The sequence below is a fragment of the Corynebacterium spheniscorum genome (assembly GCF_900113445.1).
Taxonomy (GTDB): Bacteria; Actinomycetota; Actinomycetes; order Mycobacteriales; family Mycobacteriaceae; genus Corynebacterium; species Corynebacterium spheniscorum.
The window spans coordinates 1-57,671 of the sequence record NZ_FOPJ01000003.1 but is presented as its reverse complement, the minus strand read 5'-3'; the positions used below and the strand labels follow the sequence as shown (position 1 = coordinate 57,671).

Sequence of the window (57,671 nt, the reverse complement as noted above, 5' to 3'; positions counted from 1 at the left end):
TGAGCCGCATCCTTCGTGTGGTAGGGTCGTAGCGCTCACCAAGATGACTGCGGTCCACAGCAGTTAGAGCATCAAGAGTATGTGGACTGAAATAAACTAGGAGATTTCGTGGCTCTGACCCCGGAGAAGAAGAAGGCCATTTTGGCCGAGTACGGCCTACACGAGAGCGACACCGGTTCCCCGGAAGCTCAGGTGGCCTTGCTCACTGATCGCATCAACACGCTGACCGAGCACCTGAAGACCCACAAGCACGATCACCACTCGCGCCGCGGCCTCTTCCTGATGGTTGGTCGTCGTAAGCGCCTGCTCAAGTACCTCACGGACAACGACATCACTCGTTACCGTAAGCTGATCGAGCGTCTGGGTCTGCGCCGCTAACCTAGCCTCAAAGTTGAGCCCGTTCTAAGTTTTTTACTTAGGGCGGGCTTTTCGCTGCTAGAGTGAGTCTCTGTTGAGCGAAGAGTCAATCAACACGCGGTGGCACCGATGACCACCGCCGAGATAGAAAAACGTTCAGGAGAACACCTGCATGAGCCAAAAGAATGCCGTCGAATTCCACGAAGATCCGGATTACGGCATCATCGAGGCCACCGCGACCTTAGATAACGGTCGCCACGGAACCCGCACCATCCGCTTTGAAACCGGTCAGCTTGCTCGCCAGGCCGGCGGATCGGTCACCACTTACCTCGATGAAGACACCATGCTGCTCGCCACCACCACGGCCAGCAAGCAACCCCGTGAGGGATTCGACTTCTTCCCCCTTACCGTTGACGTTGAAGAACGCATGTATGCCGCGGGCCGCATCCCCGGCTCCTTCTTCCGTCGCGAAGGGCGCCCGTCTACGGATGCGATCCTGGCTTGCCGCCTGATCGACCGCCCGCTGCGCCCCACCTTCGTTAAGGGTCTGCGCAATGAAGTTCAAATTGTTATCACCGTGCTCTCGCGCGACCCCAAGGATTTCTACGACGTCGTAGCCATCAATGGTGCCTCCGCTGCCACCCAACTCTCCGGCCTTCCGGTTTCCGGTGCCGTCGGCGGTGTCCGCATGGCGCTCGTCGACGGTGACTGGATTGCCTTCCCGACCGTTGAGCAACACGAAGAAGCTGTCTTCGAAATCGTGGTTGCCGGTCGCCTCAGCGGCAAGAAGAACGATGATGTTGCCGTCATGATGGTCGAAGCTGGCGCCACCGAATCCGTCATGGAAAAGGTGAAGGACGGTGCCACCGCCCCCACCGAAAAGGTTGTCGCAGAAGGCCTCGAAGCCGCCAAGCCCTTCATCGCCACCTTGTGCAAGGCTCAAGCGGGCCTCGCCGAGCGTGCCGCCAAGGACACCCAAGAGTTCCCGCTCTTCCCGCCGTACACCGATGAGATCTACGAAGCAGTCGAGAAGAAAGCCTCGACCAAGCTCGCCAAGCTGCTCAAGCTCAAGGGCAAGCAGGAACGCGACGAAGCCACCAACGAGCACATGGAGCAGGTCGAAGAAGCTCTGCTCGACCGCTTCGAAGATTCCGGCAAGGAAATCCGTGCTGCCTATAACGCCCTGATGAAGAAGATCGTGCGCCGCATGATCCTCACCGATCACTTCCGTATCGACGGCCGTGGCGTCACCGATATTCGTGACCTTGGCGTGGAAGTTGATCTGATCCCGCGTGCACACGGTTCTAGCCTCTTCGAGCGTGGCGAAACCCAGATCCTCGGTGTCACCACCTTGGACATGCTCAAGATGGAACAGCACATCGATTCGCTGTCGCCGGTGGAAAACAAGCGTTATATCCACCACTACAACTTCCCGCCCTATTCCACCGGTGAAACCGGTCGCGTGGGATCCCCGAAGCGTCGCGAAATCGGCCACGGTGCGCTCGCCGAGCGTGCCTTGCTGCCGGTGATCCCTTCCCGCGAGGACTTCCCCTACGCCATCCGCCAGGTCTCCGAGGCACTGGGATCTAATGGTTCCACCTCCATGGGCTCGGTCTGCGCATCCACCCTGTCGCTTTACAACGCCGGTGTGCCGCTTAAGGCTCCGGTCGCTGGTATCGCCATGGGTCTGGTCTCCGATGAAGTTGATGGAGAGATGCGCTATGTCGCGTTGACCGACATCCTCGGTGCTGAAGATGCCTTCGGCGACATGGACTTCAAGGTTGCCGGTACGGAAGACTTCATTACCGCACTGCAGCTGGATACCAAGCTGGATGGCATTCCTTCCTCCGTGCTGGCTAAGGCACTCCAGCAGGCCCGCGAAGCCCGCCTGGAGATCCTCGATACCATGGCCCAGGTCATCGATGAACCCGATGAGATGAGCCCGCTTGCCCCGAAGATCACCGCAGTGAAGATCCCGATCTCCAAGATCGGCGAAATCATTGGGCCCAAGGGCAAGACCATCAACTCCATCACCGAAGAAACCGGTGCGGATATCTCCATCGAAGATGACGGCACCGTCTACGTGTCCGCCACCAGCGGTGAAGCCGCCGATGCTGCGATCGACAAGATCAATGGCATCGCCAACCCGCAGCTACCCAAGGTCGGGGAGCGCTTCCTTGGCACGGTTGTTAAGACCGTTGCCTTCGGCGCCTTCGTCTCCCTGCTGCCCGGTCGTGATGGCCTAATTCACATCTCCAAGCTCGGTGGCGGCAAGCGCATCGAGAAGGTCGAAGATGTGGTTAATGTTGGAGATAAGATCCAGGTTGAGATCACCAACATTGATGCTCGCGGCAAGATCTCCTTGGAGCCGGTGAGCAACGACGACTAAGAACATCAGGTGAGTTAGGTGCTGTCCCTCCATTCGGGCGACTATCAAGCAGAGATCACAACCGCAGGAGCGATTCCCACATCGCTGCGATACCAAGATCGACCGCTCATCGCCGAATGGGAGACAGCACCTGCGCCATTAACGGCGCAATGCCTGCTGCTTCCCTGGCCGAATCGCACAGCTGATGGCATCTACGCCCACCGCGGCGTATGCCACAAGCTGACGGTCACCGAAAAAGATCGCAATAATGCGATCCACGGTCTCCTCGGATACTCCGAGTGGATCCCCCAATCCCATAGCGACACCAGCGCATCCCTCATCTTCACCGATGAACCCAAAGAAGGCTGGCCCTGGTGGATGACCTATGAGATCACCTGGACCCTTGATGCCATCACTGGCTTAAGTGCCACCCTCAAAGTCAGCAACCAATCCGCGGAAGACACCGCACCGATTGGTTTTGGCTGGCACCCCTATCTCATCGCCCAAGGCGCCGCCTTGGATGATTGCATCCTGCGCATCCCCGAAGCCTGCAGCTACCTGCCGCTCGACCCCGAACGCTGTTTGCCGATGGGCCCAGAAGTCCCCATTGATGACCTATGCACCGTGGCAACTAAGAGTGGTCAAGATATGCGCGGGAAACTTTTCGATCACTGCATCCACCTCGGGGCCGAAGAATGTTACGCCGAGTTAGTAGACCAGCGCCCAGAAACCCAGGGCAGGGGAGTAGCCCTCTGGGGCGATAAGCCCCTGGATTGGTTGCAGATCTACACCGCTGATCCATCCTGGGGTGAACCTTTCCCCGGTTGGGGTCGAGCACTTGCGGTGGAACCGATGAGCTGCCCGCCTAATGCGCTACGCTCCGGCACTGATCTGATGTCCTTGGCCCCATCTGAGAGCATCGAATACTCTTTCGGCATACGAGCGATTACCCCCAATTAGGGCCAAACGTTCAAGTTTTATTTAAGAAACCCCTGGTAGACCACTTGTTCAGGTTTTCCAAGGGAATCTACCTATGCGAATAACTGCATACGGCGTAATAATCGACACGACACCGTCTTAAAGTGACCCGGACCCGGATTGCACCGAATACTGTGACCCTAGTCCCATTTAGGGGTCGTGGAATACCTCCCCTCCAGGCCACTTCAAGTGAAGTTCTCTCTCGCACAAAGGAGACGATCGTGATCGTTGCCGAGGGGGCATTACGCCTCAACGCATCGTGGGTCGACTACGCCCTCGTTGCCATCTACTTCATCTTCGTCCTGGGAATCGGCTTCGCCGCCCGCAATAAGGTGTCGAGTTCCATCGACTTCTTCCTCTCCGGACGTTCCCTCCCCGCTTGGGTGACAGGCCTCGCCTTCATCTCAGCCAACCTGGGCGCCGTGGAAATCGTTGGCATGTCCGCCAACGGTGTCCAATACGGCTTCCAAACCATGCACTACTTCTGGATCGGCGCCATCCCCGCGATGGTCTTCCTCGGCATCGTCATGATGCCCTTCTACTACGGATCCAAAGTCCGCTCAGTGCCTGAGTTCATGCTCCGCCGCTTCGGCCCCGGCGCACACCTGGTGAACTCCATCTCCTTCGCCATCGCGCAGCTGCTGATTGCAGGTATTAACCTCCTGCTGCTGGCCAAGGTTGTTAACTCGCTGCTCGGGTGGCCGCTCTATGTCACCCTGATCATCGCCGCAGTGATCGTGCTGTCCTACATCACCCTCGGTGGCCTGTCTGCAGCTATCTACAACGAAGTCCTGCAATTCTTCGTCATCATCGCAGCCCTGCTGCCCCTGACCATGATCGGCCTGCACAAGGTCGGCGGTTGGAGTGGCCTAAAGACCATGGTCCAAGCCGAATCACACTTCCACACCTGGCCCGGTACGGATATCTCCGGCTTTGAACACCCCGTGGTCTCCGTCATCGGCCTGGTCTTCGGTCTAGGCTTCGTGCTCTCCTTCGGTTATTGGACCACCAACTTCGTGGAGGTTCAGCGCTCCATGGCCGCGGATTCCCTGTCCGCTGCCCGCCGCACCCCGATCATCGGTGCCTTCCCGAAGATGTTCGTCCCCTTCATCGTGGTGTTGCCCGGCATGATCGCCGGTGCCACCGTCACCCCGATTATGGATGGCAATGCCGCCCCGAATGACGCGATGCTCTACCTCATGCGCGATATGCTGCCCAATGGTCTTTTGGGTGTCGCCCTTGCTGGTCTGTTGGCCGCCTTCATGGCCGGTATGGCCGCCAATATTTCGGCCTTCAACACCGTTATGTCCTACGACATTTGGCAGACCTATATCGTCAAGGACCGCGAAGACGACTACTACCTGCGCTTCGGCCGCATCGCCACGGTAGCGGCCACCGCCATTGCTGTGTTCACCGCACTCATTGCCCAGAACTTCGGCAATGTCATGGACTACCTGCAAACCCTCTTCGGTTTCTTCAACGCCCCGCTATTTGCCACCTTCATTCTGGGTATGTTCTGGAAGCGCATGACCCCCACCGCCGGTTGGGTGGGCCTGGTTTCCGGTACTGGTTCTGCGATCATCTACTGGTATATCTGCAACTTCACCGGCGCCGAAGCTGCCTTCTTCAACCTGCCCGGCCAAGGCACCGCCTTCGTTGCCGCCTCCATCGCCTTCGTCGTGGATATTGTGGTCTCCATCGTGGTCTCCATGTTCACCACCCCGAAGCCGGATGAAGAGCTGGTGGGCTTCGTCAAGTCCGTCACCCCGAAGGAACAACTCGTCGACGCCAACGAAGACGGCCTGGCCTGGTACCGCCGCACCGTGCCACTAGGCATGCTCTGCCTGGGCATGGTCATCGTCCTCAACGTCGTCTTCGCCTAAAGCGCCAAAGGAGTCACACACAATGGCTACATCTACTTCCAACGCGGTGGCTAAGACTAAGAAGCCACGCCGCGTCGCCGGAGCCTTCGACATCCGCAATGTCATCGGCATGCTCCTGGCTATCTACGGATTCATCGTCCTACTCTCCGGGCTCCTGCTTGATCCCGGCATTGACCCCAGCGATGGCACCATCAAGAACGCCGGCTACAACATCTGGGCAGGTGTCGCCCTACTCATCGTCGCCGCAGTATTCATGGGCTGGGCTTATTTCAAGCCCATCGTCGTTCCGGTCAACCCGGGCGACGCCAATCCCGAGACCGCAAACCCCAACCCCGCAAACGAGGTGTAAGCACACAGATCATGTCTGCTGAACACGCTTTTCGAGTTACCCGCACAACTCTCGCGGACGGCCGCGAATTGCTCTACTTCGATGATGAAGCAGGCTATGTCTCCGGGCAGAGAACCCGGGAGCTCAATGACTCCCGGGATCTCCCCGAAGCACACACCGAATCAGAGTTGCGCCGCGACCCACTGACCGGTGAATGGAATTGCTACGCCGCCCACCGCATGAACCGCACCTTCATGCCACCCAAAAACGCCAACCCCTTGGCACCCACCACCGACCCAGCTGCCCCTACTGAGATCCCAGCTGATGACTACGATGTCGTGGTCTTCGAAAACCGCTTCCCCTCGCTGTCTATGCACATGGAAGTACCCGAAGACTTCGCCACCGAAGTTGATGGCCAAGATCTCTTCCCGCGGCGCCCAGCGCTCGCACGCTGCGAGGTGGTGTGCTTTACCCCGGATGCTGATTCCAGCTTCAAGGAACTCAGCTACTCCCGCGCCCGCACCGTGGTGGAGGCCTGGGCGCATCGCACCGAAGCGCTCTCCCGGCTAGAGGGAGTGCGAGTGGTTTTCCCCTTCGAAAACCGCGGCGAAGAAATCGGTGTCACCCTGCAGCACCCGCACGGGCAGATCTATTCCTACCCCTACCTGCCCACCCGCGCTGCCTTAATCGACAAGCAATGCCGGGAGTACGCCGCCGCCCACGACGGCGCCGACCTCTTCCAGGCAGTGCTCGAAGCGGAACTCAACTCCGGGCGCCGCATCATCGCCGAAGGCGAGCACTTCGTGGCCTTCGTCCCAGCGGCCGCCAAGTGGCCAGTCGAAGCCATGCTCATGCCGCGCCGCGACGTGAAGGATTTTTCCCAGCTCACCGACGAAGAAAAAGAAGAACTCACCCACATGTATCTCGATCTTCTTCGCCGCCTGGACCAATTCTTCGAGGGGGTAGACTCCGTCCCCTATATCGCCGCCTGGAACCAAGCCCCCTGGAACACCACCCAAGGGCAGGCAGCCTCCGCCGACGCACAGGGCGAATACACCACCCGCTACGGCCGCCTCCACCTGGAGCTTTTCTCGATGATGCGTTCCGCCGGCCGCATGAAATTCCTGGCTGGTTCAGAATCCGGCATCTCCGCCTGGATCTCCGATACCACCCCAGAACGCATCGCCGATCGCTTCCGTGAGATTGGAGCCCAGCAGTGAATACCCACGTCCACTGGATCCCCACCCGCAGCCGCACCGAAGCTGCCGAAGACGCCACCGAGCTCTTCCGCAACACCTACAACACCAACCCCGCTGGCTGCTGGGTGGCCCCCGGCCGCGTCAACCTCATCGGCGAGCATGTCGACTACGCCCAAGGCATCAGCCTGCCTTTCGCACTAAGCCAGGTCACTGCGGTGGCCGCGGCCCCCCGCGAAGATACCTTGGTGCGGATCACCTCCATTAGCGGGGATAATACCCTGCAAACCGAGGTTGATCTTAAAGATGTTGGCCCTAAAAACCCGGCCAATTGGTCCGGCTATATTGTGGGCACCATCTGGGCCTTAGCCGAAGCAGGCGTGGTCCCACTGCGCGGCTATGACATGGCCTTGGTATCTGATGTTCCCCTCGGCGCGGGGCTATCTAGCTCCGCGGCGCTGGAATGTTGCGTTGCCGTTGCCGCCTGCGACCTGCAGGAAGCTACGGCCGAAAAAGATATCCTCGCCAAGGCCTGCATGCGCGCAGAAAATGAGGTCGTTGGTGCCTCCACGGGCGGGCTGGATCAGCAGATTTCGCTCAAGGGCGAAGATGGCCACGCCCTTGCCATCGACTTCCGCGATAATAGCAGCTACCAGGTGCCTTTCGATATGGAAGGCCACGGGCTTGCCATCCTGGTTGTCGACACCAACGCCCCGCATGAACTCGCCGATGGCCAATACGCCTCCCGCCGAGCCGTCATTGATGGGGTAAGCGAAAAATTTGGTCCCCTACGCGACCAAGAAAACCTCAACCCCGATCAGTGGGCGGATGAAAACCCAGACCCCAGCGGCACCCTCGACGCGGAGGCGTGGCGCAAGAAGGTCCGCGCGCGGGTCGCGCATGTCCAAAGCGAAATCGCCCGCACCGCCAACGCCATTGAGGAGCTCAAACGCGGCGATATGCAGGCCTTTGGCAACTCCATGTGCGCCTCGCACGCCTCCCTACGCGATGACTACGAGGTTTCCTGCCCCGAACTCAACATGGTGGTCGACACCGCCATGGCGCAGGGAGCCCTGGGTGCGCGCATGACCGGCGGCGGTTTCGGAGGCAGCGCCATCGCCCTGGTCAAGAAGGCAGATATTGAAAAAATTGCCCAAGCGATTGCCGACGCTTTTGCGGAAGCTAATTTCCGAGACCCGCGGGTGGCAGTCGCTATCCCAGCCGCAGGTGCGCAGCGGGTGGAGGTTTAGCATCACGTAAATTCTTCCAAGGCTAGACTCGTCGTGAGTAAATGCAGCAGCATTTCAACACACGACGAGTTCAGTCTTTTTTAAGGAGCATTCAAACCAATGGGTATTAAGGTGGCCGTACTCGGAGCACACGGACGTGTGGGATCCGCCATTGTCGAAGCCGTCAAAGAAGCCGAAGACCTCGACCTCTACGCCACCGTCGACGAGGGCTCCCAAATCGAAGACATTAAAGGCGCCGATGTAGTCGTCGACTTCACCACCCCCAACGCGGTGATGGATAACCTCAAATACGCCCTCGGGGAAGGCATCCACGCCGTGGTAGGCACCACCGGCTTTACCCCAGAACGTCTCGAGCAGGTGCGCTCCTGGTGCCAAGAATCCACCGCCCACGCACTTATCGCCCCGAATTTCGCGATCTCCGCGGTACTCACCATGGCTTTCGCCAAGCAGGCCGCACAATACTTCGAATCCGCCGAAGTCATTGAATTCCACCACCCCAATAAACTCGACGCCCCCTCCGGTACCGCCGTGCACACCGCCGAAGCCATTGCCGCCGCCCGCAAAGAAGCCGGCATGGATGCCTGCCCAGATGCCACCGATCAGTCCCTAGATGGTGCCCGCGGTGCGGATGTTCAGGGCATTAAGGTCCACGGGGTGCGTATGCAGGGCATGGTTGCCCATGAAGAAGTGATCTTCGGTACCCAAGGCCAAACCCTTACTATCCGCCAAGATTCCTATGACCGCACCAGCTTCGTGCCCGGTGTGCTGCTAGGCGTGCGCAAGATCAATGAACACCCGGGGCTCGTCGTGGGTCTTGATGAGTACCTCGGGATTTAAGATGTCCCGCGCCGCGAAGCTAGATGTGGCACTGATTGCCGCCACCCGTTTCCAAGCACCCGAAGACGTTGATTGGTCCACCGATGCCGAAGGCCCCGAGGCACTTATCGAATTCGCTGGCCGCGCCTGCTATGAAACCTTTGATAAACCGAACCCGCGGACCGCAACCAACGCCGCGTATGTTCGCCACATCATGGAAGTAGGCCACGCCGCCCTATTCGAGCACGCCACCGCCACCATGTATATCCGCGGTATCTCCCGGGCTGCCACCCACGAGTTCCTCCGTCACCGGCACTTTTCTTTCTCCCAACTCAGCCAACGCTTCACCCACGATGAACCCACCGTCGTGTTGCCACCGGCTATCGCAGAGGATGAAGAATTAAGCCGGCTGATGTTAAACGCTGCCCAAGACCTGGCGTTTATTCACGATGATCTGCTTGGTGCCTTAGAAGAAAAACTTGGTACCAACCCGCTGGCCACTCGGCAGGCCCGCCAAGCAGCCCGCTATGTGTTACCCGCAGCCACGGAATCGCGCATGGTGGTCACCGGGAATTACCGCACCTGGCGGCACTTTATTGCCGCGCGCGCCACCGAGCATGCCGATGTGGAGTTACGCACCCTAGCCATCGAATGCCTGCGGCTCTTGCGTGTGGAAGCACCCACCGCGTTTGGGGATTTTGATATCAGTACATTGGCTGATGGCACCGAAATGGCGACCAGCCCTTATGTGGCGGAGTTCTAGCTTAGACACGCCGCACACACCAAGCAGGCCCCTCGATAGTGGCGTTGGTCGCTTAAACGGGTAACCTGGTTGGACATGAGCACAGGTTTGTCAGCAACAGGCGGCGTCGAGTACTTCGGTACCGTCTCCGTCGCTATGGTCACCCCCTTTGACCGCGAGGGTTCCCTCGATGTGAATCAAGGCGTAACCCTTGCTGCTCACCTAGTCGATAATGGCTGCGATGCATTAGTACTCGCCGGCACGACAGGTGAAGCCCCCACCACCTCGGTGGCGGAAAAACTTGAGCTGCTCAAAGCCGTCAAAGCCGAAGTAGGGGAGCGCGCCCGCATCATTGCCGGCTGCGGCACCAATAACACGGCCAGCAGTGTTGAGCTTGCTCAACAATCTGCTGCTGCCGGAGCCGATGCTTTACTATTGGTCACCCCCTACTATTCCAAGCCCAGCCAAGAGGGCGTTATCGCGCACACCACCGCTGTTGCCCAGGCAACAGATCTTCCGATGTGCCTCTATGACATTCCCGGACGGTCCGGAATAGCCTTATCGGCAGACACGATCCGTCGCCTAGCAGAAGTTCCTAGCATCAAGGGGGTCAAGGACGCTAAAGGCGATCTTGGCCTGGGCGCAGAACTCATGCGCGAAACCGGTTTAGCCTGGTACTCCGGCGACGATCCGCTCAATCTACCCTGGCTTGCTCTTGGTGCCAGTGGTTTCATCTCGGTGGTTGGCCATGCCGCCCCGAAAGCTCTTCGCGAGCTCTACACAAGTTTTAACAACGGCGATCTCGAGACCGCACGCCGCATCAACGCGGAAGTTTTAACCCCCCTTATTCATGCCCAAGGGCGACTCGGCGGGGCCACTATGGCTAAAGCCGCGCTTCGCCTCCAAGGCATTGTTGTTGGGGAGCCACGCCTGCCTGTTAATGGGGCAAGCGACGCGGAACTCGAGGACCTCGCCCATGACATGAAAAAAGCAGGAGTCCTGTAAGTATGACTGATTCTCCCAAGCGGACCCGGAAGGTCACCCGTAAGGCTGGCCCACCCGAGTCCGCTGATTCGGCTGATCAGACGAAGCGTAAGCGCACTCGTCGCAGCAACAACAAAGCATCTTCGGCCGCCAGCGCCCCGCAGCCCCAGTTCTCTGGCGGGCAACAAGGCGACCGCGATGCCGTGAACACTGCTGCCGCTCAGACCGATGCAACTGGCACCACCAAGAAGAAAAGCAATAACAGTAACGGTGGCGGCAATCGGAGTAAGAACAACAGCAATGCCGGCAACAGCAATAACCAGCAACGCCAGCAACGTGGCCGCCGCAATGTGGTGAAATCCATGCAGGGCGCAGACCTCACCAAGCGTCTGCCCGCCCCGCCGAAGGCACCGAAGAATGGTCTGCGCATCTATGCGCTAGGCGGGATCTCCGAAATTGGCCGCAATATGACGGTCTTCGAGTACAACAACCGTCTCCTGATCGTGGACTGCGGTGTGCTCTTCCCCTCCTCCGGTGAACCCGGTGTGGACCTGATCCTCCCGGACTTTGGTCCCATTGAGGATCAACTCGACCGCGTGGACGCTTTGGTTATCACCCACGGTCACGAAGACCACATTGGTGCCATCCCCTGGCTGCTGAAACTGCGCCACGATATCCCGATTCTGGCCAGCCGTTTTACTGCTGCGCTGATTACCGCCAAGTGCCAGGAACACCGCCTGCGCCCGCGCATCATTGAGGTTAATGACAAGTCCAATGAAAATTGGGGTCCGTTCAATGTGCGTTTCTGGAATGTGAACCACTCCATTCCGGACTGCTTGGGCTTGGCCATTAAGACTGGTGCTGGCCTGGTTATTCACACCGGCGATATCAAGCTGGATCAAACCCCCACCGATGGTCGCCCCACCGACTTGCCGGCGCTTTCCCGCTTCGGCGATGAAGGTGTGGATTTGATGCTGTGCGACTCCACCAACGCCACCACCCCTGGTGTTTCTGGTTCGGAAGCAGACTTAGCACCCACCTTAAAGCGCCTGGTAGCTGATGCTTCACAGCGCGTGATCATCGCTTCTTTCGCCTCCAATGTGTACCGCGTGCAATCCGCGGTGGACGCAGCAGTGGCAGCGGGCCGCAAGGTGGCCTTCAATGGCCGCTCGATGATCCGCAATATGGATATCGCCCAGAAGCTGGGTTACCTCAAGGCGCCGCGCGGCACCATTGTCTCTATGGATGATGCTGCCAAGATGGCACCGCACAAGGTGGTTTTGATTACCACCGGTACCCAGGGTGAGCCCATGGCAGCGCTGAGCCGCATGGCGCGTCGCGAGCACCGCCAAATCACTGTGCGTGATGGTGACCTGATTATCTTGAGCTCCTCCCTGGTGCCGGGTAATGAGGAAGCTGTTTTCGGTGTGATCAATATGCTGGCCCAAATTGGTGCCACCGTGATCACTGGTCGTGATGCGAAGGTGCACACCTCTGGCCACGGCTATGCCGGGGAATTGCTCTTCCTCTATAACGCTGCCCGCCCGCGCAATGCCATGCCGGTGCACGGCGAGTGGCGCCACCTGCGCGCTAATAAGGAACTCGCCATTGCCACGGGTGTGGAACGCGAACGCGTGGTTCTCGCCCAAAATGGTGTGGTTGTTGACCTAGTTGATGGCCGCGCTGAAGTCGTAGGCCAGATCCCAGTCGGCCACATGTATGTCGATGGTTCCACCATGGGCGATATTGATGCTGAAGTGCTGGCGGATCGCACCTCCTTAGGTGAAGGTGGCTTGATTAATATCACCGCCGTGATTGATAACCGCACTGGTCGTCTGCTTGAGAAGCCTTCCGTACAGGCCCGTGGCTTCTCTGAAGATGCCCGCGCCATGATGCCGGAAGTCGCCGAGTTGGTGCAGACCACCATGGATGACCTGGCAGCTACTGGGGAAAATGATCCCTACCGCATGGTGCAGCAACTGCGCCGCAAGGTTGGCCGCTATGTGGAACAGAAGTGGCGTCGTCAGCCGATGATTATGCCCACTGTTATCCCCATGACCTCTTCGGATGTGCATGTGGATGATGATGACATCAGGGCTCACCGCGAAAGCCTCTAATGTCTTTTGCACGCAAGGAAATGGCCCAGCTTAAGCAACTGCTGCTTGAGCTGGGCCCGCATGCGCCCACGCTATGTGAAGGCTGGGAGACGAAGGACTTGGCGCGCCATAATTTAGTGCGCCAACAGCCCTGGCGTTACTTCCAGAAGCTGAGCTACGAGGACACCGTTAACCTGTGGAAACCCACCGCGGTTGATGATGTGGTCAATACGGTCGAGTACTTCATTCACCATGAGGATGTTCGCCGCGCCAATGGGATGGCACCGCGCGAGTTTTCTACCAAGGTAGAAAAAATGCTGGTGGAAAAGCTGAAGGTTTTTGCGCCCGTGTTATTGCGCAAGGAAAAGCCCATTATGTTGGTGCCCGAAGGTTTCCCGGCGATTGTGTTGGGGGATCGTGGGGTAGCCACACGCGGTGATGCGGTGACCAAGGTGATGGGGAAACCTAGTGAGTTGATTCTTTGGGCTTGGGGTCGGCGACAGGCCGCAGAAGTCACCTAATGTGAAAGCTGGGGCTGGTGCAACTATTGTGGATTGCATGCCTGTAAGAAGCGCCCCTAAGGATCAGAGTACGATCACTCTCCCCGCCACGCGCGCTGCCGAGACCTCCGATGAGAGGACCGGCAGCGCTTTCCGCGCGGTAGGACAAGGAATCGCCTCAATCTTTGGCGCCACCGCCCGCGGGGTGGGGAGCATGTCACGCTCCATCGCCAAGCGCCCCCGCGATGAGTACCAAGATGAAGAGGAAGAACAACCCAAGCGACGCCGCCGGGAAACCGCGGTGGAAGAAGACATTCCGGAAGAAGAAACCACGCGGACTGTTCGCGAGCATTCTGATGGCATTGGGTTAATCCTGATTGGTATTGCGGTGATTCTGGGTGCCTCGGTGTGGTTTGATATCGCCGGCCCGATTGGTGCCTGGATTGCTTCGGCAGTGCACTTAAGCATCGGTGCGGGCGCTTTTGTACTGCCGGTGGCCTTGATTGTTATTGCCTTTATTTTGATGCTGGATGTGCCAGCAGATCGCCGAGTGGTTTTTGGGGTAGTGCTGATTGCCCTGGCCATGTTGGCTTTGGTGCATATTTTTGCGGGCACCCCAACTGAGTGGGCGGACCGTAAAACCGCTGGTGGGGCAGTAGGGGCCTATCTTGGTGGGCCTTTGGCTATGGGGTTCTCGGCTTATCTGGCGATCCCCATTTTGGTGCTGATTATTATTTATGGGGCCTTGAAGGTCACCGGTATTAGCGTGCGACAGGCCTATGACTATGTGCGCGAATCCTTCAAAACCGCACCAGAAGCGGCGGAAGAAGAAATCGATGATGATGACCTTTATGGCGGCGTGGACCAAGAATTGGAACGTCGCGTTCAGGACCCAGAAGGTGCGGCAAAGCCCCGCCCCTTAAGCCCGCGGGTACCTGCCCCACGCCCGGCACCCGAGCTCGAAGAAAAGCCCAAACCGAGCCCCCGCAAGCGCCCAGCTCCGATGGAGAATTACCCCGTTGAGGAGGAGCCCAAGGGGTTGTTTGATGCGGATCCGGATACCGATGAGTTCCCGGCGGTAGAGGCTGCAGATGATACGGTGGCGGCGTCGCGGGAGTCGATCCGGCAGGCGATTATTGCGCGCTCGGGGGTGGATCCGGCGGCGGTGAAGGCACATACGCCGAAGAGTGAGACGAAGAAGGCGCCGGCTACGCCGCCAGAGCCGCGGGTCACGGAGGGTGACTATGAGTTGCCTAGTGCGGATTTGTTGATCCCGGGTGAACCGCCGAAGACGCGTTCGGAGACCAATGACCGCATGATTGAGGCGATCACCGATGTGTTCGCGGAGTTTAAGATCGATGCGGCGGTAACTGGTTTTTCGCGTGGGCCGACAGTGACTCGTTATGAGGTGGAGCTGGGCCCAGGTGTGAAGGTTTCGAAGATTACGAACCTGCAATCCAATTTGGCTTATGCTGCTGCGACCGAGAATGTGCGCCTGTTGACGCCTATTCCGGGTAAATCCGCGGTGGGTATTGAGGTGCCGAATACGGATCGTGAAATGGTGCGCCTAGGTGATGTGCTGAATGCGCCGGAAACGGTGGCGAATCATGATCCGATGCTTATTGGTTTGGGTAAGGATATTGAAGGCGACTTCATTTCGCACTCGGTGCAGAAAATGCCCCACCTGTTGGTGGCTGGTTCTACCGGTTCCGGTAAGTCCGCGTTTGTGAACTCCATGCTGATTAGCTTGTTGACGCGGGCGACACCGGATGAAGTGCGTTTGATTTTGGTGGACCCGAAGATGGTGGAATTAACGCCTTATGAGGGTATTCCGCACTTGATTACGCCCATCATTACTCAACCCAAGAAGGCTTCCGCGGCATTGCAATGGCTGGTTGAGGAAATGGAGCAACGCTATATGGATATGAAATCCACGCGCGTGCGCCATATTAAGGACTTCAACCGCAAAATTGAGGCCGGGGAAATTCAAACCCCGCTGGGATCCGAACGCGAATACCGCAAATATCCCTACATAGTGTGCGTGGTGGATGAGCTTGCGGACCTGATGATGACCGCACCGAAGGAAATTGAAGAATCCATTGTGCGGATCACTCAAAAGGCGCGTGCCGCGGGTATTCACCTGGTGCTGGCCACGCAGCGCCCTTCGGTGGATGTGGTGACCGGTTTGATTAAGACCAACGTGCCTTCGCGTTTGGCCTTCGCTACTAGTTCTTTGACGGACTCGCGGGTGATTTTGGACCAAGGTGGCGCGGAGAAGCTCATTGGTATGGGTGATGCGCTGTTTATCCCACAAGGTGCTGGTAAACCCATCCGTATGCAGGGTGCCTTTGTGACCGATGAGGAAATCCAGCGGGTGGTGGAAGCCGCGAAGGAGCAAGCGGAACCGCAATACACCGAAGGTGTGACCGATGGTCATAGTGAGGAAGCACCGAAGGATATTGATGAAGAGATCGGCAAGGATATGGACGATCTCATTGCCGCGGTGGAATTAGTGGTGACCGCCCAAAACGGATCCATCTCTATGCTGCAGCGCAAGTTGCGGGTTGGGTTCGCCAAGGCTGGTCGCCTGATGGACCTGATGGAATCCCGCGGGGTGGTGGGCCCCTCGGAAGGCTCCAAGGTGCGTGAGGTGCTGGTGAAGCCAGAAGAGTTGGACACCGTGATCTGGATGATTAAGGGTGCTGACCCAGCTGATGTGCCCAAGGAAGAAGGCTGGGAAGATGACCCGGCTGGTGAGGATGACACCAAGGTTGTAGAAGCCAGCTATAACCCCAGCCAGGGTGCCTTCTAAGAAGACGCGCTAGTGCTGCCACCTGAGTTGTTGAGCAGGTGGCGGCACTTAAGCTTTTTAGGCTGCGTGGTTGTAGTGCGGATAGATGCGGGGGCGCCGGGTTAGTGCGGGCACTGCTATAGTGGCGGGGAGCCTAGGAGGGGAGTACCCCCAAAGCGGCGGCGATCGTCAACACGGCAGCGTAGTGTTCAAGCGCACTAAGCACCCGGTCCCGTCGGCCCACCACTAGTGATAGTTGGGTGGGGGAGACCTCCGGAATGTCAACGACTCCGGAGGACCCTTAAATTAGCCATGGAAGTAAATACCCTTACCTGGATCATCACGCTTGTGGTGATCGCCGGGTTCTTTGTTTTTGATTTCTTCTCCCACGTCAAAACCCCGCACGAACCAAGCCTTAAAGAATCAGCGCTGTGGTCGCTTTTCTATGTAGCGCTTGCCACCGCCTTTGGCATCTTCTTGTGGATTGTGTGGGCCGAACCCGGGCGGCCGCATCAACATGGCGTGGAGTTTTTTACCGGGTATATCACCGAAAAAGCACTCAGCGTAGATAACCTCTTTGTGTTTGCGCTGATTATGGGCGCGTTTAAGATCCCGCGGAAGTACCAGCAGAAGGTGCTGCTCATTGGTATTGCGCTAGCGCTGGTGCTGCGCTTGCTCTTCATCTTGGCTGGTGCCGCGCTGATTCATGCCTGGTCGGATGTGTTCTACCTCTTTGGCATCTTCCTGCTCTACACCGCGGCGAAGCTGATTTGGGAGGAAGTTACCGACGCCCCGGAAACTGACCCCAATGATTTGCTGGTGATTCGCTGGCTGCGCAAGGTCGTCCAAGTAACCCCGGATTATGAATCCGATGCGCTGGTGGTCAAACGCGGCGGGAAACGCACCCTCACCCCACTTTTTGTGGCACTGGTGGCGGTGGGCCTGATTGACGTGATGTTTGCCCTTGATTCCATCCCGGCTATCTATGGCATCACCAGCGAGGCCTATATTGTCTTTACCACCAACGCCTTTGCGCTTTTGGGGTTGCGCCAAATGTACTTCCTGTTAGATGGGCTGCTGGATCGCCTGGTGTACCTGCCCTACGGCTTAGGCCTAGTGCTGGCCTTTATTGGGGTGAAGCTAGTGCTGCACGCCCTGCATGAAAATAACCTGCCCTTTATTAATGGCGGTGCGGATGTTCCGGTGGCGGAGATTTCTACCGAAGCCTCGCTGTTTACGATTGTGGGGATCTTGGCGGTGACGGTGCTGGCGAGTATTTGGAAATCGAAGTCGGACGCGCGGAAAGAGAAACGCGCCGAAGCTGCGGCGGCGGCAAGCTAGAATTCTCCGGCTACTCGCAAGGGAAAACAAAAAGGCGCGGCCCCACGGAAGTATCTGTGCGGACCGTGCCTTTGTTGTGCAGCCTTAAGCACCGGGTCTCGGGGGAAGCAAAAACCTGGGGTTAGTTGAAGACGTTGAGGACGGGGTCCCAGGAGTGGATGGTGCGGGCGGAGATTGCGCCGCCGGTGTGGAAGGGGTCGCGATCCATGAGCTCGGCGGCGTCTTCGGCGGTGGCGGGTTCGGGGAGACGGATGACGATAAGTGCGCCACCTTGACCATCGGTGAAGGGCCCGGAGCCGATCAATTTGCCTTCATCTTTGAGGGCTTTGAGGAACTCGCGGTGCTGCGGGCGGATCTCCAGAATCTTCTGGCTATCCGGGGCGTAGTGGTACAAGATGACGAAAGTGTTCATGCGCACGAGTGTAGTCCGGTGGCGAACGGGTAGGGTTGGGGGCGTGACGCAAGCGAAACCCTCGAACTTCAACCTGCCGAATGTGCTGACCTCTTTACGCATTCTGCTGATCCCGGTGTTCGCCTACCTGGTGATTAGCCAGCGCATGTGGTGGGCATTCGGGTTATTCGTCGCGTTGATGATCACCGATAAACTCGACGGCGATATTGCCCGCGCCCGGAATTTGGTGACCGATTTCGGCAAAATCGCTGATCCTATTGCGGATAAAGCGCTGATGATTACCGCCCTGGTGTGCCTGAATATTATTGGCAAGCTGTGGTGGTGGGTGACCATTGTAATTGTGATCCGTGAGCTGGGGATTACCCTGTGGCGGATGGCAGCACTCAAACGTGGGGTGGTGTTGCCGGCTAGCCAGGGCGGGAAGATTAAGACCGCGTTGCAATCCCTGGCGGTGGCGATGTTCCTGTGCCCGATGCCGCAGTGGTTGATGTATGTCTCCTATGTGGTGATGGGTGCTGCGGTGATTGTGACGGTGCTGACTGGTGCGCAATATGTGCTGGCGGGGCAGCGTGAGGCGCGTAAGAGCGCTGGTAGTGGTGGGAGTTCCCGTGGCTAGGAAGGTGGCGTTGCCGGAGTTGCTCGACGGGCTTGCTGCGCGTGGGGAAACCCTGGCCACCTGCGAGTCTTTAACCGCGGGGATGCTGGCGGCAACCATTGCTGGAGTACCGGGGGCTTCACGTGTTCTGCGCGGTGGCCTGGTTACCTATGCCACGGAATTGAAGTCCTCGCTTGCGCATGTGGATTGGGAGATCTTAGAAGCCCATGGCGTGATCTCCGCGGAATGCGCACGGGCGATGGCCCGTGGTGCGCGCGAGGTATGCGGTGCTGATTGGGCGATTTCTTTAACCGGGGTGGCCGGGCCAGATCGCCAGGATGATCATCCGGTGGGGGAAGTGCATGTGGGTGTGGCCGGCCCAGAAGGCCTGGTGGTGGATACCACCTTGAACTTGGACCCTGAGTTTTCGCGCAATGAGATCCGCGAATTGGCGTGCCAGGAGGCGATTGCTTATTTTGCTTCCCAGTTGTTTTTGCCGACGATTGGGGCGGGATCAGCGGAAGGATCTTCAGGAGGAACCTCGGAAGGAACTTCGCCGGAATCTTTGCGAGAATCTTCATCTGCTCGGAACAAATAAGGAAAGTGGTGCGTTAGTACCAGTGATGACTACAAACACTGCTCTTCTGGATAGGCCTATTGAAAGGCCTCAGGAACGCTCCAGCGTGTCCCGATCTAAGGTCGCCGAGCCGCTGCTGCGGGAAGCGCTGGGCGAATCCCTGCGTTCTTTCCGCACTGCCAGCAATATCACCCTTCGTGAACTAGCAGATAAAGCCTGCGTATCGCCCGGATATCTCTCCGAGCTAGAACGCGGCTGCAAAGAAGTATCCTCCGAGGTCCTCGCATCGGTCTGTTATGCCCTGGGAGTTCATGTGGCGGATGTGGTCCTAGAGGCTGCCCGCACCATGGCTGCCGCCCGCGTAGCTGAAGAAGTGGTTGAGGAACTCACTGTTAGCTCCTAGCTTCTTGGCTGATAACCCGGCTGCTAGCAGCGTTAAACCTTGAGGTTTGGCACTGCAGTGAGGGTGTATTCGACCTGCTGGGCTTCGGCTTGGGCCCTTCGGGGTGGAGGCTGCTGGCTGCTGAATCAGCGTGGTGTGAATGGCTAGGAAAACTTAACCCCGGGTCCTAACCCCGCAGCTCAGTACGGCTGTTCCCACCTATTATGGTGGGCTAAGATATACCAACAGAAGTAAAAGTATCATCACCTGCAGGAATGCCTGCACTATAAATAAGTAACACCGAGAAAGGCACCTTAAAAGATGGCTAACCCCTTCGTTAAAGCTTGGAAGTACCTGATGGCTCTCTTTGATTCCAAGATCGAGGAGAACGCCGACCCGAAGGTGCAGATCCAGCAAGCCATTGAAGATGCCCAGCGTCAGCACCAGGAACTCTCGCAGCAGGCAGCTGCTGTGATTGGCAACCAGCGCCAGCTGGAAATGCAGCTGAACCGTCGTCTCGGTGAGATTGAGAAGTTGCAGGCCAACACCAAGCAAGCCCTCCAGCTTGCTGATAAGGCCCGCCAGTCTGGTGATGCGCAGAAGGCCACCGAATATGAAAACGCTGCCGAGGCTTTCGCGGCGCAGCTGGTGACCGCTGAGCAGTCCATCGAAGACACCAAGCAGTTGCACGACCAGGCCCTGCGTCAAGCTGAGGAAGCTAAGAAGGCTGTGGAGCGTAACTCCATGGCGTTGCAGCAGAAGGTTGCTGAGCGCACCAAGCTGCTCAGCCAGCTGGAGCAGGCCAAGATGCAGGAGAAGGTCTCGGAATCCCTGAAATCGATGAACTCCATTGCTTCTGGTTCCACCCCGAACCTGGATCAGGTGCGCGAGAAGATCGAGCGCCGCTACGCGAACGCCTTGGGTGCTGCTGAGCTGGCCGAGAACTCGGTGGAAGCCCGCATGGCTGAGGTTCAGCAAGCTGGTGTTCAGCTGGCCGGACACTCCCGCTTGGAGCAGATCCGCGCTGAAATGCGTGGCGAACTGCCCGCTGGTGATAGCTCCAGCTCCGCGCAGGAAGCCATTGATCCGGCTGTTGCTGACAAGCTGAAGGAACTGCGCGGGGAGTAATTTCTCTCAACCCTTGCGCGATCGCCGTAGCTGGATTTAGAACCACGGCTGCAAGATCTCATATCTCCTTTCTTTTGGCTCCCGGGCTTCATACCATCTCCAAGGTACGAAGCCCGGGAATTCGTATGTCCGGGTGTCGGTGGTGGCTTTTTGGGATCGCGGTAGGGGGTACGGCTACTCGCGTTGGAAGAGGAGGCAGGCGCGGCAAACCCCAGCTTCGTGGAAGCCTTCACCAGGGGGGGGCTGGGGGCCGCGGACAGGGTCTCGGAGGAAGCAAAAAGGGTGCTTCTGGTGTGGGACCGGAGAGAGATTTCTTTGTGGGGCTTAAGGTTTGTCGTCGCCGACGCCACGGGCGATGAGGGCGTCAGAAAGCATAGTGGCGCGCCGGAGACTGCGGACGAGGACCGGGACGCCGAAGGCGACGATGGAGAAACCGGCGCCGCGGGCTTTGCGGGCGTCGAGGACCTCGTGGACAGTGGCTAGTTGGAGGGGGATAAGCCGCAGCGTCATGGAGATGGCCAGGGAGATGGTGTCGACCGGGAGACCCAGTTTGCCAAGCGGTGCCAAGATGCGGTCGACGGCTTCGAGCATCTCGGTATGCGTGGTGGTTAAAGTGAGCAAGGTGGCCGCCATGATGGCGGAGTAGATGCTGCCGATAGTTGAGGCCGCGATCTGCCAGCCGGATTGCCACCAGAGATAACCGCCGAGAATGATGAGAAGCGGCAATGGGGGCCAGAGTTGATGGAGGGCGATGGTGGGCGGAATGCGGGCGATGAGGTAACCCAGCCCGGCGAGTGCGATGAAGATAAGTGCGTAACCCGGTGTGCGGGACAGTAGCGCACCGGCGAGGACGAAAATGAAGAGCAGCCCGAATTTCGCTAGCGCTGGGATGCGATGTATGGGGGATTGGCGGTTGACGTAGACGCCAAGGGGGACTTGGCGCATTAGTGTCTGGCTTTCATCAGGTTGGTGTAGAACTCGATGACCTCGGTGGCTGGGCCATCGGCGACGACAGTGTGGTTGTCGATGCAGATGACTCTTTCGAAGTCGCTGATGAGGTCGAGGTCGTGGGTGACGACGATGAGTTGTTGTTCGAGTTGCCGGAACTCTTCTTGGATGCGCAGCCGATTGGAGAGATCCAGGAGCGTGGTGGGTTCATCGGCGATGATGACATCTGGGTTGGTGACCAGCACCGCTGCGAGGGCGAGAAGCTGCTTTTGGCCGCCGGAGAGCGTGTGTGGGGATTGGTCCGCGTGGGGGCTTAACCCGAACCTTTGCAAAGCCGCAGCTACCCGGGTGTTTTTCTCCGATTTGGATAGGCGCTGTTTGCGAAGGGAGAAGGCGATATCTTCTTTGACCCGCGGCATGATGATTTGGTTTTCGGCGTCGGAGAAGATGAAGCCTACGCGTTTGCGGACGGCGGCGCCTTTCTTGTCGACGTCGAGGCCGTCGACGCTGACGGTGCCGGAGGTGGGGGAGCCGAGGCCGTTGATGAGGCGGGCGAGGGTGGATTTGCCGGAGCCGTTGGCGCCGATAATGCCGATGCGCCGCTCGGTGAGTTCGAGGTTGATGTTGTGCAGGACATCGTGCTCGTCTTCATCGAAGCGGACGCAAACGTTGTGGAAGGAGATCCTAGCCATGAGGGGAAGGCGTGGTCCTTAGCGTGGGTTCTGGGGGTGGGTGGAGTCCGCGTGCGGAGGGGTGGTTGGGGCGGTGTTTCCGGCGGTGTTGGTTGTGGTGGGGGTTTCGGTGGTTTCGGGGAGGGGCTGCGGCTAGGCCTTGGGTGTTCCCTCGGGCTGCTGTGTTACTTGGGCCTTGGTCTTGGCCTTTGGCTTGGCGCCGCGGAGCTGCGGGAAAGCAGCGTGCACACCAACTGCAATGAACACCATAACCACGGTCTTGATGAGATCAGGAATCACGAAAGGCGCTTGGGCGACGATAGCTGCGCCGAGATCCATGCCGGCGCGCAGCATCAGGCCGAGAGCACCGAAAACGTACATGGACAGCAAACCGACGAGCCCTGCGATAAGGAAAATGCCGATCATGGCGGCGCGATTATTGCGCGGTGCGCGGTAGGCGATCAGGCCGGCGAGGAAAGCGGCGGCCAGGTAGCCCACGAGGTAGCCGGCAGTGGGGCCAGCTAGGGCAGCGAGAGTGGTGCGACCACCGGCGAGCACCGGAAGACCGATGAGGCCGATGAAGAGGAAGAGTGCGGTGGTGAGGAAGCCGCGGCGGGCACCTAGGATGAGACCGGCGAGGATGATGGCAGCGTTTTGGAGCACAATCGGCACGCCGGGGGTGCCGCTTGGGATGTACACAAAAGCGAGGACGATGATCAGCGCAGCAAAGACGGCGATATAGGCCAGATCTGTGATCGCAGAGTGTCGGTTGTTCATGGGCGCAAAGTCTAGCACTGAACGGTGTTCAAGTTTCAACTTGAGGTAGGGTGATGCCCATGCGTTTGACCGAGTTTCACCGATGTGTACGCGGCGAGTTTGGCGAGATTAAAGGGGAGTGGATTTTGCATTCCCATGTCTTGGCTAGTCGTGGCGGCACGGCGGAGGAGCTTTTAGCACAGGGGGTGGAACCTCGTGAGATTTGGTGGGAGATCTGTGAGGACTTTGAGATACCTGAGCTGCGTAGGTTAGGGCCAGACGACTAAGGTCGAATTCGCAAAACTCGAACAGGCGTGCGTGTCGCTGAGTCTTTGTGTTCGGGACACGCACTAGAGTCGTGGCTGAATTAAAACAACGAACTTCGTGGAGGATGAATAACTATGGCAGCTCGGAAGAAGAGCTCTGTTTCCCGCGCTGATGCTGGGGATGATCGGCAGAAGGCACTTGCCACTGCGCTAGCGAATATTGAGAAGGACTTCGGCAAGGGCGCGATTATGCGCCTGGGCGATGATAAGCGCCCACCGATTCAAGCGATTTCTTCGGGTAACCCAGCTATTGATATTGCATTGGGTATTGGTGGTTTCCCGCGCGGACGCATCGTGGAGATCTATGGACCGGAATCTTCCGGTAAGACCACCGTGGCTTTGCACGCCATCGCCCAAGCTCAAAAAGGTGGCGGCATTGCGGCGTTTATTGATGCCGAGCACGCCCTGGATCCGGAATATGCCCGCGCTTTGGGTGTGGACACGGATTCACTGCTGGTATCGCAGCCGGATACCGGCGAACAGGCCCTGGAGATCGCGGATATGTTGGTGCGCTCCGGTGCCATTGACATTGTGGTGATTGACTCGGTGGCAGCACTGACCCCGAAGGCAGAAATTGAAGGCGACATGGGTGATTCCCATGTTGGTCTGCAGGCCCGCCTGATGAGCCAGGCGCTGCGCAAGATGACCGGTGCGCTTTATAACTCCGGTACCACCGCGATCTTTATTAACCAGTTGCGCGAGAAGATCGGCGTGATGTTTGGTTCCCCGGAGACCACGACCGGTGGTAAGGCCCTGAAGTTCTATGCTTCGGTGCGCTGCGATGTGCGCCGCATCCAGACCTTGAAGGATGGCGCCGATGCTGTGGGTAACCGCACCAAGCTGAAGGTGGTCAAGAATAAGGTGTCCCCGCCCTTCAAGATCGCCGAATTCGACATCATCTATGGCGAAGGTATCTCCCGTGAGGCCTCCATCATTGACCTGGGTGTGGAAGAGGGCATCATCAAGAAGTCCGGTTCGTGGTTCACCTATGAAGGTGACCAGCTGGGCCAGGGTAAGGAAAAGGTGCGCAATCACCTGAAGGAAAACCCGGAGATCGCGGAAGAAATTGAGCAGAAGATTTTCCAAAAACTCAAGATCGGTAAGTACGCGAATATGAATGATGATGAGCTCAGCGATGAGCCCATTGATGTGGTGCCCAATGTCAGCTTCGATGATGAAGCTGAGGATGCTTCCTAGCTGAGGCTTGGCGCCTTGGGTTGAACCCTTGGGTTGAGGCTGAGGGGGCGAGGCTGGTGTGCCTCGTGCGCCTGATGGCTTGGTTGGGTGCCGCGTGGTTTGCGGTGCCCAACCGCTTGTCTACGTAAGTGTGCCGGCCTTGGGTGTCTGCGGGGCGGTAGGAGAGCTGAGCACCTTGGGGTAGGGGAGTTGAGTGTTGAGGACCGGAGATCTGGGGAGTTCAAGATGGATAAGCAAGAAAAAGTCGAAGCCTTAAAGCAGGCGATCGAAAATTTTCAGTCCCGTGGTGAGTTCCTCGATCCCGTTTTAGAAGAGCACAAAGCCAAGGTTCGACACCGCGCACTATTGCTCTTGGATCATCGCGCGCGCTCTCGGCACGAGCTACGCGAACGCCTTGTGGCACTAGAGCTGGTCCCAGATAACTCCATTGTTGATGAAGTCCTTGATGACCTCACCCGCAGCAAACTCATTGACGATGCCACCTTCGCTGAAGAATGGGTACGGGTACGCCATGAGCGCCGCGGTAAATCACGGCGCGTGCTGGATAAGGAACTTCGCGACAAGGGTGTTGCCCAACACCTTCGCCAAGCTGCTTTGGAACAAGTCGATGACGAGGATGAAGAAGCAGTAGCCCGGCGCCTCGCGGAGAAGAAAGCACGCTCCATTAAAAACATCCCGGAAGACTATGCCGAGCGCGATAAGATGCTGCGCCGCATCCTCGGGGTGTTAGCGCGCCGCGGGTTTAGCCAGTCGATGAGCATGCGCATCGCTCGGGCTGCCCTAGCGCAGCGTATCGAAGAGCTAGAGGGCTAAGCACTTTCGGGGCACCACGGTCCCGGGCCTCATTAGCCCAGACATAGGAAAACGGGAGGAAACCTAAGTTTCCTCCCGTGATCTCTATCCACGCTGGCCTTGAGAGACCTAAGCCTTATCGGCTTAGAGCTTAAGGCTCATCGGGGGTACGGATCTCTACATAGTTGGGGTTGTGCCAGTCCACCACGGCATTGTCCTTGGTGTCCAAACCTTGGTCCGGCATCTCCGGCACCTTCGCCACAATATTGCGGCGAGCACGGCCAGCACGCAGCTGACGTTCGATGCGGTGAGCCACGTAGGTCAGCGCGTAGTTGATCAGGATCATAATGATCGCGACAACCACCAAGGAAGCCAGGAAGTTCTGGTTGCTGGATGCAGATTGGATACCGGAGCGAACCACTTCGATATAACCAATCTGGTAGCCCAGGGCAGAGTCCTTCAGGGCAATAACCATCTGAGAGATCAATGCCGGCAACATCGCCGCAACCGCCTGCGGAAGCAAGATAGTGCGCGTGGTCTGTCGGTGTGAAAGACCCAATGCATGAGCGGCTTCCGTCTGGCCCTTCGGTAGCGAGTTAATGCCAGAGCGAAGGATCTCCGCGATCACAGAGCCGTTGTACATGGTCAGGCCAAATACCACGGCGCCAAAAGCCAAATGCTTTGGCGGGATCAGGTTATAGATCGCAAAGAGCTGATACGCGAAGATCATCAGCAGCAGCACTGGGATGGCGCGGAAGAATTCCACGATCACAGCGCAGATCCAGCGAACTGCCTTGATCTCGGAGAGTCGACCCAAACCGAGGATGGCGCCCAAGATCAACGCCAACACCACCGACACCACAGCGGACTTCAAGGTGCCGAACAAACCAGGCAACAAATATGTCGTCCAGGTTTGGGACTGCAGGAAGGGACTCCACTTAGCGGCCGTGAGCTGGCCATTATTCTTCAGGGTCCACAGCACCCACAGAATGACCGCCAAGGCGATAACACCGGAAACGGCGGTGTAGATCAGGTTATTACGACGACCCTTAGGACCTGGTGCATCATAAAGGACTGTTGCGCGTACTTCACTCATTTACGCACCGCCAATTTCGTCGAAAGTTTGCCCATGATCAAGCCCATCGGCAGGGTCAGGATAATAAAGCCCAGCGCAAAGACACCGAAGACCAGGAACAGCAGGTTCGCGTGGTTTTCAATCGTGGCCTTCATCAGCAAGGAAGCTTCAGCCACACCAATCACCGAAGCAATGGTGGTGTTCTTGGTCAACGCAATCAGGGTGTTACCCAGTGGAATAATTGCCGCCCTTAAAGCCTGCGGGAAGATAATCGACCCGAAGATCTGAGGGAAGGTCAGGCCCAAAGAACGAGCCGCCTCTGCTTGACCAAAGTGCACGGTATTAATACCGGAGCGCAGGGATTCCGCCACAAACGCTGAGGTATAAAGCACGAAGCCAAGGACCGCCAGGCGGAAGTTATTATCCGCCAAGAAAGTCGAGGACTCGCGGCTAGCCAAGCTCATGCCCAGGTTTTGGTACAACCCGAAGGAGCAGAACAGCACGATGAGGGTCAGCGGGGTGTTACGCACCGTGTTGATATAGGACACGGCGATCCCACGCATCAACGCCACTGGCGAGACACGCATGGCAGTCAAAATGCTGCCCAGGATCATCGATCCGATCGCTGAGAAAAATGTGAGTTTGATAGTGACCCAGAAGGCCGGCAATACTGCCGGCCCCAGGTCGTCCAGAAGGACGTTCATTGCAGGTTAATCCGCCATCCTTAGATCTGGTGGGGTTGGTTTAATTTATTTCTCCAAGAAGGAGAGGTCACCCACGTTGCCCTTGGTCACGCCTTCGCCGGCGCCGAGGTTCTTCTTCACGAGCTCATCGAAGGTGCCATTGTCCTGCAGCTTCTTCAGGGCTTCGTTGATGGCGTCGGTGCCTTCCTTATCGTCCTTCGCCAGGCCGACACCGTAGTACTCATCGGTGAAGTCAGAGCCATCAGCCTTCTTCAGCTCAATCACGCGGAACTGGCCCGGGCTCTGAGCGGCATAACCATTCAAGATGGTGGCGTCGGTGGTCAGGGCATCGATATTTCCCTGGCGCAGTGCCTCAACGCAGGAGGAGTAAGTGTCATATTCCTGCAGCTGCACGCCCGGCAGCTCATCCTTGACCTTCTGAGCCGGGGTGGAGCCGGAAACCGAGCAGAGGATCTTGCCGTCCAGGTCGTTCAGGCCGTTGATTTCCTTGGCATCTTCACGAACCAGCAGACCCTGGTGGGTCAGCAGGTAGGGGCCAGCGAAGTTCACGGACTCGGCGCGACCCTTGTTGATGGAGTAGGTGGCGGCGATCATGTCGACCTCACCATTTTGGATCAGGGTTTCGCGCTGTGCAGAGGGGGTTTCACGCCACTCGACGGTCGGGGCATCCCAGCCCTTAGCTTCAGCGATTTCCTTGACCACAGCTTGGGCGATATCAACGTCCAGGCCGCTCATGGAGCCATCTTTGTTGCGCAGGCCCAGGCCGGGCTGGTCGTACTTGGTGCCCAAGGTGACCTTGCCGGACTCAATGTTCTTGAGCAGGCTGGTGGACTCCCCGCCGCCACAGGCGGAAAGGGTGACGGCAGCAAGGGCAGCGGCGCCAACAGCGGCGGCGGAGCGAATGAGGGAGCGGTTCATGGTGTTCTCCTGGGGAGTGAAAGTTAAAGAATTAAGAAGAGGGGCAGTTCTACAAGAGGGGAAGAAAAGCAACACCAACAGCACGAGCCTTAAAGGCACCAGCCCGAAAGCAGAAGCCCGAAGGCCTAAGCCCTAAAGCCAGATACTGTCAACGCGGCGATACTTTCTTCACACAAAGCCCCTCAAGCTAAGGGGCGCTAGCTAACACACTTCCCACCCACCCCTTCGACGACTTCCACCTAGCTACACAAGCAGCCGGTGAAAAGAACGAAGGGACAGTAGCGGGCGGTATGTAGCTAACCAACGGCAGTTACCCACCTGGCAGTGAACTACCAGGCAGTTACCTACCCGGTAGTCACCTACCGCACCGGGAGCACTGCATCCAGTACTCCCGAACTAGCGGGCAACAACCTGCTGAGATAGCAGAATTAGTGAGCCAGAATCTTGCCCAAGAAATCGCGGGCGCGATCCGTTTCCGGGTGAGCGAAGAAGCTCTCCGGATCGGTGTCTTCCAGCACTCGACCATCAGCCATAAAGAGGATGCGATCCGCAGCCTTCTTCGCGAAGCCCATCTCGTGGGTCACGCAGACCATGGTCATGCCTTCTTGAGCAAGGCTGCTCATAACATCAAGCACCTCATTGACCATTTCCGGGTCCAGCGCCGAAGTCGGCTCATCAAAGAGCATGATCTTCGGGCGCATCGCCAAGGCACGAGCAATCGCCACACGCTGCTGCTGGCCACCGGAAAGCTGGGCCGGATATTTATCCGCCTGCTCAGCAATCCCGACGCGCTCTAAGAGCTCCATGGCTTTAGCTTCGGCGTCCGACTTATTCATCTTGCGGACCTTAATGGGCCCCAAAGAGACATTGTCGCGGATCGTCAGGTGAGGAAAGAGGTTGAAGGATTGGAAGACCATGCCCACATCAGCGCGCAACTTGGCCAATTCCTTACCTTCTTCAGGAAGGACCGTCCCATCAATCTCAATGGTTCCTGAGTCAATGGTTTCAAGACGGTTAATGGTGCGGCATAGCGTGGATTTACCAGAGCCCGAAGGCCCCAGCACCACAACCACTTCGCCGCGTCCAACCTCAAGGTTGATGTCCTTGAGCGCATGGAAGTCACCGAAGTGCTTCTGCACGTCCGTCATCCGGATCATCGGTGTGTTCTGGGTCATGGCGAGAATACTAATGTACCCAGTCGCACAATAGCCAAGGGAGGGGGAAGGTCACTCTCGCCTCCTTCTAGCCCCACCAAGCAGCCCGCCACCCCCAGTCCCATGAGTCACAGCTATGACCTAGGCCAATTATTAACATGACAGAGTCGCAGGTCACCTGCCATGAATGGTGTTTTCAACACGCCAAGTTGTTCCTGCGTGAACTAAGGCAAACTCTCGACCAACTCCGCCCCCACCATGCGTTAGGGCCGGGGGTGAACTCATGAGTAGACTACGTGCCTGTGACACTCACCCTGCACAGCCAAATTAGCTCGCCTAAAACCTATGAAGTCCGGACCTTCGGTTGCCAAATGAACGTCCACGACTCTGAACGCCTCTCTGGTCTCCTAGAGGAGGCGGGATATGTGCGCGCCCAAGAAGGTACCGAACCAGACCTCGTGGTCTTTAATACTTGTGCCGTGCGCGATAACGCTGACCAGCGCCTCTACGGTTCTTTAGGCAACCTCAAATCCACCAAGGATCGTCACCCCGGCATGCAGATCGCTGTCGGCGGTTGCCTCGCCCAAAAAGACCGCGACATGGTCATCAAAAAAGCCCCTTGGGTGGATGTTGTGTTCGGCACCCACAATATTGGTTCCCTTCCGGCACTGCTCGACCGCGCCGCGCATAATGATGCCGCCCAAGTCGAGATCGTAGAAGCCTTAGAACAATTCCCCTCCGTCCTTCCGGCTAAGCGCGAATCCGCCTACGCCGGCTGGGTGAGTATCTCGGTGGGCTGTAATAACACCTGCACTTTCTGCATTGTTCCCTCACTGCGCGGCAAAGAAGCTGACCGCCGCCCCGGCGATATCCTCGCCGAGGTCCAAGCCCTGGTCAATCAAGGCGTTAGTGAAATCACCCTGCTCGGCCAAAATGTCAATGCCTATGGCGTGAACTTCGCAGACCCCACCATGGAGCGCGATCGTTCTGCCTTTTCTAAATTGCTGCGTGCTTGCGGTGATATTGAAGGCCTAGAGCGGGTGCGTTTTACCTCCCCGCACCCCGCGGAATTCACCAGCGATGTTATTGATGCCATGGCAGAAACCCCCAATGTCTGCCCACAATTACATATGCCGCTGCAATCCGGCTCGGATCGCGTGTTAAAGGAAATGCGGCGCAGTTATCGCACCAAGAAGTTCCTCAATATTTTGGCGGAAGTGCGCGAAAAAATCCCGCATGCTGCTATTACTACCGACATTATTGTGGGATTCCCCGGCGAAACCGAAGACGACTTCCAAGCCACACTCGATGTGGTGGAAAAGGCCCGCTTTTCTTCCGCTTTCACTTTCCAATACTCCCCACGCCCCGGCACCCCAGCGGCCACCATGGATCAGCAGATCCCCAAAGAAATCGTCCAGGACCGCTATGAGCGCCTGCTTGCCCTCCAAGAGCGCATCTGCTTGGAAGAAAACACGGCGCTGCTCGGCCAAGAGGTAGAGCTGTTGGTTCAAGAAGGCGGCGGTCGCAAAAACGATGCCACCGAGCGCATGTCCGGCCGCGCCCGCGATGGCCGCCTCGTGCATTTCGCACCCACCGGCAGCCAAGACACCATCCGCCCCGGCGATGTCGTGCATGTCACGCTCACTGAGGCCAAGCCGCACTATCTCATCGCTGATGCTGGCCTGCTCAACCACCGCCGCACCCGCGCTGGGGATATGTGGGAGCGCGGCCAGGTTCCCACCACTAATCAGCCGGCCGGCCAAGAAACCTTCGTCGGCTTGGGGCTGCCGAGCATTCGTCCGCGCAGCTAACACACTCCGAACGAAGAGAGCTTTCCCCGAGACCCGCCTCCCGCACCGCCCCAGGCATCCTGCGGCGGACAGGGGAGTGCGGGGTGTGCCGCGCCTAGGTTGTGCTTGCACGGGAGTTTGACTCGGCTAACCTGTGATGCGAACTAACCTGGGACTAGCCTTAGTGGCTAACCCACTTTCGGGCACTAACTGGCAGCGAAAAAGCTGTGTGGTGTAGCTATGTTGAGTATGAGGATGAGAGCACAGAAGTGACGAGCACAGATAAAGAACTAGCGGTTAAAGAAAAACAAGCTGCTAAACGCATCGACATCGCCCCAGTACTCCCGCACCTAGGAGTGGCACTAGCGGCCTACCTCGTTGGCCTAGCCGGCCCCATTATCACCAAGGTGCGCATGGCACTGGCCGTCATCCAAGAAACCGGTGGTGCGGACTTAAAAATCACCGAATGGGTGTACCTCTACACCAGCTTCCTCGGCACCGGACTGTGCCTGATCTTATTGCTGGCCACCCGCCGCATGGGCTTTGCTATCGCCGCCTGGGTCTTTAGCGGTATCGCTCTATTTAGCTCCCTGCTAGCACTATGGCTTCGCCAAACCGATAAGGGCGATGCCACTAGCGGTTGGGGAATGTACCTGTCCATCTTCGGTGTGATCCTGGCGGTCTATGCGCTGTCGAATATCATCATGCGCCGCTCGGATCAGCAAAAGAAGCTCGCCGAAGAGCGCGCTTCCCTGGAAATCACCGATGCGGTGGGGCTTGCCCAACGGGACTTACTGGCCCAACAAAAACGCGATTGGGATACCAACCCGCTGTTTGTAGATGACCGTCGCCAACAAGCCGCCGAACGCCACCACAGCACCCCACAAGCTCAACAGCCGAAGCCGGACGAGGCTACGCCAAGCGAGGCTAAGCCAAGCGAGGCTAAGCCAGATGAGGCTACGCCAGACGGCTCTCCCAACCCGAAGCCCGCGACACCTCCTGAAAACCCAAGCGCCGATTAAGCGCACGGGCCGCCAGGTTCCGCTGCTCATTCGAGGTATACACCCGCTCAACTCCCCAACGCTCACGCGCTGCCACCAAGGCAGCGCGTTTTAGCTTTATCCCCAAACCCTTCCCACGGCAGCTAGCACTAACCACCGTGGTGCCTTGCTCAGCAATCCCCTCAATGCTGCCCACAGCCCGTGAAATCTGCGACATGCCGATAGCCTTTTCGCCTTGCATCAACACCGCAGTAATCACCTCGCTATGGATCTTCGCATAGTGATCCCGCAAGTCCTTTAAACGCTGCGGCGACCACTGCTCTGGCTCATGGGCACTAAACCCATAGGCCGTATCACGGCTCGCTTCCTCCAATAAGGGGATGAGCGCCTCGGTAGTAGGGGAGTACTCAAAATCCTGGAGCACCACCAACTCCACGTCATCACCCAGATCAACCCCCGTCGACGCGGGGTCGGAGGGAATCGGCACATAGCCTTGCACCTCGGTGGATACCTTCTTCAACCCCTGAGCTTCCAACAACACATCACGGCTAGGCGGGCCAGGCTCAAAAAACCACAGGTGCGCCCACTGCCTTGCTTCCCCCAGCTCATCAGCTAGCGCAAGCCTGCGCGCACACCCCACAAGCTCCACCACCGCGGCCTTTTCCTCTTCCGCATAATCTTTCCCCGGTAGTGGCTGCAGGTCCGGTTCTAAAGTGATATCTACCTCCACCACCGTGGTGTCTTCCACCAAGGGGAAAGAACACAACACCCATCCGCTATCAGCCACATAATGCAGTCGCGTTTTTAGCTGCGGGGAACCAGCCAGCAGATTGTCTACCCGCTCTACTGATTGAGAAGCTGCCATATCACCCGCGGCTTCTTGGGCAGCCAAATTGGAAGCGAAGACATAATCAACAATGTCTTCGCTTCCAACCAGAATCTCTTGTGTCACTACCTAGCCTTAAAAACTAGCGGCTATTGAGTGCCTGCTCGGCAGCTTCTGCCCATTCACGCCATTGCTCAGCCTGCGCTTTAAACTTCTCGGCCTGCTTGGTTTTACCCTTAGCTTCCGCAGTGGCAGCTTGTTTCTCAAACTCCGCCACCCGCGCCCTAAATTGTGCGGCACGAGCCTGGGCTTCCGGATCCGTACGGCGCCACTGCGATTCTTCCGCCTTGGTCACCTTGGTTTCCAGAGCACCGATCTTGTCCTCAAATTCACGGACCCGACCACGCGGCACATAACCAATGGTTTCCCAACGCTCTTGGAGTTCACGTAGCTTCTGCTTCGCCGCATCCAGATTCTTCTCCGGATCAATCAGCGGGGAATACTCATCAATCAGCGCCTGCTTAGCCACCGCATTGGCCTCATATTCCTTATCGCGCTCACGGTTCAATGCATCGCGGGCACCAAAGAACTTATCCTGCGCAGCACGGAACTGCGCCCACAGCTTGTCATCAATTTCCCGCGGAGCCCGACCAGCAGCCTTCCACTGGTCCATCAGCTCGCGATAAGCACGTGCGGTATTACCCCAATCGGTGGAATCCTGCAGGGCACGGGCCTTTTCCACCAACTCTTCCTTGATGCGGCGTGCGGATGCACGGTTACGATCCAACTCCGCAAAGTGCGCACCACGGCGCCGATTAAAGGCATCCCGGGCGCGACCAAAACGCTTCCATAAAGCATCATCGGTGCGACGATCCACACCCTTAATGCGCTTCCATTCCTCCAAAATACCGCGCAGGCGATCCCCGGCAGCCTTCCACTCAGTGGAATCCGCGGCAATCTGCTCAGCCTCCGCAATCAAGGCTTCCTTCGCCGCAATGGCCTTCGCGCGGCGCTCTTCCTTTTCCTTCTTGGCGCGCTCCCCAGCCACCCCGGATTCCCGAATAATCTCATCGAGTTCTCGCTCCAGGGCTTCCACATCGCCAAGCACCGCGGCTTCCGGCAAACTTGCCTTCAATTCTTCCGCAGTAGCGCGCGTCTTCGCCGCATCCTGCGGGTGCGTGCCTAAACGTGCCGCCAAAATATTGATCTCGGTCGCCAAATCCACATAACGTTTGCCATAGTGTGCCAGGCCCTCTTCCGCGGTGCCGGCCTGCCACTGGCCAATCATGCACTCCTCGCCGGCCTTATTGCGCAAATACACACTGCCATCTTCAGCGATCCGCCCCCACGCAGATGGATCATTCTTAATCGCCGCCCCCGCGGCAGTAGCCGCACTCGGCGCACTCGCCGCCGCTGGCTTCACCGCAGCCCGCTTTTTAGCCAAAGCCGCCGGGCTCGGCACTCCAGCCGGACTCGGCTTTCCCGCACCCACATCTGGACGCGGCGCTGGCTTATTCAAAGGATTCTGATTGGAAGAGGTCGAGCTGCTCATAAGATGTCCTGTCACAGTCTTGCCGCGCGTCACGGCTGCCGAGTTCTAATAAAAATCACCGCGAAAAAATCTTCGCTAGCAATGCCACACCCAACATACCCGCGGAATCAAGGTTAGAGTTGCTGAGTGCCCACTACTGATCTTCTCATTATGCCTGGATCCCCAGCTCTTATCCCCGAATTGGGCCCCAAAGACGATAAACTCCGCCCCATCCTGGACAAACTCATCCACACCCTCCACGCCGACCCGCGCCCGCGCCACCTCATCGGCTCCCGCGATCCCCGCTGGCACACCACGCTTACCGGCTCACTACGCGCCTGGGGTGACACCTCCGGCATCAACGTCCACGCCGGCAACTTCCTGCCCGAAATCCTTCAACGCAGACTCCTCGGCCCCGCCCTCGGCGACGTCACCTCCATCCGCGACACACTCGGTAGGCCCGACCCCCACGCCCTGAGCATTGTCTGCGTGGATGGTTCCGCCGGATTAACTCTCCGCGCCCCCTTAACGCTTCTCGAGACCGCGCTGCCCACCCACCAATGGTGCTGCGGGTTACTAGGGGACCAGGGCATGCCACACCAGAAAGTCCAGCACGCGAGTGCGCAAGAATTAACCCGCGCCGGCATTATCGAACCTGTCCTGTGGCTAGAACTAGCCGCCCTTGCCCCCAACTACCACCGCAGCTTGCTAGCCACCGATACCGACACCGGGGTAGGACGCTATATTGCCACCTGGGAGGCAATCGCATGACACCAACACCCATCGCAGTCGTAGGGCCCACCGCCAGCGGCAAATCCGCCTTAGGTTTAGGCCTCGCCGAATCCCTAAACGGCGAAGTCGTCAACGTCGACTCCATGCAGCTCTACCGCGGCATGGATATTGGTACCGCTAAACTTCCCGTATCCCAACGCCGCGGCATCCCACACCACCAACTCGATGTCCTCGATGTCACCGAAAAAGCCTCCGTCGCCCGCTACCAACGCGAAGCCATCCGCGATGTGGAAGATATCCTCGCCCGCGGCAAAACCCCCATCCTGGTTGGTGGATCCATGCTCTATGTCCAATCCCTTATCGACGACTGGCAATTCCCACCCACCGACCCCACCGTGCGCGCCCGCCTAGAAGCTGAACTAGCCGATATTGGTATCGATGCCATGCATAAGCGTCTTCGCCAGGTCGACCCCCAAGCCGCCAACAAAATCGAAGACAAAGATCCCCGCCGCACCGTGCGTGCCCTCGAGGTCATCGAATTAACCGGCCAACCTTTCCAAGCCTCCCAACCGCCCAAAGACGCCGCACCACGGTGGGGCACCCGCATCCTGGGGCTAAAAACCGAAGCCGAATGGCTCAACCCTCGCATCCAGCAGCGCACCCAAGAAATGTTCACCAGCGGGTTCATCGAGGAAGTCGAATACCTCAAAACCCAAGGACTCAAAGCCCAATCCACCGCCGGGTTGGCCATCGGATACGCCCAAGTTCTTAACTACCTCGACCCACACGGTGATATCCAGACTGTAGAAGAAGCCTGCGAATTAACCACCGTCGCCACCCGCCGCTATGTGCGTCGCCAACGCAGCTGGTTTAAACGCGACCCGCGCACCACTTGGCTTGATGCGCGCGAAGATACCCTGCCGCTGGCATTAGACTTACTTGGGTGACTAACGCATCCACCCTGAACCCCCGCACCATCTTCAAAGGCCACGGCACCGAAAACGACTTCCTCATCATCTTCGATGAAAAAGGCGAGCTCGACCTCAGCACCGAAAAAGTCGCCCTGCTCTGCGACCGCCGCAAAGCCTTAGGAGCTGACGGCATCCTCCGCGTCATCCGCGCCGGGCATCTCGGCGAACCGCTCCCCGCAGGGGTCAGCGATGACATGTGGTTTATGGACTACCGCAATGCCGATGGCTCGCTTGCTGAAATGTGCGGCAATGGTGTCCGCGTTTTCGCGCACTTCATTTTCCTCCACGGGCTCGTAGACTCCAGCGAATTCCCCGTCGCCACCCGCGGTGGGGTAAAACAAGTCCGCGTGCATGAAGCAGACGCCTACGCCGCCCGCGTCAGCGTCGATATGGGGGCCCCAAAGATCCTCGGCGAATCCGCCGGTGCCGTGGATGACCATGAGCTTTCCGGCCTCGGGGTTGATATGGGCAACCCGCACCTAGCCTGCGTGGTCCCAGAACTTACCCCCGAAGATCTCTACTCCTGGCGTTTCCAAGCCGCCAGCTTCGATACCGCCATGTTCCCCGAAGGCGTCAACCTAGAAGTCCTCACCCCACTTCAAGACGGCCGCGTCTACATGCGGGTAGTGGAACGAGGCGTGGGGGAGACCCGCTCCTGTGGCACCGGCACTGTCGCAGCAGCCACCGCAGCACTAGCAGCAGCCAATAAAAAACACGGCACTGTGGAAGTCCGGGTACCCGGTGGGGCCGTGGAAGTAGAAATTAATGCAACTACCTCGATTCTTAGCGGCCCATCTCGGGTCGTGGCCCGCATTGAGGTAGCTGAAGGGCTGCTCTAATAACGCTTGTAATCAGTACCCAGGCGGTGCGCAGCCCCGCGTGCCGCCAACCAGCTTTCCCGCAGCTCCAATGCCCGAGCATCAGTGGTAGCCAACAGTGCCTCCAACTCCGGAACACTCAAATCCGCAGCTAAACGGGCATGCAGACGGTGAATATAGCTTCGGCAACCATGGAATTCGAAGTGGAACTTCTGGATCGCCGGATCCGGACAATCAGGATCCAACAACGCCGGGCGGTGCAAGGTGCGATCCGCCAAATGCTCAGCCTCCGGGGAATCCCGGAATAACAAGAACTGATCCAAGGTGTCCGTAATATCTTCTAACGACAATTGGATAGAAGAACGCAACGCCCGCGCCTCAGATTCATCCGGGCGATGCCGGATCACCAAAAAGGTCACCGCCAAAATCGGCACCACCAGCATCAGCCCAGACTGCTTGAGGGTCACCAAAAGCAGCACGCAGCACAGCGCAATGATCAACAAAGACCAACGCGCCGCGGGCGAGGGGAGTGATGGTGGCCGGCTTGGCGGCAAATCATGATGCACGGTTATCAGTGGCCTCCACAACCGCAGGAGCCGCCGCAACCACCACAACCGCCACCAGCTAGGGGCGCAGAAATAGTCGAAGTCAGCAGCGCATGCGCCTTAATCACGTTGCCATTAATCGGCAGAACTTCACTATCCGGCAGGCACACATCAAAGGGGAAAGCACCATCAACCACCGCGTGGATAAAGCGCTGCCCAGTCAAAGCACTGGTGCGATAACCAGCTTCTAAGACGCGAGCACTAAAAGTCACCGCAGCATCCGGATACTCTGCACCCGTTGCTGCCTGAACGATCTCCGCCCCACGGGAGGTCAACGTCCCACAAGGCTCATTACCAGCAAGAGAATAAGACTCCTGGTCAGCAAAAAGCTCATAGGAATCCACCAGCGCGCTAACCCCTAATTGCTGCCATTCCTGGCGGGGTTCTTCCACCAACAAGGGGCCCTGGGCAAGGTTGGTGGTCACCGCGCTAATCACGCCACCAAATTGGTCTACTACCTCGCAATAAGCCAACACATCATTCAGCATCGTGATGTGGGCAAACACTTCGGTAGCGCCTTTAAAACCCGCCCAGGTGGCGAAGGGTTCGACCGCCAAAATATTGATTTGGGCACCGGAAGGGTCAGTGAATTGCACTAATTGCCCACCGCGCACTTCACCGGTGACTTCGAGGTTATCGCTAGCAATGGCGGCTTCCACCGCATCCTGCCAGCGGTCAAAACCTAACCCAATGCTCTGGAGATCAGACGTCATGCCGGCAAGTCTACCGTCGAAGCCCATAATCGCCGCCTCCAGAAGGGGCTAGCACCCGGATAGTTACTTAGCCGTTATCGCTCTGTTACCAACATCCCCGGCGGCTCAAGCACTAGCCCCACAACAAATCCGCTGCATATCGAAAGGGCGTAGGCACCCCAAGCATGGAATGATAGGAAGCAATGAGTGATTCTGAGATTAAAGATATGAACCCCACCAACACCCCCGAGGACACCAGCGACGACCTCTTCTTAGAAGACACCGCCGTGGATGCTCCCACCGTTGGTGAACTAGACCTCGCCGATCGCAATGCTTTCCGCCGCGCCGGACGGCGAACCACCATCCACTCCGAGGATGTCTCCGATGGCTTCGAAGTTGAATACCGCAAGCTCCGCATCGAACGCGTCATCCTTGTTGGCGTATGGACCCACGGCACTGCCGCCGAAATCGACGCCACCATGAACGAACTCGCCGCCCTCGCAGAAACCGCTGGTGCGGAAGTCGTCGAAATGCTTTACCAACGCCGCGATAAGCCCGATGCCGGCACCTATATTGGCTCCGGCAAAGTCGATGAATTACGCGAAATCGTGCACGCCACCGAAGCTGACACCGTGATCTGCGATGGTGAACTTAACCCCGGTCAGCTCGTCGCCTTAGAAAACGCGCTGAACACCAAGGTCATTGACCGCACCATGCTGATCCTGGATATCTTCGCCCAACACGCCAAATCCAAGGAAGGCAAAGCCCAAGTATCGCTTGCCCAAATGGAATACCTCATTACCCGCGTACGCGGTTGGGGTGGCAACCTTTCTCGCCAGGCCGGTGGCCGAGCCGGCTCCAATGGTGGTGTGGGCCTGCGCGGTCCCGGTGAAACCAAGATCGAAGCAGACCGTCGCCGCCTGCGCGCAGATATGGCGCGACTGCGCAAGGAACTCGCCGGCATGAAAATGTCGCGCGATATTAAAGCCCAACGCCGCCGAGAATCCACCATCCCGCAGGTCGCCATCGCCGGCTACACCAACGCGGGGAAATCCTCGCTCATTAACGCCATGACCGGTGCCGGTGTTCTCGTCGAAGATGCGCTTTTCGCCACCTTGGACCCCACCACCCGCCGCGCGGAACTAGCTGACGGGCGTGCCGTGGTCTTCACCGACACCGTTGGCTTCGTCCGCCACCTACCCACCCAATTAGTGGAGGCCTTCAAATCCACCCTGGAAGAAGTCCTCGCCGCTGACCTGATGCTGCACGTTGTGGATGGCTCTGACCCCTTCCCCTTAAAACAAATCGAAGCGGTCAACGCCGTGATCGCCGATATTGTGAAAGAAACGGGCCAACAAGCACCACCAGAAATCATCGTCGTTAATAAAATCGACGCCGCCAACCCCCTGGTGCTAGCCGAAGTCCGCCACGCCTTAAGCAACCACAACGTCGTGTTTGTCTCCGCGAAAACCGGCGAAGGCATCCCCGAACTAGAAGCCCGCGTGGAGTTATTCCTTAACTCCTTAGACGAACACCTCTACCTCATGATCCCCTTTAGCCGCGGCGACCTGGTGGCCAGCATCCACGAAAAGGGCACCGTACTAGAGAAGTCCTACACCGATGAGGGCACCCAACTAGAGGTCCGCATGCCAGCTGCCGCTGCCACTGAGCTTCGCCAATTCGCGGTCGACCCCGCCAGCTTCTAAAACTGAGCACCCCCTATTTTGTTCATTGGGGTGCGCCCAGTTTTCTATTCCTAGGCCAAGGGGCAGATAATGTGCCCTTGTGAGCATATTCGGATGGACCGTCCATGGTGACGGCAAGAAGATCCTGCCCGGCGCGGTAGTCGCCCCGGAAGAAAGGCTTAGTTGGCCGCGCACCATCGGCATCGGCATGCAACACGTCATTGCCATGTTCGGTGCCACCTTATTGGTGCCGACCCTAACTGGGTTCCCAGTCAACACCACCTTGTTGTTCTCCGGCTTGGGAACCATTCTCTTCCTGGTTATTACCCGCAATAAGCTTCCCAGTTACTTGGGAAGCTCTTTTGCATTCATCGCTCCACTGACCGCCAGCCAAGCCCACGGTATTGGCGCCCAAATCGGCGGCGTCTTCGTCACCGGTCTGGTGCTGCTCCTGGTGGGTGTGATCGTCAAAATGGCGGGCAAACGGGTCATCGACGCCGTCTTGCCGCCAGCTGTTACCGGCTCGATCGTGGCACTCATTGGCCTTAACCTCGCCCCCGCAGCCACCGGCAATGTCCAAGCCCAACCACTGGTTGCCGGCGTGACCTTAGTATCCATCCTGCTAGCCACCGTTGCCGGCCGCGGCATGGTTTCTCGTCTCGGCATCCTCATCGGGGTAGTGATCGGCTGGGTATTCGCCGCACTAACAGGCAACCTTGACCCCAGCGCCGCCCAAACCATTGAAGAAGCCGCCTGGATCGGTTTCCCCACTTTCCACCGCCCCGAATTCCACGCCTCAGCAATCCTGGTGACCCTACCGGTCCTCATTGTCCTAATCGCCGAAAATATTGGCCATGTGAAAGCAGTAAGTGAAATGACGCGCAGGGACCTCGACGGTCTTACCGGTGATGCTCTTATCGCAGACGGTTTAGCCACCACCTTGGCCGGTGGCTTCGGTGGCTCCGGTACCACCACCTACGCCGAAAATATTGGTGTTATGGCAGCAACCAAGGTGTACTCCACCGCCGCCTATTGGGTGGCAGCAGCCACCGCCATCGTCCTAGCTTTCATCCCGAAATTCGGCGCCTTAATCTTCACCATCCCCACCGGCGTGCTGGGCGGGGCCACCATGGTGCTCTACGGCCTTATCGGCATGCTGGGTATCCGCATCTGGCAGGACAACAAGGTCAACTTCAATAACCCCGTAAACCTCACTGCCGCGGCGGTCGCATTAATCGCCGGTATTGGTAACCTCAGCCTCCAGGTTGGCAGCATCACGCTCGAAGGCATTGCGTGGGGTTCCATCGGCATCATCATTGGCTATCCGATCCTCAAGCGCCTCTACATCACCATCGGCGAAGGACAACAAGCCAAGTTCTAACTCCCACCGCCTATGAGCGCAGAAAAATAACGCCTGCTGTGATCCCCCAACCAAAGTGGGGAACAACCAGCAGGCGTCAAATTTTTTTAAAGCCTAAAAATCTTTAGGCTGCCAGGAGCTTAGGCGTCCAGATCAGATTCAATCAGGGAAGCGATCTTTTCTACGGCTTCGGCATTATCCGAAGTGACGGTGACCTGATCACCCTTCTCAGCACCCAGAGCCATGATCATGAGCGAGGAGGCAGCATCAGTCTCGTCGTCCTCATCGGACCCCACCAGGGTGAGGAAGATGTCATCATCGTATTCGCCGGCGGCGTCAGCGATGATGGAAGCGGGGCGGGCATGCAGGCCTACTGCAGAGCCAACAGTCACGGTCTTAGAAGCCATGAAAAATCACGTTCCTTTCGGTTGGAATATCTACTTAAGTCTAAAGGGAGTATCGCACAGGGCGCTATCAAGGGCGAGATAACCCACAAAGATCAGTAATCTCCGTTGCCGCTAAATCCACATCTGTCGGCTTAGGGAACAAAGTGCCCGGAAGGCCAGCCGCAGCCGAACCATAAGCCACCGCATGGCGAAGCTTCTCTGGGGAGCTAAGCCCACGTTGATCAGCCAAAAGATAACCAGCCAACGCAGCGTCCCCCGCACCCACAGTGGAGCGCACCTGCACCGGCGGCGGTACCGCAAGCCAACGCCCATAATCATCAAATAACACGGCACCGGCAGGCCCGAGAGTGACTAATACCTCGGAAATTCCACGCGTCCGAAGTAATTCCGCGGCACGAATTACCGGCCAATAATTCCCCTCATTAGCGGCCGCCTCAATTCCATCACCGTCTAAACCAGTGAGCTGACCTAATTCCTTAGCATTCGGTTTTAAAAGGTCCGGCTGCGAACCATCCGCCAGCATCTTCATCGCCTCACCAGAGGTATCCACCGCAATTTTTGTCCGCGCGGATTCCCGCCGAAGCTTCGCGATCATCTCGGAATACCACCCCTGCGGCAACCCCGGGGGTAAAGAGCCGGCCATCACTACCCACTGCGCATCTTGCGCGTTACGAATCAGCAGGGATTCCATCTCTGTTTTTGTCGCGTCATCAATCACCGCGCCGGGACCATTGAACTTTGTGGTCAGCCCATCGGGTTGGGTGATGGTGGTGTTAATCCGGACTGCTTCTTCAAGTGGGATGTGGGCGAAGGGGATGCCGGCTTTGAGCAGGAGGTTTAAAAAGGGGTCGCCGTTTTGGGCTGGGCATAAGGCCAGGGTGGTGGCCTGTGCGAGGTGGAGCGCGTGGGAAACGTTAATCCCTTTGCCGCCGGCAACACGTTGGATGTCCTTGGTGCGGTGCACCCCACCGGGGACTACCGCGCTGTCCATCATCAGAGTCATATCGACACTGGGGTTCGGGGTCAAAGTGACTATCACGAAGCCGGGTTCCATTCCTTGGGTGTTGAAAATGTGGTGTTTTAGTTCGAGATCAAAAACGACCACGGTTGTATCTTAATCGCACCTCAAGTCAGCGATACTGTGGTGGTGTCAGTCACGATTAGTGCGCTTTATTCACGGATTCTTGCCCGTTTCTGCCCGGATGTCAATGATCGTTTGTGGCTTTCGTTGCATGATGTCTGATTTTGTGGTGCTCTGGTAGGAGAACTAGTCAACATGTGAGGTAGGTACACACCATGGAACAACAGTCCCAGGGCACCACCGTAAAGGGAACCGGAGTTGTAGCGGGAATCGCTTATGCTCCGGCCGTGTGGATTCGGCCGCGCCCCGAATTACCCCAATCGGGTCAAAATATTGCCGAAGAAAACCGCGATGCGGAGTTTGAACGCTTCACCAACGCCGCTGACACGGTAGCCGCCCGCTTGGATGAGCGTGCCTCCCGCGCAGAAGGCCCAGCCGCAGAAGTGCTTACCGCCACTGCCGGCATGGTCCGCGACCGTGGTTGGCGCAAGACGGTCCGCCGCAATGTGAAGGGCGGCCACCCCGCCGACTTCGCAGTGGTTAGCGCCACCGACAAGTTTGTCACCATGTTTGAACAAGCCGGTGGCATCATGGCGGAACGCACCACGGACCTCAAAGATATCCGTGACCGCGTGATCGCTGAACTCCGCGGTGAACCGGAACCCGGCCTACCCAGTGTTGATGGTCCCTCGGTGCTCTTCGCGGACGACCTCTCCCCGGCTGATACCGCCACCTTGGATACTGACCAATTCGTCGCCTTGGTCACCGAACTTGGTGGACCCACCAGCCACACCGCGATCATCGCGCGCCAGCTGAACCTGCCTTGCATTGTCGCCATCGGCGCCAAGCTTCGTGACCTTCCGGCCGACGAGCCGGTCCTCGTGGATGGCTCCATGGGCACTGTTGCTATTGGCGCAGACCCCGAAGAATCCCAGCGCATGGTTGCGGATTACCAGGCCAAGGCAGAAAAGGTCGCACAGTGGCGTGGCCCCGCCCAGACCAAAGACGGCCACCGCGTCCAATTGCTCGCCAATGTTCAAGATGGCAACGCCGCCCGCTTGGCAGCTGATACCGAAGCTGAAGGTGTGGGCCTGTTCCGCACCGAGCTGTGCTTCCTATCTGCCACCGAAGAACCCAGCGTGGAAGAGCAAGCAGATATCTACGAAAAGGTATTGCGCGCTTTCCCGCACTCCAAGGTTGTTGTGCGTTCTCTCGACGCCGGCTCCGATAAGCCGGTTGCCTTCGCAAATATGAAGGAAGAAGAAAACCCGGCGTTGGGTGTCCGTGGTCTTCGTATCGCTCGCGATAATGAAGCTCTGCTGACCCGTCAGCTTGATGCCATCGCGATGGCATCTGAGCGTCTCGGCCGCGATGAGCATGCACCCACCTGGGTGATGGCCCCGATGGTTGCCACCACTCGTGAGGCCAAGTGGTTTGCTGGCTTGTGTCGCGAACGCAACCTCATTGCTGGCGCCATGATCGAGGTTCCCGCGGCCGCTTTGATGGCCGATAAGATCATGCCGCACCTGGACTTCGTGTCCATCGGTACCAACGACCTCACCCAGTACACCATGGCCGCTGACCGCATGAGCCCGCAGCTGGCTTACCTGACTGACCCCTGGCAGCCGGCAGTGCTGCGTCTGATCCAGCAGACCTGCAATGAAGGTAAAGCCACCGGCACGCCTGTTGGCGTGTGTGGTGAAGCTGCTGCTGATCCTCACCTCGCCTGCGTGCTCACCGGGCTTGGCGTGGATTCGCTGTCTTGTGCTTCCACCGCTATCGCAGGTGTTGGTGCCCAGCTAGCCGCCGTTGACTTGATTCTTTGCCAGAAGGCCGCTGTGGCTGCGCTCTCGGCTGAATCCGCACCGGAAGCCCGGGAGGCAGTTCGTGGCATCCTTGGTGCTTAAATCGCCACCTAGGTGCCTTTAGCGCCCAAGCAGTTAAGCTCCCCGCACGCCTCAGTAGGGCAGACGGGGAGCTTTTCTTTTCATTCGAGTTCCTCGACACAAAACTAAAGCCCGAGCCGGCGTTACCGCGGTCTCGGGCTTTATCTCTTGCTCAGCGCTAGCTGAAGCTCTGAGCGGGGTACTGCTATTTAATCTGGTGCGACAACAACATCAACGTCGCGGTCGCGTAATGCCCGAACAAAGGATTCCGGGGCATTCGAGTCAGTAATCACCACGTCAATATCATCAACGCTGGCGAAGCTGACTAAATAATCATTGCCCATCTTGGTGGAGTCACAGAGCACCACGACCTTGTGGGCATTGGTGACCATTGCGGACTTCATGGCTGCTTCCTGAGCATCCGCGGTGGACAAACCATGATCCAAGGTCAGCGCATTGGTTCCGATAAAAGCAACATCGGCACGCATCAGGGCCATTGTGCGCAGCGCAATATCGCCAACTACAGCCTGGGTAATGGAGCGGACACTACCGCCTAGTAGCTGCACTTCGGTTAGCCCGGCGTTCGCAAGATTCAATGCGATGGGAAGGCAGTTAGTAACAATCGACCACTGGCGAGCATGAGGCTGCTCGGCAATGAGATTGGCTAAAGCAGTGGTCGTGGTACCGGCATCTAAGAACATGCCTCCTTGAACATCGGGAAGATAATTCAGTGCGGCACGAGCGATCGCAGACTTCGCCGTCGACGCTGAACGCAGACGGGTGTCCAGGCTGAGCTCAGTGGTCTGGAAGGACTGGCTAGCAACTGCGCCACCGTGGACGCGGTGGACGATGCCTTCCCGGTCTAATACTGCGAGGTCACGGCGAATGGTTTCGGCAGTGACATCGAATTTTTGGGCTAGTTCAGTGACATTGACGCGGCCTTCGACAGCAGTCAATGAAGCTATTTGTCGTCGGCGTTCCTCGGCGTACATAGGACTCCTTGAGGACTAAAGATGTGCTTTATGGGTGCTTTACACAATTTGGGGTTCAAGCTGCTTAACGCTCGCATTAAGCGCTTTGGTTCCCCAGTATCCCACGGAATCGGGCGTGGGAAACGCCCGAGACCTGTGTTTCTTTGGTCTCGGGCGTAAATAATCCGCCTGATTCTTCCCATATGGGCAGGTGAGACGGACTTTCAATGTCCGTTTACAGAATCCGCTGAGATTTTTCGGGCGATTTCGGAATCAACCAAAAATGGGGGTAGTGCTGGTCACGCCCCGGAGAGAGCCTCTTTCTCCGGGGGGTGAGGGGAGACCCTAGAACTTGCGAACCAGGGAAACTACCTTTCCGAGAATTTCCGCTTCATCGCCCGGGATCGGGGAGAAGGCATCATTATGGGGCAAGAGCCACACGCCACTGGCATCCCGATGGAACTCCTTGACGGTAGCTTCACCATCGATCATCGCGGCGACGAACTCACCCTCCTCGGCTACTGGCTGGGAACGGATGACCACCTGGTCGCCATCAAGAATGCCGGCGTCCTTCATGGAATGGCCGACAACATTGAGGAGGAATACATCGCCTTCACCAACCAACGGGGAGGGGAGCGGGAAGTACTCATCAATGTTCTGTTCCGCCAGGATCGGATTCCCAGCCGCGATGCTGCCGACCAAGGGGACATAGCGGGCAGAGGCTGCATTATCCGGCACATCGAAGCGTGTCGGCTTGCGCCCGGTGGTCTTCTTCTTGGTCAGGTGCGGAGGAAGATGGCGGACATCCACTGCGCGCGGCTTCTTCGGGTCGCGGCGTAGGAAGCCCTTCTTCTCTAGCTCCTTGAGCTGGTAGGCCACCGAAGAGGTGGAGAGAAGTCCGGTGGCATCGCCGATTTCACGGATGCTCGGCGGATAACCACGCAACACGATGGCGTCCTGGATAACTTCCAGGATGCGACGCTGGCGTTCCGTCAGGTTATTGATATCAGGTTTAATCGAGCCGCGCGGCCGTCCCGGTCCGCGACGCTTTTCCGGCTGTTCCGTAGTCATAGTTGAGGCTCCTTCAAAAGGTCACTGAGGGCAGGATACGCAATTTATACAGCAAGGGGAATGGATCTTCCGCTTTCTGTTCTCGAGGGTAACACGAGTGTTCGACTCCTTCGAATATGGCTTGAGTGGTGTGTCGGTCTGAACCGTTCGATACTTAGACGTTTGCTATGTGCGAATCGGTTCCCAAGTTAGTCGAACATGTGCTCTACCTTGATGTTTGTCTTTGCGAATGAGTGTTCTATACAATGGCAGTCGTGACCCCACCTCGACGTTAGGGTAGGGACCAAATTGATTAGCTCGGAAAGGAGCGTTATGAGTACCCCATTAGCTTCGCGTCCATTCTCGCAGGCTGCACGTTTGCAGGACGTACGTGTAGTTCCCGCCGCAGCAGTGTGGGAGCCAGCGCTTCCACAGCACAATGCCGCAGAAAACTATGGCGTTCGAACCATCGATACTCACTCCGCACAAAACTACGGTGAGGCCATCCATTCGAACCCGGATGCGGCTGCATCTCAAAGAACCAAAATCATCGCTCTTGGGGCCGTGTTCGGTTTGCTTGTCGGTGGAGCAGCAATGCTCACCACACCTCAAGAAGCCCCACTTACCGGCACTGAGTTCTATAGCTCGGTCGCCAACCTATCTACCCCCTAACAGCCCAACTCACCCCGGCCGCCTAGCGTGGCCGGGGTTTCGCCTTTCCAAGAGGCTAGCCGCGCTAGACTAGGCAGACGCTCAGAGCCAAGCGCAGGTATCGGTTATAGAACCTTCACACGCCGCAGTTCTGTAGCCAAGCCCCGAGGTTTTCGAACTCCACTTATCCGCGTAGCTTGAAGAAAAGATGAGGCGATATGTACTGCCCGTTTTGCCACCACGATCAATCCCGCGTGATTGATTCGCGCGTCGTAGACGGCGGCACCGCGATTCGCCGACGTCGAGAATGCAGCGAATGCCTAGGCCGCTTTACCACCGTAGAGAAAGCCGTCCTTCTTGTCGTGAAACGCAATGGGGTCACCGAACCCTTTAGCCGCGAGAAAGTCATCCGCGGCGTAAGCCGTGCCTGCCAGGGCCGGCACGTTACCGATGATGCGCTTAAACGCCTAGCCCAAGAAGTAGAAGAGACCGTTCGAAGCCACGGCAGCTCCCAAGTACCTGCCAATGAGATCGGCCTGGCAATCCTCGACCCGCTACGCGAACTCGACGAGGTCGCCTATTTACGCTTCGCCTCGGTATATAAATCCTTCGAATCTGCCGAGGACTTCGAATCCGAGATCCGGCTCATGCGCCGACAGCAGCGCCACTAACTATCCGCGAAGCCTCCACGGATTACTCCTCATTAAGGCCTCTGGGTATGTCGCGATCTTGTGGGGTCCTTAAATCCATTAGACACGTCTTCTGCCATAGAGGCGGGAAGTCTCCTCTCAATGAGACTTTCGTCCGCTAAGGAATCCTGCCGCCTGGAATTCCTTGCAGATGCGCACTGAAGATTGCATGCTTCTTTAATTCCTTAGAGAGCAATCTAGGGACACATCAGACAGGCTCAACCGCGCATTGGGGGTAACCGATCAAACAATAACTACCCCCATGTATCCCCCTTGCTGGGTAGCGACCTTGTCTTATGCTGTTTTCCCAGCGCATCACATATTTTGACCCTTGCGCACTAGCTCACTCGGTGCCATGGTTGAGAGTATGACTAAGAACATCATTTTGGATCTGGACACCGGCGTCGACGACGCCCTCGCTATTGCCTATGCCTTAGGTTCCCCGGAACTGAAACTCATCGGCATCACCGGCACCTATGGCAATGTGTTGATGCAAACCGGCATGGATAATGACCTTGCCATTCTTGATCTATTGGGCGCCCCCGATGTTCCCGTGTTCCCCGGAATTCCTCACGCACAAGAATCCGATGACTTCGAAGTGCTCGAGATCTCCAAATTCATTCACGGCAAAGACGGTGTCGGCGAAGTCGACATCAAGGCGTCCGATCGCAAGCCCGAAGACACCGACGCGGTCGACTTCATGATCGAATCCGTCAAAAAGTATGGAGACGATCTCGTCATCGTCGCCACCGGCCCCATGACCAACCTGGCCGCGGCAATCCGCAAGGACCCCACCTTCAAAGACAACGCCAATATCGTCATCATGGGTGGTGCCCTGGTCACCCCAGGCAACGTCAACGCCTGGACCGAAGCCAATATCTCTCAAGACCCTGAGGCCGCCAACGAGCTCTTCCGCTCCGGCGCGAAGGTCACCATGATCGGCCTGGATGTCACCTTGCAAACCCTGCTGACCTACAAGGAAACCCAGCAATGGCGCGACCTTGGTACTCAGGCCGGCACCTTCTTGGCGGATATGACCGACTTCTACATCAAGGCTTACGAAACCACCGCACCGCACCTTGGTGGTTGCGGCCTGCACGATCCGCTCGCCGTGGCCGTTGCCGTTGACCCGAGCCTGGTTACCTGCCTCGACATCAATATGAAGGTCGATGTGGAAGGTCCGACTCGCGGTCGCACCATCGGTGATGAGACTCGCCTAAATGATCCCGAGAAGACCATGAAGGTAGCTGTCGGCGTGGATGTCGACCGCTTCCTCAAGGAATTCATGTCCCGTATTACCTCCGTCGCTGAATCCAAGTAAAGGAATACCTGGGTCCCCACCATGTCCACTACGCAAGTAACAGCGGATGAACAGCTCGCCATCGACGAGGTTCAACGTCGAGCACTGAAGACGATGCCCGCACTCATCGTCATCTTCATCCTGGCTATCTTGTGCATCCAGGGCTTCAACCTGGTTCTCGGTACCATCGGCGAAGAACTCGGCGCCCCCGAAAAAGCTTCGCTGGTTACCGCCATCCCCGGCATTGTGCTGGGCATCGTCTGTGTCATCTACGGTTCCCTCGGTGACTTCGTCTCCCTGAAGAAGATGATGATGGTCGGCATGACACTGATTGTCATCGGCTCTGTCCTCGGGTTGGTACTTTCTGGGAATATTTGGACCGTCATCCTGGCCCGCGCCATCCAAACAGCTGGCGCCCAAGTGGCCGGCTCGGTGTACCTAGTCATTGCCACTAAGTACGTGCCTGGGCCTAAGAAGGTCATCTACTTCGGTGTCTTCACCGCGGCCTATCAGCTGTCTACGGCCATTGGTGTGCTCACCGCCGGCTTCCTCGCGGAAATCAACTGGGTGTATCTCTTCGCCATCCCGCTGTTCTCCGTGGTCTTTATCCCGCTGCTGATGAAGAACCTGCCGAACCTTTCTCGCGCTGGTTCTCATATCGACACCGTGGGCTTCATCCTTGCCGGCATCACCATCGGTGCTTTGGTGTTCTTCTTCAACCTCATGCAGTGGTGGATCCTTGGCCTATTCATTGTTCTGGCCATCGTCTTCGCCCTTTACATTTCCAAGGCCAAGGACCCATTTGTCACCCCGGCCTTCTTCGCCAACCGCCGTTACCTCATGGCTGTATGCATCGTCGTTCTCTTCTACTTCGGTAACTACGCCATGACCCCGCTGCTCAACCAAGCAGGGCACGAGGTAGCCGGCTACACGCCAAGCCAAATGTCACTGGTCCTGCTGTGGGGTTATCTCTGCGCCACCGTCATGGGCGTGACCTCCGGTCGCATTGTCGGCAAGATTGGCCGCGGCCCCGGCATCCTGCTGGCCGGTGGGCTGCTGGTTGCTGGTGCGCTCATTGCTGCCTTCACCTTGCACCACGGCATTGTGGCCATCGGTATCGCAGCGGTCTTCTTCTTCGCCGGCTTGGGCATGGCCTTCGCCCCGGTGGTCGATACCGTGATGGGTACGGTTGATGTCTCCGAATCTGGCCGCGCAGTGGGCATGAATGACCTGATCATGAACGTTTCGCCCTCCATTGCGATCGCTCTGATTGGTCCGTGGATGGGTCGGCAGGCCTTCAGCAACCTCGGTATGCCTGGGGTGCCAGAAGGCGCACTGTCCTCCTACTCGACGCTCTTCTTCATCATCGCCTGCGTCGCTGCTTTGGGCATCGTCTGGTTCCTGCTGGTTCGCTCTCGCCTCTACTCAGATGCTTGGGGTCGCGAAACCGAAGCCGAAACCATCGGCGTGGATGATCCCGAGAAACTCTAAGCACCACGCCACGGCCTAAACACAACACAACGCGCATCGCTTCAAACCCAAGCGATGCGCGTTAGTGCTGTTTGGACCCACTAATTTGCGGCCGGCAAAGCATCAATTGCTTTCTTTACTCGCCGCACCGAGGCCGGTCGCGCGGTCCCTAATTGTTGGGCAAATAGGCTCACCCGCAGTTCCTGGATTAACCACTGCACATCCTTCAACGCAGCAGCAGAGGTTCGGCCACCGGGCAGGTTACGCAGCTTCGCCCGCAAATAGGCCTTGACCTCATCAATCTCATCCTGACGCAATGCATCGCGCTCGGAATCCAATTCCAAATCTCCAAGGCGTTGCTTCATCGCTCGCAGATACCGCGGCAGATGCCGAAGTCGCTGCATCCCATGTCGAGAAATCGCGTGCTCTGGCAATAAGAAAGCTAGTTGCTGCTTCATATCCTCAATGGAGTCGCCTTCCCACTTATCAAGCTCCTGGGCAACACTGAGATAATCCGCCAATGCCGGCGCCAAGGTCACTACGTGCTTACGTACTTCTCCTGGCACCTGGGGTGCAATCTTCGCTTTGAGTTCTCCGAAGCCTTCGGGATCTCGTACCGGCCCACCGGCAGCTAGAAGCAGATCACGGATCGCTGTCACCCGTGCATCATCAACTAAGCCCTCAGCACCACCATGCGGATAATTCTGCACCGCAACGCGCTCCTTGAGGCCCAGCCCCTTGATCATCTGGTTGGTATTTACCTTGATCTCACGCATCAACAAGGTCAGTGTTGCGGTGAGCATCGAGGCATCAGCTTGAGCCTTCGTCGGCATAGCTCGCACCTCCACACCCTCAGCGGTAGCAACCAGAGCAGGGTAGACGGCCACCTCATGGCCATCCACCACAGTGGTGGCCTTGTCATCAATGGCACCCAAAGTTTCTGGGGTCCACGCCTTTGCCGCAGCCATTTCCACCGCGCGGCCAACTCGTGAGACAGAACTACTAATCTTCGGGGCCTGACGATGCTTCAAAGCATCCAAGTCGCGGTCACAATCAATGATCTTGCCGCGCTTATCCACCGCCGCGTAATTCATCTTCAGGTGATTCGGCAGCTTGGCAGGCTGGAAATCTAAAGCATCAATACCCTTAGCCCCCAGGCTGCGCAGCGCTTCCGCCAACTGCTCATTCAGCGGTGAAATATAGGGCTTGAGCAAAGGCAATGCACGCTCAGCGAAATCCGGGGCCGGTACCACCGTGCGGCGGATGCCCTTCGGCAAAGAACGAATCAGCTCAGTCAGCAACTCCCCGCGAAGCCCAGGAACTAACCAATCAAAACCCTCGGTATCCATATTGGCTAATAGCGGCACCGGGATACGGATAGTTACGCCATCTTCTTTATGCCCCGGCTCAAAGCGGTACATCAGGTCATAGTCAATATCGCCCTTCGACCAACGATCCGGGAAGGCTTCCTCGCTAATCGCGTGCGCATCATCAGAAAGCAGCTTGTCAGGATCAAAGTCCAACAGTTCCGGGTCCGTGCGACGTTTCTTCTTCCACCAGGAATCGAAATGCCTACCGGTGGTGATATTCGCAGGTAAGCGGGCATCATAAAACTCAAAGAGTCGATCCTCGTCCGCCACCAAACCACGGCGGCGTACCTTTTCTTCCACACCAGTTGCAGCATCCAACTTCGCTAGATTCTCGTGAAAGAAGTGGTGGTGCGTGGTCCACTCACCGGCAATCAGGGCTTCCCGGATGAACATATCTCGCGCCGCTGCGCGATCCACTCGGTGATAAGGCACCAGGCGATCCGCCACAATCGTTACGCCATACAAAGTCGAACGCTGGTAGGCCATCGCGGCTGCCCGCTTCGTAGACCAATGTGGTTCTGAATAGGAGTGCTTCAACAAGCCTTCGGCGAGGCGCTCCACCCATTCCGGCTCAATCTTCGCCGCATCACGGGCCCACAACCTACTGGTTTCCACCAATTCCGCGGCCATAATAAAGCGCGGGGGCTTCTTCGCCAACGCGGAACCCGGGAAAATCATGAACTTAGCGCCGCGGGCACCATGAAATTCCTTCGACTCGGTTTCCCGCGAACCAATCTGGCTCAACAAACCCGCCAGCAAAGACCTATGGATCGCATCGCGATCCCGCTCGCCGGCAACCTCATGGAGTTTCGCCCAGCCCAGCTGCGCGGTCACTTCACTGAGCTGGCGCACCAAATCCCGCCACTCACGGATGCGCAGGTAGTGCAGAAATTCCTTCTTCATCTTCTTACGGAAGGCATTCCCGGAAAGCTCACTGCGGGATTCCTGCAAATAATCCCAGAGCTTTAGCATCGCCATGAAGTCCGATTCCGGGTCCTTAAAGCGAGCATGCTGTTGATCCGCTTGCGCCTGATACTCCAGTGGCCGCTCCCGCACATCCTGCACAGTCATGCCGGCTACCAGCACAATCACATCATGCAAGCAGCCTTGGGTTTGGGCTTCCACCATCATCCGGGCCAAGCGAGGATCCACCGGAATCTTCGCCAGGTCCTTACCAACCTGGGTCAGTACCGGCAGCCCATCGCGTTCACTTTCGCCCAACGCCCCGAGTTCATGCAGCAACAACAACCCATCTCGAATCGCTTTCGGTGCGGGGGCTTGTACAAAGGGGAACTCCGCAATATCACCGAGGCGCAAAGAAGCCATATGCAAAATGACGCTGGCTAAGTTCGTGCGCAGAATCTCCGGATCAGTGAACTCCGGGCGAGAAAGAAAATCTTCCTCCGAATACAAGCGGATCGCCACACCATCAGCCACACGTCCGCATCGACCAGAACGCTGCTGCGCACTAGCCTGCGAGATCGGCTCGATCGGCAACCTTTGGACCTTCGTCCGAGTCGAATATCGAGAAATACGTGCCGTACCGGTATCCACCACATAGTGGATCCCCGGCACCGTCAAAGAGGTCTCCGCAATATTGGTTGCTAGAACAATGCGCCGCCCACTATGCGGCTGGAATACGCGGTGCTGTTCTTGATTCGATAACCGACCAAAGAGGGGAGTGACCTCCACTCCCTTCCACTTCTTGCCTTCAATAACCTCCATGGCGTCGCGAATCTCACGCTCGGAAGCAAAGAAGCACAAAATATCGCCATTGCCATAGCCCATGAGCTCTTCAATGGCGTCGCATAAGCCATCAATGGGATCAATATCTACTTCCTTGCCATCCGGAAGTTCCCGCACCAAGGGCCGGTAGAGGATCTCTACCGGATAGGTACGCCCCGATACCTCCACAATCGGCGCCGGCTTGACCTCGGCACTACCAGCGCCCCCAGCGCCCCCAGCACCAGCGCCCCCAGCAGCCGAGGCGCCTGCGCCCCGAGCGCCATCACCACCCCCAGAAGCAAAGTGCTGGGCAAAACGCTCCGGATCAATCGTCGCGGAGGTAATAATCACCTTCAAATCCGGACGCTTAGGCAACAACTGCTTGAGATACCCAAGCAAAAAGTCAATGTTCAAAGAACGCTCATGCGCCTCATCAATAATGATGGTGTCATAAGCATTCAGGTAGCGATCCCGCTGCATCTCAGCCAGCAAAATGCCATCCGTCATCAGCTTCACGGAGGTACTATGCCCCACCTGATCATCAAAACGAATCGCATAGCCCACCGACTCGCCAACCTTTTGGCCCAGCTCATCAGCAATCCGCTCCGCCACCGTGCGTGCCGCCAAGCGGCGTGGCTGGGTATGCCCAATCAGGCCGCGTCGCCCACGCCCCAAATCCAAACAGATCTTAGGAATCTGGGTGGTTTTACCGGAACCCGTTTCACCAGCAATCACCACTACCTGGTTCTCGCTAATGGCCTTAGCAATATCCTCGCGCCGGGATACCACCGGCAGATCCGCCGGATAGGTGATCTCCGCCGGTAGGGCCTCCTCGCGGCGCTGCGGGATCGCCGCCGCAGCCTTTAAGTCCTGTGCAATAGCGGCTAAGGCTTTGGGGTTGCGGGCACGGCGTAGCCTTCGGCGAAAGCGGTGCTCATCGGCGATGGTGAGCGTCGGCAGGGCCTCATATAACTCACGCTTTAATCCACGCGGTTCAGTGTGCTGATTATTCATAGCTATCCCGAAAAGTCTAGCCGCAGCACTTTAAGCTTCGAGCACCGCTTCCTCGCCAAAGGCTTCCACGGCTTGTGCGTAGGCCTTCTTCACCAGCTCGCCTAAAAGTTCAAACTCTTCCTCACGCGAGGTGGAGGCGCGGAAAGCCAACCCAATATGGCGTTCCGCGGTAATCCCCGGGGCAAAGCGCGCGGTGGCCACACCATCGCGGTGGCATTCCGGGCCCACGGCACTCAGCGGTGCCAAGGTGGCACCCATCCCGGCCACAACCAGCTGCATAATCGTCGTCAAGCTGCTGGCGCGGGTAATTGCCGTGGTGGCTTCGGTGGGGTTGATCTCCGCCTTGCGGCACAGGTCAATAATTTGATCGTGCAGGCAATGACCATCTTCAAGGAGCAGTAAATTGAGGTCGTTGAGGGCATCAAGTTTGAGGTCATTGCGCCCGGCCAAGGGGTGATCTTCTGGCACTACCACCACAAATTGTTCGTGGTACAAGGTGCGCTCAGAAATCCCCACAGCTTCCGCCGGGGTAGCAATAATCGCCACATCCAGGGTGCCTTCGCGCAGCATATTCACCAGGCGGGCGGTTTGATCTTCAATAATCCGGGGTTCTAGGTCCGGGTAGGTTTCCTGCATGAGCCCGAGTAGATAGGGCAAAACATAAGGCGCCACAGTCGGAATCACCCCGATGGTCAACGCCCCATGCAGCGGGCCATGAGCCCCACGGGAACGCGCCAAAAAGGCATCTGCTGCATCCAAGGTGGCCTTGGCATAGGGCAGTAGGTCCTGTCCGGTGCTGGTCACAATCACCTTGCGGGTGGAGCGTTCAATTAGCTGCATGCACAGGCCGGATTCCAAAGCGCTCAGCGCCTGCGAGAGCGAGGGTTGCGAAATCCCCAGTTTCGCGGCGGCAGTGCCAAAGTGCCGGTTCTCTGCGATAGTCACAAAAGTGCGCAGTTGCGAGAGGGTCGGACGATACTCTTTATTGCTCATGCCTATGACTATATAGCAACTTGTTCAGAAAAGTTATTGACACGGCAGGTTTTGGTCGGCATAATAGATCTCAGCGTCGCTCTTGGGCGAACGCCCCAGCAGGACAAAACAGGTCACAGACCCACTTAAGGTCCCACGACAAGGTCCCACGGACCCCCAACGTCCAACAGCCGGGGCGCTCATTCACAGGCAGCCCACCACATTTCGCGTCGCACACAATTTTTCTGGAGGCTCATTACATGGCAATCCTTACCGTTGGCGAGAAGTTCCCCGAGTTCGAACTAGTAGCACTCAAGGGCGGCGACCTCCACGAGGTCAACGCAGCCCAGCCGGAAGACTACTTCGAAACCGTCAGCCTGGATAAGTACGAGGGCAAGTGGAAGATCGTCTTCTTCTACCCGAAGGACTTCACCTTCGTTTGCCCCACCGAGATCGCCGCTTTCGGCAAGCTCGATGAGGAATTCCAGGATCGCGACACCCAGGTTCTCGGCGGCTCCACCGACAACGAGTTCTCGCACTTCAACTGGCGTGCAACCCACCCCGAGCTCAAGGAAGTTCCCTTCCCGATGTTCTCGGACATTAAGCACGACCTGATCCGCGCCCTCGGCGTTGAGAACAAGGATGGCGTTGCCGATCGTGCAACCTTCATCATTGATCCCGATGGCATCATCCAGTTCGTTTCCGTTACCCCGGACGCCGTTGGCCGTAACGTTGACGAAGTTCTGCGCGTCCTCGACGCCCTGCAGTCTGAAGAGGTCTGCGCTTGTAACTGGCAGGCCAACGACCCCACCAAGAACATTGACAAGATGGAAACCCTGCAGGAAGGCCTGAAGTAAATGTCGATCGATAACCTACGCTCTAGCCTGCCGGAGTACGCCAAGGATCAGAAGCTGAATCTCGGCTCCCTGACCCGCTCCACCGAGCTGAACGAACAGCAGCTCTGGGGCACCCTCCTGGCCACCGCCGCCGCTACTCAGAATGACACTGTCTTCTCTGAGATCGCCGAAGAAGCCAAGGAGCACCTCTCCGACGAGGCTTTCGACGCCGCTCTCGGCGCAGCCACCGTCATGGCCATGAACAACGTTGGCTACCGCGCCAAGTCCTGGCTCGGCGAGGACTACGCCCAGGTCAAGTTCGGTCTGCGCATGAACATCATCGCAAAGCCCGGCGTTGAAAAGGCCGACTTCGAACTCTGGAGCCTGGCGGTGTCTTCCATGAACGGCTGTGAGCACTGCACCATCGCTCACGACAAGACCGTCCGTGAAGAAGGCCTCACCAAGGAGCAGGTCTGGGAGGCAGTCAAGATCGCTGCCGTCGTCCAGGCCATCGCCCAGGTCACCATGATCGAAGCCGCTCGCTAAGAACCGCTTCACAGCGCCCCGCCTTTGGTGGGGCGCTTTTGCTTTGCCCGAGTTCCTCCGGCCCCCGCCCCGCACACACCACCCAGGCCCCTCGGGGCCGGGGTATGCCGCGGGTTAAGTAGCAAAATGTGTGCTTTTTCGGCGTGTCGCCGATTGGGCACACTTCTTGCTATTTCAGGGGTCCTTTTCGGATGCCGATCGAGTGTTGGTACTCGGTTGGGATAGCGTTGTCGTAGAAGGCTGGTCGACCGGTCTCCTGGTCGGCGTTGTTGTGGTCTTCTGGGACAAGATCTAGGACTTTGGCGAGTTGATCTTGTCCGAAATTGCACTGCCTGGCGATCTCTAGTGGGTCGTCAGGCAGTTGCGTTTTTGCCTGTAGGTACCACTCGAGCATTCGGCGTTGCCGTTCTCCTGTTCTGCCTCGGTG

Annotated in this window: 53 protein-coding genes and 2 pseudogenes (1 of these 55 running past the window's edge); 36 read left to right on the top strand and 19 right to left on the bottom strand. The window is 57.7% G+C overall.

Annotated elements, in window-relative coordinates; translation table 11 throughout:
- From BMZ01_RS03140 to BMZ01_RS03070, 15 genes and pseudogenes are all read left to right on the top strand, one after another.
- A protein-coding gene (locus tag BMZ01_RS03140; RefSeq protein WP_092284353.1) for a nucleoside hydrolase crosses the window boundary here: on the top strand, positions 1-32 show its final stretch. 928 nt of this gene lie to the left of the window's left edge; the window shows 32 of its 960 coding nt (coding positions 929-960); its start codon lies beyond the left edge, outside the window; the stop codon is at positions 30-32.
- Positions 33-108: 76 nt separating this feature from the next.
- On the top strand, positions 109-378 hold the full coding sequence (gene rpsO, locus BMZ01_RS03135) for a 30S ribosomal protein S15 (RefSeq protein WP_092284351.1): 270 nt from the start codon (positions 109-111) through the stop codon (positions 376-378).
- Between the two features lie 151 nt (positions 379-529).
- Entirely contained in the window at positions 530-2,746 is a 2,217-nt protein-coding gene (locus tag BMZ01_RS03130; RefSeq protein WP_092284349.1) for a polyribonucleotide nucleotidyltransferase, read from the top strand.
- 18 nt (positions 2,747-2,764) lie between these two features.
- On the top strand, positions 2,765-3,685 hold the full coding sequence (locus tag BMZ01_RS03125) for an aldose epimerase family protein (RefSeq protein WP_092284347.1): 921 nt from the start codon (positions 2,765-2,767) through the stop codon (positions 3,683-3,685).
- 242 nt (positions 3,686-3,927) lie between these two features.
- The gene (locus tag BMZ01_RS03120; RefSeq protein ID WP_092284703.1) at positions 3,928-5,586 is read left to right on the top strand and encodes a sodium:solute symporter family protein; all 1,659 of its coding nucleotides are present in this window, start codon (positions 3,928-3,930) and stop codon (positions 5,584-5,586) included.
- Between the two features lie 22 nt (positions 5,587-5,608).
- Positions 5,609-5,935 carry a hypothetical protein gene (locus BMZ01_RS03115; RefSeq protein WP_092284344.1) on the top strand — a complete coding sequence of 109 codons (327 nt, stop codon included), beginning with the start codon at positions 5,609-5,611 and terminating at the stop codon, positions 5,933-5,935.
- Positions 5,936-5,946: 11 nt separating this feature from the next.
- A complete protein-coding gene (galT, locus tag BMZ01_RS03110; RefSeq protein WP_092284342.1) occupies positions 5,947-7,134 on the top strand; it encodes a galactose-1-phosphate uridylyltransferase in 1,188 nt (395 codons plus the stop codon).
- Entirely contained in the window at positions 7,131-8,360 is a 1,230-nt protein-coding gene (gene galK, locus BMZ01_RS03105; protein WP_092284340.1) for a galactokinase, read from the top strand. The genes galT and galK overlap by 4 nt, the downstream gene beginning before the upstream one ends.
- Positions 8,361-8,459: 99 nt before the next feature.
- Positions 8,460-9,197, top strand: coding sequence for a 4-hydroxy-tetrahydrodipicolinate reductase (dapB, locus tag BMZ01_RS03100; RefSeq protein ID WP_092284338.1), 738 nt, complete (start codon positions 8,460-8,462; stop codon positions 9,195-9,197).
- Between the two features lies 1 nt (position 9,198).
- On the top strand, positions 9,199-9,939 hold the full coding sequence (thyX, locus tag BMZ01_RS03095; RefSeq protein ID WP_092284336.1) for an FAD-dependent thymidylate synthase: 741 nt from the start codon (positions 9,199-9,201) through the stop codon (positions 9,937-9,939).
- Between the two features lie 75 nt (positions 9,940-10,014).
- The gene (gene dapA / locus BMZ01_RS03090; protein WP_092284334.1) at positions 10,015-10,923 is read left to right on the top strand and encodes a 4-hydroxy-tetrahydrodipicolinate synthase; all 909 of its coding nucleotides are present in this window, start codon (positions 10,015-10,017) and stop codon (positions 10,921-10,923) included.
- A gap of 272 nt (positions 10,924-11,195) precedes the next feature.
- Positions 11,196-13,019, top strand: a pseudogene (locus BMZ01_RS03085) (ribonuclease J); the annotation flags it as partial.
- Positions 13,020-13,039: 20 nt separating this feature from the next.
- Positions 13,040-13,519, top strand: coding sequence for a TIGR03085 family protein (locus BMZ01_RS03080; protein ID WP_223845858.1), 480 nt, complete (start codon positions 13,040-13,042; stop codon positions 13,517-13,519).
- Positions 13,520-13,556: 37 nt separating this feature from the next.
- The gene (locus BMZ01_RS03075; protein WP_092284701.1) at positions 13,557-16,310 is read left to right on the top strand and encodes an FtsK/SpoIIIE family DNA translocase; all 2,754 of its coding nucleotides are present in this window, start codon (positions 13,557-13,559) and stop codon (positions 16,308-16,310) included.
- Positions 16,311-16,601: 291 nt separating this feature from the next.
- The gene (locus BMZ01_RS03070; protein ID WP_092284328.1) at positions 16,602-17,630 is read left to right on the top strand and encodes a TerC family protein; all 1,029 of its coding nucleotides are present in this window, start codon (positions 16,602-16,604) and stop codon (positions 17,628-17,630) included.
- 121 nt (positions 17,631-17,751) lie between these two features.
- On the opposite strand, the gene BMZ01_RS03065 is transcribed toward BMZ01_RS03070, so the two are convergent.
- Complete coding sequence (locus BMZ01_RS03065; RefSeq protein WP_092284326.1) at positions 17,752-18,042, bottom strand: YciI family protein; 291 nt, start codon at positions 18,040-18,042, stop codon at positions 17,752-17,754.
- Between BMZ01_RS03065 and pgsA the strand changes: the two genes are divergently transcribed.
- The 4 genes from pgsA to BMZ01_RS03045 all read left to right on the top strand — a co-directional run bounded on the left by pgsA (position 18,041) and on the right by BMZ01_RS03045 (position 20,724).
- Positions 18,041-18,658, top strand: coding sequence for a CDP-diacylglycerol--glycerol-3-phosphate 3-phosphatidyltransferase (gene pgsA / locus BMZ01_RS03060; RefSeq protein WP_092284324.1), 618 nt, complete (start codon positions 18,041-18,043; stop codon positions 18,656-18,658). The two genes, BMZ01_RS03065 and pgsA, sit on opposite strands and share 2 nt — an antisense overlap.
- The gene (locus tag BMZ01_RS03055; protein ID WP_317845903.1) at positions 18,651-19,235 is read left to right on the top strand and encodes a CinA family protein; all 585 of its coding nucleotides are present in this window, start codon (positions 18,651-18,653) and stop codon (positions 19,233-19,235) included. The genes pgsA and BMZ01_RS03055 overlap by 8 nt, the downstream gene beginning before the upstream one ends.
- Positions 19,236-19,260: 25 nt before the next feature.
- Positions 19,261-19,617, top strand: a complete 357-nt coding sequence (locus BMZ01_RS03050) for a helix-turn-helix domain-containing protein (protein WP_092284320.1) — start codon at positions 19,261-19,263, stop codon at positions 19,615-19,617.
- Positions 19,618-19,917: 300 nt separating this feature from the next.
- Positions 19,918-20,724 (top strand): PspA/IM30 family protein, encoded by an 807-nt coding sequence (locus BMZ01_RS03045; RefSeq protein WP_092284318.1) that lies wholly within the window; start codon positions 19,918-19,920, stop codon positions 20,722-20,724.
- Between the two features lie 324 nt (positions 20,725-21,048).
- On the opposite strand, the gene BMZ01_RS03040 is transcribed toward BMZ01_RS03045, so the two are convergent.
- The 3 genes from BMZ01_RS03040 to BMZ01_RS03030 all read right to left on the bottom strand — a co-directional run bounded on the left by BMZ01_RS03040 (position 21,049) and on the right by BMZ01_RS03030 (position 23,120).
- A complete protein-coding gene (locus tag BMZ01_RS03040; protein ID WP_092284316.1) occupies positions 21,049-21,669 on the bottom strand; it encodes an energy-coupling factor transporter transmembrane component T family protein in 621 nt (206 codons plus the stop codon).
- Positions 21,669-22,364, bottom strand: a complete 696-nt coding sequence (locus BMZ01_RS03035; protein ID WP_092284314.1) for an energy-coupling factor ABC transporter ATP-binding protein — start codon at positions 22,362-22,364, stop codon at positions 21,669-21,671. Before BMZ01_RS03035 ends, BMZ01_RS03040 begins: the two co-directional genes overlap by 1 nt.
- Before the next feature lie 132 nt (positions 22,365-22,496).
- Complete coding sequence (locus tag BMZ01_RS03030; RefSeq protein ID WP_092284312.1) at positions 22,497-23,120, bottom strand: biotin transporter BioY; 624 nt, start codon at positions 23,118-23,120, stop codon at positions 22,497-22,499.
- A 53-nt stretch (positions 23,121-23,173) separates the two neighbouring features.
- On the opposite strand from BMZ01_RS03030, the gene BMZ01_RS03025 reads away from it, so the two are divergent.
- The 3 genes from BMZ01_RS03025 to recX all read left to right on the top strand — a co-directional run bounded on the left by BMZ01_RS03025 (position 23,174) and on the right by recX (position 25,435).
- The gene (locus BMZ01_RS03025; RefSeq protein ID WP_395890704.1) at positions 23,174-23,386 is read left to right on the top strand and encodes a DUF3046 domain-containing protein; all 213 of its coding nucleotides are present in this window, start codon (positions 23,174-23,176) and stop codon (positions 23,384-23,386) included.
- A gap of 114 nt (positions 23,387-23,500) precedes the next feature.
- A complete protein-coding gene (recA, locus tag BMZ01_RS03020) occupies positions 23,501-24,622 on the top strand; it encodes a recombinase RecA (RefSeq protein WP_092284310.1) in 1,122 nt (373 codons plus the stop codon).
- Between the two features lie 225 nt (positions 24,623-24,847).
- Positions 24,848-25,435, top strand: coding sequence for a recombination regulator RecX (gene recX, locus BMZ01_RS03015; RefSeq protein WP_092284308.1), 588 nt, complete (start codon positions 24,848-24,850; stop codon positions 25,433-25,435).
- Between the two features lie 130 nt (positions 25,436-25,565).
- On the opposite strand, the gene BMZ01_RS03010 is transcribed toward recX, so the two are convergent.
- The 4 genes from BMZ01_RS03010 to gluA form a co-directional block, all read right to left on the bottom strand.
- Complete coding sequence (locus BMZ01_RS03010) at positions 25,566-26,510, bottom strand: amino acid ABC transporter permease (RefSeq protein WP_092284306.1); 945 nt, start codon at positions 26,508-26,510, stop codon at positions 25,566-25,568.
- Positions 26,507-27,193, bottom strand: a complete 687-nt coding sequence (locus BMZ01_RS03005; protein ID WP_092284304.1) for an amino acid ABC transporter permease — start codon at positions 27,191-27,193, stop codon at positions 26,507-26,509. The genes BMZ01_RS03010 and BMZ01_RS03005 overlap by 4 nt, the downstream gene beginning before the upstream one ends.
- A gap of 45 nt (positions 27,194-27,238) precedes the next feature.
- A complete protein-coding gene (locus BMZ01_RS03000) occupies positions 27,239-28,111 on the bottom strand; it encodes a glutamate ABC transporter substrate-binding protein (protein WP_092284302.1) in 873 nt (290 codons plus the stop codon).
- Positions 28,112-28,539: 428 nt separating this feature from the next.
- Complete coding sequence (gluA, locus tag BMZ01_RS02995) at positions 28,540-29,268, bottom strand: glutamate ABC transporter ATP-binding protein GluA (protein WP_177180053.1); 729 nt, start codon at positions 29,266-29,268, stop codon at positions 28,540-28,542.
- A 323-nt stretch (positions 29,269-29,591) separates the two neighbouring features.
- On the opposite strand from gluA, the gene miaB reads away from it, so the two are divergent.
- Together miaB and BMZ01_RS02985 are read left to right on the top strand one after the other, a co-directional pair.
- Positions 29,592-31,076, top strand: a complete 1,485-nt coding sequence (gene miaB / locus BMZ01_RS02990; protein WP_092284697.1) for a tRNA (N6-isopentenyl adenosine(37)-C2)-methylthiotransferase MiaB — start codon at positions 29,592-29,594, stop codon at positions 31,074-31,076.
- A gap of 248 nt (positions 31,077-31,324) precedes the next feature.
- Positions 31,325-32,077 carry an Rv2732c family membrane protein gene (locus tag BMZ01_RS02985; RefSeq protein WP_092284298.1) on the top strand — a complete coding sequence of 251 codons (753 nt, stop codon included), beginning with the start codon at positions 31,325-31,327 and terminating at the stop codon, positions 32,075-32,077.
- Here BMZ01_RS02985 and BMZ01_RS02980 read toward each other — a convergent pair.
- A complete protein-coding gene (locus BMZ01_RS02980; protein ID WP_092284296.1) occupies positions 32,013-33,008 on the bottom strand; it encodes a GNAT family N-acetyltransferase in 996 nt (331 codons plus the stop codon). The two genes, BMZ01_RS02985 and BMZ01_RS02980, sit on opposite strands and share 65 nt — an antisense overlap.
- 16 nt (positions 33,009-33,024) lie before the next feature.
- Positions 33,025-34,434, bottom strand: a complete 1,410-nt coding sequence (locus tag BMZ01_RS02975; protein WP_092284294.1) for a DUF349 domain-containing protein — start codon at positions 34,432-34,434, stop codon at positions 33,025-33,027.
- A 126-nt stretch (positions 34,435-34,560) separates the two neighbouring features.
- Between BMZ01_RS02975 and BMZ01_RS02970 the strand changes: the two genes are divergently transcribed.
- Genes BMZ01_RS02970 through dapF form a run of 3 tightly spaced genes read left to right on the top strand, consistent with a single transcriptional unit; the run spans position 34,561 to position 36,955 of the window.
- Complete coding sequence (locus BMZ01_RS02970) at positions 34,561-35,184, top strand: hypothetical protein (RefSeq protein WP_223845856.1); 624 nt, start codon at positions 34,561-34,563, stop codon at positions 35,182-35,184.
- Positions 35,181-36,092, top strand: coding sequence for a tRNA (adenosine(37)-N6)-dimethylallyltransferase MiaA (miaA, locus tag BMZ01_RS02965; protein ID WP_092284292.1), 912 nt, complete (start codon positions 35,181-35,183; stop codon positions 36,090-36,092). The genes BMZ01_RS02970 and miaA overlap by 4 nt, the downstream gene beginning before the upstream one ends.
- Positions 36,089-36,955 carry a diaminopimelate epimerase gene (dapF, locus tag BMZ01_RS02960; RefSeq protein WP_177180038.1) on the top strand — a complete coding sequence of 289 codons (867 nt, stop codon included), beginning with the start codon at positions 36,089-36,091 and terminating at the stop codon, positions 36,953-36,955. The genes miaA and dapF overlap by 4 nt, the downstream gene beginning before the upstream one ends.
- Here the strand turns inward: dapF and BMZ01_RS02955 are convergent.
- Complete coding sequence (locus BMZ01_RS02955; RefSeq protein WP_223845855.1) at positions 36,952-37,500, bottom strand: hypothetical protein; 549 nt, start codon at positions 37,498-37,500, stop codon at positions 36,952-36,954. The genes dapF and BMZ01_RS02955 overlap by 4 nt on opposite strands.
- 5 nt (positions 37,501-37,505) lie before the next feature.
- Positions 37,506-38,252: a hypothetical protein gene (locus BMZ01_RS02950; protein ID WP_092284689.1), complete on the bottom strand. Its 747-nt coding sequence runs from the start codon at positions 38,250-38,252 to the stop codon at positions 37,506-37,508.
- Positions 38,253-38,434: 182 nt separating this feature from the next.
- Between BMZ01_RS02950 and hflX the strand changes: the two genes are divergently transcribed.
- Both hflX and BMZ01_RS02940 read left to right on the top strand, forming a co-directional pair.
- Positions 38,435-39,937: a GTPase HflX gene (hflX, locus tag BMZ01_RS02945; protein ID WP_395890697.1), complete on the top strand. Its 1,503-nt coding sequence runs from the start codon at positions 38,435-38,437 to the stop codon at positions 39,935-39,937.
- A gap of 79 nt (positions 39,938-40,016) precedes the next feature.
- A complete protein-coding gene (locus tag BMZ01_RS02940; protein ID WP_092284290.1) occupies positions 40,017-41,297 on the top strand; it encodes a uracil-xanthine permease family protein in 1,281 nt (426 codons plus the stop codon).
- 119 nt (positions 41,298-41,416) lie between these two features.
- Here the strand turns inward: BMZ01_RS02940 and BMZ01_RS02935 are convergent, their stop codons facing one another.
- Both BMZ01_RS02935 and BMZ01_RS02930 read right to left on the bottom strand, forming a co-directional pair.
- Complete coding sequence (locus tag BMZ01_RS02935) at positions 41,417-41,683, bottom strand: HPr family phosphocarrier protein (RefSeq protein ID WP_092284288.1); 267 nt, start codon at positions 41,681-41,683, stop codon at positions 41,417-41,419.
- A gap of 67 nt (positions 41,684-41,750) precedes the next feature.
- Positions 41,751-42,722, bottom strand: a complete 972-nt coding sequence (locus BMZ01_RS02930) for a 1-phosphofructokinase family hexose kinase (protein WP_092284685.1) — start codon at positions 42,720-42,722, stop codon at positions 41,751-41,753.
- Between the two features lie 257 nt (positions 42,723-42,979).
- Between BMZ01_RS02930 and ptsP the strand changes: the two genes are divergently transcribed.
- Positions 42,980-44,671: a phosphoenolpyruvate--protein phosphotransferase gene (ptsP, locus tag BMZ01_RS02925; RefSeq protein ID WP_092284286.1), complete on the top strand. Its 1,692-nt coding sequence runs from the start codon at positions 42,980-42,982 to the stop codon at positions 44,669-44,671.
- Between the two features lie 188 nt (positions 44,672-44,859).
- On the opposite strand, the gene BMZ01_RS02920 is transcribed toward ptsP, so the two are convergent.
- Entirely contained in the window at positions 44,860-45,642 is a 783-nt protein-coding gene (locus tag BMZ01_RS02920) for a DeoR/GlpR family DNA-binding transcription regulator (RefSeq protein WP_092284284.1), read from the bottom strand.
- 324 nt (positions 45,643-45,966) lie between these two features.
- Positions 45,967-46,692: a transcriptional repressor LexA gene (gene lexA, locus BMZ01_RS02915; protein WP_092284282.1), complete on the bottom strand. Its 726-nt coding sequence runs from the start codon at positions 46,690-46,692 to the stop codon at positions 45,967-45,969.
- A 312-nt stretch (positions 46,693-47,004) separates the two neighbouring features.
- Here lexA and BMZ01_RS02910 point away from each other — a divergent pair, with 312 nt between their 5' ends.
- The 4 genes from BMZ01_RS02910 (at position 47,005) to BMZ01_RS02895 (ending at position 50,802) form a co-directional block, all read left to right on the top strand.
- Positions 47,005-47,343, top strand: a complete 339-nt coding sequence (locus BMZ01_RS02910; RefSeq protein ID WP_092284280.1) for a hypothetical protein — start codon at positions 47,005-47,007, stop codon at positions 47,341-47,343.
- 197 nt (positions 47,344-47,540) lie between these two features.
- Positions 47,541-47,993, top strand: a complete 453-nt coding sequence (nrdR, locus tag BMZ01_RS02905; RefSeq protein WP_092284278.1) for a transcriptional regulator NrdR — start codon at positions 47,541-47,543, stop codon at positions 47,991-47,993.
- A 385-nt stretch (positions 47,994-48,378) separates the two neighbouring features.
- Entirely contained in the window at positions 48,379-49,332 is a 954-nt protein-coding gene (locus BMZ01_RS02900) for a nucleoside hydrolase (protein ID WP_218140935.1), read from the top strand.
- A gap of 21 nt (positions 49,333-49,353) precedes the next feature.
- On the top strand, positions 49,354-50,802 hold the full coding sequence (locus BMZ01_RS02895) for an MFS transporter (RefSeq protein ID WP_092284274.1): 1,449 nt from the start codon (positions 49,354-49,356) through the stop codon (positions 50,800-50,802).
- A gap of 80 nt (positions 50,803-50,882) precedes the next feature.
- Here the strand turns inward: BMZ01_RS02895 and hrpA are convergent, their stop codons facing one another.
- Both hrpA and BMZ01_RS02885 read right to left on the bottom strand, forming a co-directional pair.
- Positions 50,883-54,890, bottom strand: coding sequence for an ATP-dependent RNA helicase HrpA (hrpA, locus tag BMZ01_RS02890; RefSeq protein WP_092284272.1), 4,008 nt, complete (start codon positions 54,888-54,890; stop codon positions 50,883-50,885).
- A gap of 30 nt (positions 54,891-54,920) precedes the next feature.
- The gene (locus tag BMZ01_RS02885; RefSeq protein WP_092284270.1) at positions 54,921-55,883 is read right to left on the bottom strand and encodes a hydrogen peroxide-inducible genes activator; all 963 of its coding nucleotides are present in this window, start codon (positions 55,881-55,883) and stop codon (positions 54,921-54,923) included.
- 239 nt (positions 55,884-56,122) lie between these two features.
- On the opposite strand from BMZ01_RS02885, the gene BMZ01_RS02880 reads away from it, so the two are divergent.
- Together BMZ01_RS02880 and ahpD are read left to right on the top strand one after the other, a co-directional pair.
- A complete protein-coding gene (locus BMZ01_RS02880; RefSeq protein WP_092284268.1) occupies positions 56,123-56,719 on the top strand; it encodes a peroxiredoxin in 597 nt (198 codons plus the stop codon).
- Positions 56,720-57,244: an alkylhydroperoxidase, AhpD family gene (gene ahpD, locus BMZ01_RS02875; RefSeq protein ID WP_092284266.1), complete on the top strand. Its 525-nt coding sequence runs from the start codon at positions 56,720-56,722 to the stop codon at positions 57,242-57,244.
- A 169-nt stretch (positions 57,245-57,413) separates the two neighbouring features.
- Here the strand turns inward: ahpD and BMZ01_RS02870 are convergent.
- Positions 57,414-57,671 (bottom strand): annotated as a pseudogene (locus tag BMZ01_RS02870) (IS1249 family transposase); the annotation flags it as partial.

Bases quoted from the DNA above. Each gene is read 5' to 3' on its own strand.
- BMZ01_RS02880 (WP_092284268.1), top strand. From the start codon at position 56,123: ATGGCAATCCTTACCGTTGGCGAGAAGTTCCCCGAGTTCGAACTAGTA.
- hrpA (WP_092284272.1), bottom strand. From the start codon at position 54,890: ATGAATAATCAGCACACTGAACCGCGTGGATTAAAGCGTGAGTTATAT.
- pgsA (WP_092284324.1), top strand. From the start codon at position 18,041: ATGCGCACGAGTGTAGTCCGGTGGCGAACGGGTAGGGTTGGGGGCGTG.
- BMZ01_RS02920 (WP_092284284.1), bottom strand. From the start codon at position 45,642: ATGTACGCCGAGGAACGCCGACGACAAATAGCTTCATTGACTGCTGTC.
- BMZ01_RS02910 (WP_092284280.1), top strand. From the start codon at position 47,005: ATGAGTACCCCATTAGCTTCGCGTCCATTCTCGCAGGCTGCACGTTTG.
- BMZ01_RS03035 (WP_092284314.1), bottom strand. From the start codon at position 22,364: ATGGCTAGGATCTCCTTCCACAACGTTTGCGTCCGCTTCGATGAAGAC.
- BMZ01_RS03130 (WP_092284349.1), top strand. From the start codon at position 530: ATGAGCCAAAAGAATGCCGTCGAATTCCACGAAGATCCGGATTACGGC.
- thyX (WP_092284336.1), top strand. From the start codon at position 9,199: ATGTCCCGCGCCGCGAAGCTAGATGTGGCACTGATTGCCGCCACCCGT.
- BMZ01_RS02895 (WP_092284274.1), top strand. From the start codon at position 49,354: ATGTCCACTACGCAAGTAACAGCGGATGAACAGCTCGCCATCGACGAG.
- gluA (WP_177180053.1), bottom strand. From the start codon at position 29,268: ATGATCCGGATGACGGACGTGCAGAAGCACTTCGGTGACTTCCATGCG.
- nrdR (WP_092284278.1), top strand. From the start codon at position 47,541: ATGTACTGCCCGTTTTGCCACCACGATCAATCCCGCGTGATTGATTCG.
- BMZ01_RS03010 (WP_092284306.1), bottom strand. From the start codon at position 26,510: ATGAGTGAAGTACGCGCAACAGTCCTTTATGATGCACCAGGTCCTAAG.
- BMZ01_RS03115 (WP_092284344.1), top strand. From the start codon at position 5,609: ATGGCTACATCTACTTCCAACGCGGTGGCTAAGACTAAGAAGCCACGC.
- ahpD (WP_092284266.1), top strand. From the start codon at position 56,720: ATGTCGATCGATAACCTACGCTCTAGCCTGCCGGAGTACGCCAAGGAT.
- BMZ01_RS02935 (WP_092284288.1), bottom strand. From the start codon at position 41,683: ATGGCTTCTAAGACCGTGACTGTTGGCTCTGCAGTAGGCCTGCATGCC.
- BMZ01_RS03050 (WP_092284320.1), top strand. From the start codon at position 19,261: ATGACTACAAACACTGCTCTTCTGGATAGGCCTATTGAAAGGCCTCAG.
- BMZ01_RS03025 (WP_395890704.1), top strand. From the start codon at position 23,174: ATGCCCATGCGTTTGACCGAGTTTCACCGATGTGTACGCGGCGAGTTT.
- dapB (WP_092284338.1), top strand. From the start codon at position 8,460: ATGGGTATTAAGGTGGCCGTACTCGGAGCACACGGACGTGTGGGATCC.
- BMZ01_RS02900 (WP_218140935.1), top strand. From the start codon at position 48,379: ATGACTAAGAACATCATTTTGGATCTGGACACCGGCGTCGACGACGCC.
- BMZ01_RS02885 (WP_092284270.1), bottom strand. From the start codon at position 55,883: ATGAGCAATAAAGAGTATCGTCCGACCCTCTCGCAACTGCGCACTTTT.
- BMZ01_RS03070 (WP_092284328.1), top strand. From the start codon at position 16,602: ATGGAAGTAAATACCCTTACCTGGATCATCACGCTTGTGGTGATCGCC.
- lexA (WP_092284282.1), bottom strand. From the start codon at position 46,692: ATGACTACGGAACAGCCGGAAAAGCGTCGCGGACCGGGACGGCCGCGC.
- BMZ01_RS03005 (WP_092284304.1), bottom strand. From the start codon at position 27,193: ATGAACGTCCTTCTGGACGACCTGGGGCCGGCAGTATTGCCGGCCTTC.
- BMZ01_RS03045 (WP_092284318.1), top strand. From the start codon at position 19,918: ATGGCTAACCCCTTCGTTAAAGCTTGGAAGTACCTGATGGCTCTCTTT.
- dapA (WP_092284334.1), top strand. From the start codon at position 10,015: ATGAGCACAGGTTTGTCAGCAACAGGCGGCGTCGAGTACTTCGGTACC.
- BMZ01_RS03080 (WP_223845858.1), top strand. From the start codon at position 13,040: ATGGCCCAGCTTAAGCAACTGCTGCTTGAGCTGGGCCCGCATGCGCCC.
- BMZ01_RS03040 (WP_092284316.1), bottom strand. From the start codon at position 21,669: ATGCGCCAAGTCCCCCTTGGCGTCTACGTCAACCGCCAATCCCCCATA.
- BMZ01_RS03065 (WP_092284326.1), bottom strand. From the start codon at position 18,042: ATGAACACTTTCGTCATCTTGTACCACTACGCCCCGGATAGCCAGAAG.
- hflX (WP_395890697.1), top strand. From the start codon at position 38,435: ATGAGTGATTCTGAGATTAAAGATATGAACCCCACCAACACCCCCGAG.
- BMZ01_RS03075 (WP_092284701.1), top strand. From the start codon at position 13,557: ATGCCTGTAAGAAGCGCCCCTAAGGATCAGAGTACGATCACTCTCCCC.
- galT (WP_092284342.1), top strand. From the start codon at position 5,947: ATGTCTGCTGAACACGCTTTTCGAGTTACCCGCACAACTCTCGCGGAC.
- recA (WP_092284310.1), top strand. From the start codon at position 23,501: ATGGCAGCTCGGAAGAAGAGCTCTGTTTCCCGCGCTGATGCTGGGGAT.
- BMZ01_RS03030 (WP_092284312.1), bottom strand. From the start codon at position 23,120: ATGAACAACCGACACTCTGCGATCACAGATCTGGCCTATATCGCCGTC.
- BMZ01_RS02950 (WP_092284689.1), bottom strand. From the start codon at position 38,252: ATGACGTCTGATCTCCAGAGCATTGGGTTAGGTTTTGACCGCTGGCAG.
- miaA (WP_092284292.1), top strand. From the start codon at position 35,181: ATGACACCAACACCCATCGCAGTCGTAGGGCCCACCGCCAGCGGCAAA.
- BMZ01_RS03000 (WP_092284302.1), bottom strand. From the start codon at position 28,111: ATGAACCGCTCCCTCATTCGCTCCGCCGCCGCTGTTGGCGCCGCTGCC.
- recX (WP_092284308.1), top strand. From the start codon at position 24,848: ATGGATAAGCAAGAAAAAGTCGAAGCCTTAAAGCAGGCGATCGAAAAT.
- BMZ01_RS02975 (WP_092284294.1), bottom strand. From the start codon at position 34,434: ATGAGCAGCTCGACCTCTTCCAATCAGAATCCTTTGAATAAGCCAGCG.
- ptsP (WP_092284286.1), top strand. From the start codon at position 42,980: ATGGAACAACAGTCCCAGGGCACCACCGTAAAGGGAACCGGAGTTGTA.